The 44,346-nt window shown below is 71.1% G+C and carries 39 protein-coding genes; 27 read left to right on the top strand and 12 right to left on the bottom strand.

Translation table 11 applies throughout. The features are described from left to right. Positions 1-85: 85 nt before the first annotated feature. The 6 genes from C1I93_RS05200 (at position 86) to prfA (ending at position 9,832) form a co-directional block, all read left to right on the top strand. Entirely contained in the window at positions 86-3,361 is a 3,276-nt protein-coding gene (locus tag C1I93_RS05200) for an efflux RND transporter permease subunit (protein WP_111242068.1), read from the top strand. A 101-nt stretch (positions 3,362-3,462) separates the two neighbouring features. Further along, positions 3,463-4,707 (top strand): MFS transporter, encoded by a 1,245-nt coding sequence (locus C1I93_RS05195; RefSeq protein WP_111242071.1) that lies wholly within the window; start codon positions 3,463-3,465, stop codon positions 4,705-4,707. Positions 4,708-4,798: 91 nt separating this feature from the next. Then, positions 4,799-5,743, top strand: a complete 945-nt coding sequence (thrB, locus tag C1I93_RS05190; RefSeq protein WP_111242067.1) for a homoserine kinase — start codon at positions 4,799-4,801, stop codon at positions 5,741-5,743. A 296-nt stretch (positions 5,744-6,039) separates the two neighbouring features. Continuing rightward, positions 6,040-8,088: a transcription termination factor Rho gene (rho, locus tag C1I93_RS05185; protein WP_111242066.1), complete on the top strand. Its 2,049-nt coding sequence runs from the start codon at positions 6,040-6,042 to the stop codon at positions 8,086-8,088. A gap of 336 nt (positions 8,089-8,424) precedes the next feature. Further along, positions 8,425-8,649, top strand: a complete 225-nt coding sequence (rpmE, locus tag C1I93_RS05180; protein ID WP_111242065.1) for a 50S ribosomal protein L31 — start codon at positions 8,425-8,427, stop codon at positions 8,647-8,649. 94 nt (positions 8,650-8,743) lie between these two features. Further along, positions 8,744-9,832, top strand: coding sequence for a peptide chain release factor 1 (gene prfA / locus C1I93_RS05175; RefSeq protein WP_111242064.1), 1,089 nt, complete (start codon positions 8,744-8,746; stop codon positions 9,830-9,832). Between the two features lie 6 nt (positions 9,833-9,838). On the opposite strand, the gene C1I93_RS05170 is transcribed toward prfA, so the two are convergent. Continuing rightward, entirely contained in the window at positions 9,839-11,386 is a 1,548-nt protein-coding gene (locus C1I93_RS05170) for a GGDEF domain-containing protein (RefSeq protein WP_111242063.1), read from the bottom strand. 122 nt (positions 11,387-11,508) lie between these two features. Between C1I93_RS05170 and prmC the strand changes: the two genes are divergently transcribed. The 4 genes from prmC (at position 11,509) to C1I93_RS05150 (ending at position 15,948) form a co-directional block, all read left to right on the top strand. Further along, positions 11,509-12,486 (top strand): peptide chain release factor N(5)-glutamine methyltransferase, encoded by a 978-nt coding sequence (gene prmC / locus C1I93_RS05165; RefSeq protein ID WP_420811763.1) that lies wholly within the window; start codon positions 11,509-11,511, stop codon positions 12,484-12,486. Next, entirely contained in the window at positions 12,486-13,130 is a 645-nt protein-coding gene (locus tag C1I93_RS05160; RefSeq protein WP_111242070.1) for an L-threonylcarbamoyladenylate synthase, read from the top strand. The genes prmC and C1I93_RS05160 overlap by 1 nt, the downstream gene beginning before the upstream one ends. Continuing rightward, entirely contained in the window at positions 13,131-13,742 is a 612-nt protein-coding gene (locus C1I93_RS05155) for an arsenate reductase/protein-tyrosine-phosphatase family protein (protein WP_111242061.1), read from the top strand. A gap of 94 nt (positions 13,743-13,836) precedes the next feature. Then, positions 13,837-15,948 (top strand): transglycosylase domain-containing protein, encoded by a 2,112-nt coding sequence (locus C1I93_RS05150; protein WP_111242060.1) that lies wholly within the window; start codon positions 13,837-13,839, stop codon positions 15,946-15,948. A 44-nt stretch (positions 15,949-15,992) separates the two neighbouring features. On the opposite strand, the gene C1I93_RS05145 is transcribed toward C1I93_RS05150, so the two are convergent. Further along, positions 15,993-17,471: an SDR family oxidoreductase gene (locus C1I93_RS05145; RefSeq protein WP_111242059.1), complete on the bottom strand. Its 1,479-nt coding sequence runs from the start codon at positions 17,469-17,471 to the stop codon at positions 15,993-15,995. Between the two features lie 34 nt (positions 17,472-17,505). Here C1I93_RS05145 and C1I93_RS05140 point away from each other — a divergent pair, with 34 nt between their 5' ends. The 13 genes from C1I93_RS05140 (at position 17,506) to C1I93_RS05080 (ending at position 28,321) form a co-directional block, all read left to right on the top strand. After that, positions 17,506-17,976, top strand: a complete 471-nt coding sequence (locus tag C1I93_RS05140) for a Cg1360 family ATP-synthase-associated protein (RefSeq protein ID WP_111242058.1) — start codon at positions 17,506-17,508, stop codon at positions 17,974-17,976. Between the two features lie 167 nt (positions 17,977-18,143). Beyond that, positions 18,144-18,365: a hypothetical protein gene (locus tag C1I93_RS05135; RefSeq protein WP_111242057.1), complete on the top strand. Its 222-nt coding sequence runs from the start codon at positions 18,144-18,146 to the stop codon at positions 18,363-18,365. Continuing rightward, positions 18,366-19,187, top strand: coding sequence for a F0F1 ATP synthase subunit A (gene atpB / locus C1I93_RS05130; protein WP_111242056.1), 822 nt, complete (start codon positions 18,366-18,368; stop codon positions 19,185-19,187). Positions 19,188-19,281: 94 nt separating this feature from the next. Next, positions 19,282-19,503, top strand: coding sequence for an ATP synthase F0 subunit C (gene atpE / locus C1I93_RS05125; protein WP_092377903.1), 222 nt, complete (start codon positions 19,282-19,284; stop codon positions 19,501-19,503). A gap of 30 nt (positions 19,504-19,533) precedes the next feature. Beyond that, a complete protein-coding gene (locus C1I93_RS05120) occupies positions 19,534-20,064 on the top strand; it encodes a F0F1 ATP synthase subunit B (protein ID WP_111242055.1) in 531 nt (176 codons plus the stop codon). Then, positions 20,064-20,885, top strand: coding sequence for a F0F1 ATP synthase subunit delta (locus tag C1I93_RS05115; protein ID WP_111242054.1), 822 nt, complete (start codon positions 20,064-20,066; stop codon positions 20,883-20,885). Before C1I93_RS05120 ends, C1I93_RS05115 begins: the two co-directional genes overlap by 1 nt. Before the next feature lie 93 nt (positions 20,886-20,978). Beyond that, positions 20,979-22,625 carry a F0F1 ATP synthase subunit alpha gene (gene atpA, locus C1I93_RS05110; RefSeq protein ID WP_111242053.1) on the top strand — a complete coding sequence of 549 codons (1,647 nt, stop codon included), beginning with the start codon at positions 20,979-20,981 and terminating at the stop codon, positions 22,623-22,625. A gap of 9 nt (positions 22,626-22,634) precedes the next feature. After that, complete coding sequence (locus C1I93_RS05105; RefSeq protein WP_111242052.1) at positions 22,635-23,573, top strand: F0F1 ATP synthase subunit gamma; 939 nt, start codon at positions 22,635-22,637, stop codon at positions 23,571-23,573. Continuing rightward, positions 23,570-25,012, top strand: coding sequence for a F0F1 ATP synthase subunit beta (atpD, locus tag C1I93_RS05100; RefSeq protein ID WP_420811762.1), 1,443 nt, complete (start codon positions 23,570-23,572; stop codon positions 25,010-25,012). The genes C1I93_RS05105 and atpD overlap by 4 nt, the downstream gene beginning before the upstream one ends. A gap of 224 nt (positions 25,013-25,236) precedes the next feature. After that, positions 25,237-26,388 (top strand): LCP family protein, encoded by a 1,152-nt coding sequence (locus C1I93_RS05095; protein WP_258378262.1) that lies wholly within the window; start codon positions 25,237-25,239, stop codon positions 26,386-26,388. An 89-nt stretch (positions 26,389-26,477) separates the two neighbouring features. Further along, positions 26,478-26,762: a F0F1 ATP synthase subunit epsilon gene (locus C1I93_RS05090; protein ID WP_111242049.1), complete on the top strand. Its 285-nt coding sequence runs from the start codon at positions 26,478-26,480 to the stop codon at positions 26,760-26,762. Positions 26,763-26,774: 12 nt separating this feature from the next. Continuing rightward, positions 26,775-27,230 carry a DUF2550 domain-containing protein gene (locus tag C1I93_RS05085; protein WP_111242048.1) on the top strand — a complete coding sequence of 152 codons (456 nt, stop codon included), beginning with the start codon at positions 26,775-26,777 and terminating at the stop codon, positions 27,228-27,230. Positions 27,231-27,730: 500 nt separating this feature from the next. Further along, the gene (locus C1I93_RS05080; RefSeq protein WP_111242047.1) at positions 27,731-28,321 is read left to right on the top strand and encodes a hypothetical protein; all 591 of its coding nucleotides are present in this window, start codon (positions 27,731-27,733) and stop codon (positions 28,319-28,321) included. 57 nt (positions 28,322-28,378) lie between these two features. On the opposite strand, the gene C1I93_RS05075 is transcribed toward C1I93_RS05080, so the two are convergent. Continuing rightward, positions 28,379-29,302: an NADP-dependent oxidoreductase gene (locus tag C1I93_RS05075; protein WP_111242046.1), complete on the bottom strand. Its 924-nt coding sequence runs from the start codon at positions 29,300-29,302 to the stop codon at positions 28,379-28,381. A 90-nt stretch (positions 29,303-29,392) separates the two neighbouring features. On the opposite strand from C1I93_RS05075, the gene C1I93_RS05070 reads away from it, so the two are divergent. Beyond that, a complete protein-coding gene (locus C1I93_RS05070; protein WP_111242045.1) occupies positions 29,393-30,331 on the top strand; it encodes an AraC family transcriptional regulator in 939 nt (312 codons plus the stop codon). A gap of 82 nt (positions 30,332-30,413) precedes the next feature. Here C1I93_RS05070 and purE read toward each other — a convergent pair whose 3' ends face one another. From purE to mca, 6 genes are all read right to left on the bottom strand, one after another. Beyond that, a complete protein-coding gene (purE, locus tag C1I93_RS05065; protein WP_111242069.1) occupies positions 30,414-30,902 on the bottom strand; it encodes a 5-(carboxyamino)imidazole ribonucleotide mutase in 489 nt (162 codons plus the stop codon). Between the two features lie 55 nt (positions 30,903-30,957). Then, positions 30,958-32,142 carry a 5-(carboxyamino)imidazole ribonucleotide synthase gene (locus C1I93_RS05060; protein WP_111242044.1) on the bottom strand — a complete coding sequence of 395 codons (1,185 nt, stop codon included), beginning with the start codon at positions 32,140-32,142 and terminating at the stop codon, positions 30,958-30,960. Between the two features lie 51 nt (positions 32,143-32,193). Continuing rightward, on the bottom strand, positions 32,194-34,233 hold the full coding sequence (locus tag C1I93_RS05055) for a thioredoxin domain-containing protein (RefSeq protein ID WP_111242043.1): 2,040 nt from the start codon (positions 34,231-34,233) through the stop codon (positions 32,194-32,196). 50 nt (positions 34,234-34,283) lie between these two features. Next, positions 34,284-36,755 (bottom strand): putative bifunctional diguanylate cyclase/phosphodiesterase, encoded by a 2,472-nt coding sequence (locus C1I93_RS05050; RefSeq protein ID WP_111242042.1) that lies wholly within the window; start codon positions 36,753-36,755, stop codon positions 34,284-34,286. 240 nt (positions 36,756-36,995) lie between these two features. After that, positions 36,996-37,289 carry a hypothetical protein gene (locus C1I93_RS05045; RefSeq protein ID WP_111242041.1) on the bottom strand — a complete coding sequence of 98 codons (294 nt, stop codon included), beginning with the start codon at positions 37,287-37,289 and terminating at the stop codon, positions 36,996-36,998. Positions 37,290-37,337: 48 nt separating this feature from the next. Further along, complete coding sequence (mca, locus tag C1I93_RS05040; RefSeq protein WP_111242040.1) at positions 37,338-38,219, bottom strand: mycothiol conjugate amidase Mca; 882 nt, start codon at positions 38,217-38,219, stop codon at positions 37,338-37,340. Positions 38,220-38,423: 204 nt separating this feature from the next. Between mca and C1I93_RS05035 the strand changes: the two genes are divergently transcribed. Further along, positions 38,424-38,876, top strand: a complete 453-nt coding sequence (locus C1I93_RS05035; RefSeq protein ID WP_111242039.1) for a DUF4307 domain-containing protein — start codon at positions 38,424-38,426, stop codon at positions 38,874-38,876. Between the two features lie 204 nt (positions 38,877-39,080). Continuing rightward, entirely contained in the window at positions 39,081-39,578 is a 498-nt protein-coding gene (greA, locus tag C1I93_RS05030) for a transcription elongation factor GreA (protein WP_111242038.1), read from the top strand. Between the two features lie 48 nt (positions 39,579-39,626). Here the strand turns inward: greA and ilvA are convergent, their stop codons facing one another. From ilvA to C1I93_RS05015, 3 genes are read right to left on the bottom strand one after another with little or no spacing between them, the layout of a single operon-like run. Further along, the gene (gene ilvA / locus C1I93_RS05025) at positions 39,627-40,847 is read right to left on the bottom strand and encodes a threonine ammonia-lyase (RefSeq protein ID WP_111242037.1); all 1,221 of its coding nucleotides are present in this window, start codon (positions 40,845-40,847) and stop codon (positions 39,627-39,629) included. 52 nt (positions 40,848-40,899) lie between these two features. After that, positions 40,900-42,309: an amidase gene (locus tag C1I93_RS05020; RefSeq protein WP_111242036.1), complete on the bottom strand. Its 1,410-nt coding sequence runs from the start codon at positions 42,307-42,309 to the stop codon at positions 40,900-40,902. A 16-nt stretch (positions 42,310-42,325) separates the two neighbouring features. Then, on the bottom strand, positions 42,326-43,468 hold the full coding sequence (locus C1I93_RS05015; RefSeq protein WP_111242035.1) for a cystathionine gamma-synthase: 1,143 nt from the start codon (positions 43,466-43,468) through the stop codon (positions 42,326-42,328). 435 nt (positions 43,469-43,903) lie between these two features. On the opposite strand from C1I93_RS05015, the gene C1I93_RS05010 reads away from it, so the two are divergent. Then, a partial coding sequence (locus tag C1I93_RS05010) for an HIT family protein (RefSeq protein WP_111242034.1) occupies positions 43,904-44,346 on the top strand: 443 nt, incomplete at its 3' end.

Genomic DNA, 44,346 nt, shown 5'->3' with positions numbered 1-44,346 from the left:
TCTCGTGGGCTCGGAGATGTGTATAAGGGACAGGGCACACTGCTCGTACCCCCAGGACCGTCTCCCTCAGGAGTGAGCCCCGCCGATGTCGCTGCTCGCCAGATTCAGCCTCGCCAACCGGGGGCTGGTAGCCCTCATCGCGGTGGTGACCACGGCGTTCGGTGTGTACGCCGTACCGTCGCTGAAGCAGCAACTCCTGCCGTCGCTGGAGTTTCCCGCCGCCTTCATCGTGGCCTCGTACCCCGGCGCGGCGCCGGAGGTGGTCGAGGCGCAGGTGACCGAGCCGATCGAGAACAGCCTGCGGAGCATTCCGGCCCTCGACACCGTCACCTCCGTCTCCCGCGAGGGTCTGACCACCATCACCGTCGAGTACGAGTTCGGCACCGACCTGGACGACGTGGTCAGCAAGATGCAGGCCGCGCTGAACCGCACCCGGCTGCCGGACAGCGTCGACCCGCAGGTCTTCGCGGGCAGCACCGACGACCTGCCCGCCGTGGTGCTGGCCGCCAGCGGCGGCGGTGACGAGCGTGCTCTCGCCGGCAAGTTGCGGGACACGGTGGTGCCGGAGCTGGCGGCGATCGAGGGGGTCCGCGGCGTCGAGTTGACGGGTGTCCGGGACGACCTCGTGGTGATCACGCCGGATCCGGCCAAGCTGGCCAAGGCGAAGGTGCAGCCGACCGCGATCGGGACCGCGTTGCGGGCCAACGGGGTGGCGGTGCCGGCCGGCGCCGTGGTCGACGGCACCCGCACCCTGCCGGTCCAGGTCGGTGCCCCGCTGACCACTCTTGACGAACTGCGCGGCATCGTCGTCGCGCCGCCCGTCAAGAAGGCCGGCCCGGTCCGGCTCGGTGACGTCGCCACCGTCTCCGAACAGCTCGCCCCGGCTACCGCGATCACCCGTACCAATGGTCAGGAGAGCCTGGGCATCGCGGTCACCGCGGACCCGGACGGCAACGCCGTGCAGATCTCGCACGCGGTCGCCGACCGGCTCGACGAACTGCGGGCGGCCACCGGTGCCGAGCTGACCGTCGTGCTCGACCAGGCACCCTTCGTGGAGAAGTCGATCAAGACGCTGAGCACCGAGGGTCTGCTGGGCCTGATCATGGCCGTGGTGGTCATCCTGGTGTTCCTGCTGTCGATCCGCTCCACGGTGGTCACCGCGGTCTCCATCCCGCTCTCCGTGGTGGTCGCGCTGCTCGCGCTCTGGATCGGCGACTACTCGCTCAACCTGCTCACCCTCGGCGCGTTGACCGTCGCCGTCGGTCGGGTGGTGGACGACTCGATCGTGGTCCTGGAGAACATCAAACGCCACCTGACGTACGGCGGGCCGAAACGGGAGGCGATCCTCACCGCGGTCCGCGAGGTGGCCGGTGCGGTCACCGCGTCCACCCTGACCACGGTGGCGGTCTTCGCCCCGATCGCCCTCGTCGGCGGCTTCGTCGGCCAGCTCTTCGCGCCGTTCGCGATCACCGTCACGGTGGCGCTGCTCGCCTCGCTGCTGGTCTCGCTGACGGTGGTGCCGGTGCTCGCGTACTGGTTCCTCAAGCCGGTGACCGGGGCCGACGGTGCGGCGATCCGGCGCGCCGCCGAGCAGCGGGAGCTGCGCAGCCCGTTGCAGCGGGCCTACCTTCCGGTGATCCGGTTCGCCACCGGCCGGCGCGCGTACCGCTGGGCGACAGTGGCCGCCGGCCTGTTGGTGCTGGCCGGCACCTTCGGCCTGGCCCGGCAACTGGAGACCAACTTCCTCGACGACTCCGGCCAGGACACCCTCAACATCCGGCAGGAGTTGCCGGTCGGCACCGGGCTGGCCGGCACCGACGCGGCGGCGCGGCGCGTGGAGGCGGTGCTGGCCGACACCCCCGGCGTGGAGTCGTACCAGGTGACCGCCGGTGGTGGGGACACGCCGTGGGCCGGCAGTGCCGGCAACAACGTGGCCAGTTACGCGCTACGACTCGGCGGCGACACCGACGCGGTCGAGATGCGTGACCTGCTGCGGGAGCGGTTGGCGCAGCTCGGGCCCGAGACCGGCGAGATCACCTTCCCGGCCGGGCAGGGCGGTGCGTCCGCCAACGAGATCGCGGTGGTGGTCCGCGCCGCCGACCAGGAGGCGCTGACCCGCGCGGCCGAGCAGGCGCAGGCGGCACTGGCCGGCATCGAGGGCGTCGAGGACGTCTCGACCACCCTGGCCGACCGGGTGCCGCGGATCGACGTGACTGTCGACCGGACCGCCGCCAGCCGGGCCGGGCTCACCGAGGCCGCGGTGGGTGAACTCGTGGGGCAGGCGTTCCGCGGTACGCCGGTGGGCCAGCTCAGCCTCGACGGCGGCACCCGGGACGTGGTGCTGCGCCTGTCGGCGCAGCCGCCGGTGACGGTGGAGGAGCTGAAGGCCCTGCCGGTCGGCCCGGTGCGGCTGGACGCCTTGGCCGAGGTCACCGAGACCGAGGGGCCGCAGCAGGTGCGCCGGATCGACGGCGAGCGCAGTGTCTCGGTGACCGGCACGGTCACCGGCTCCGACCTCGGCGCGATCAGCACCGAGTTGCAGAGCCGTCTCGACGCGATCGAGGTGCCGGGCGCCACGCTCACCCTCGGCGGGGTCAGCGCCGAGCAGCAGGAGACCTTCGCCGACCTGGGCCTGGCGGTGCTGGCCGCGATCGCGATCGTCTTCCTGATCATGATGGCCACGTTCCGGAGCATGGTGCAGGCGCTGATCCTGCTGGTGTCCATCCCGTTCGCGGCCACCGGCGCGGTCGCCCTGCTGCTGGTCAGCGGCACCGCGCTGAGCGTGCCGGCGCTGATCGGCGTGCTGATGCTCGTCGGCATCGTGGTGACGAACGCGATCGTGCTGCTGGACCTGGTCAACCAGTACCGGGCCCAGGGGCTCGGGGTACGGGAGGCGGTGATCGAGGGGGGCCGGCACCGGCTGCGCCCGATCCTGATGACCGCCATCGCCACCATCTTCGCGTTGACGCCGATGGCTTTCGGGCTCACCGGCGAGGGTGGTTTCATCTCCCGGCCGCTGGCGATCGTGGTGATCGGAGGGTTGCTCAGCTCCACCCTGCTCACCCTGGTCCTGGTGCCCACGTTGTACGCCATGGTGGAGGACACCAAGGGCGCGCTGCGGTCCCGGCGTCGCGGCGCGGCGCCCGCCGACGAGCGGCCGCCCGGCGAGCAGACCGACCGGGACCGCGCCGACAGCGAGCCGGACGCGGCCGACCCGACGACCGCCCCGGCCGGTGACCGTACGCCGGAGAGCCGCCCGGTGCCGGCGGCGCCCTCGGGCGCGCTCGTGGACGGCACCGACCAGTTCGAGGTGCTCCGGCTGCCCAAGAGCCGCAACTCGCCGTTCCCGCCCACCAGCTGACCGGTCCGGCGTGACGCCCCCGGTGGGTACCGACCCGCCGGGGGCGTCGGCTGTCCGCGCGCCGACTCCGCCGTCGACGGCCGACGGGTATGGTCCGCTCCGTGGCGTCCACCCTCTCCGTGATCACCCGCAACCGGGACTTCCGCAACCTGTTCCTCGCCCAGTTGGTGGTGTTCGGGGCCGACTGGTTCGTCATGGTGCCGTTGCTGGTGCTGCTGCCGAGCCTGACCGGTAGTGGGGTGTGGGGCGCGCTGGTGCTCGCCGTGGACACCGGCATCGTGGCGCTGCTGTTGCCGTACACCGGCACCATCGCGGACCGGTTCGACCGTCGCAAGATCATGATCGTGGCGAACGTCGCCGCGCTGGTCGGCGTGCTGCTGCTGCTCGGGGTCCGCGACGCCGGCACGGCCTGGCTGGCCCTGCTCGGCATCGGGGTGGTCGCGGTGGCCAAGGCGTTCTACTCCCCGGCCGCGCAGGCCGGGCTGCCCAACGTGCTCGACGCGGAGGAGTTGGCCGCGGGCAACGCGGTGGCCGGGTCGGCCTGGGGCACGATGACGATCGTCGGCGCGTCGCTCGGTGGCGTGCTCAGCGCCGCCGCCGGGCCGTACGTCTGCTTCTGGGTGGGTGCGGTGGCGCTGATCGGTGCCGCGGGCCTGGCCACGCGCATCCGCCGGCCGTTGCAGGCACCCCGGGAGCGCGGCGCGGCGACGCCGCAGACCTGGGCGGCCGTCCGCGAGGCGCTCGGCTACATCGGGCACCGCCCGCGGGTGCTGGCGCTGGTCACTGTGAAGTCGGCGGTGGGCCTGGGCAACGGGGTGCTCACCGTCTTCCCGCTGCTCGCCGCGGCGTACGCGGTCGGTCCGCTCGGCGCCGGCCTGCTGTTCGCGGTACGCGGCGCGGGTGCCCTGTTCGGTCCGATCCTGATGCGTCGGGTGTTGACCAACCGCGCGTGGCTGCTGCCGGGGCTGGCACTGTCCATGTCGGCGTACGGGTTGGCCTACCTCGGCACCGCGGCGGCACCCTGGTTCCCGCTGGTGCTGGTGCTGGTCTTCGTGGCGCACTTCGCCGGTGGCGGCAACTGGGTGATGTCCAACTTCGCGTTGCAGGGGGAGGTGCCGGACCGGTTGCGGGGACGGGTCTTCGCCACCGACATGATGCTGGCGACCCTGGCGATCTCGGTCAGCCAACTGGTGGTGGCCAGCGTGGTGGACGTGGTGGACGAGCGGGTCGTGCTCGCCGGCTGCGGCCTGGTCACCCTGGTGTACGCGATCGGCTGGCGGATCGCCACCCGGCGGCTCTCGCTCACCGCGCCGGCCACCGAAGCGCACGGCACGCCGGTGGCGTGACGGCCCGCAGAGCGGGTGGTGCCGGTGTTCCGGCGGTCCTGAGGGCGGGTGGTGCGCCGTGCCACCGGTCGCGGGCCCTAGCATGGGGCGCGTGTCAACCACCTTCGCCGCCGGTCCGGTCCGGGTCCGGGTCCCCGCCACCAGCGCGAACCTGGGGCCCGGCTTCGACGCGCTGGGCCTCGCCCTCGCGCTCTACGACGACGTGGCCGCCGAGGTGACAGCGGACGGCGTGACGGTGACGGTCACCGGCGAGGGTGCCGGTGACCTGCCGGTCGACGACAACCACCTGGTGGTACGCGCGATGCGGGCCACCTTCGACGAACTCGGCGGGCAACCACCGGGGCTGGCGGTGGAGTGTGTGAACCGGATCCCGCAGGCCCGTGGTCTCGGCTCCTCGTCGGCGGCCATCGTCGCCGGCGTGTTGCTGGCGCGGGCGCTGGTGACCGGCGGGGCGGACCGGCTCGACGATGCTGCCGTGCTGCGGTTGGCCGCGCGGATCGAGGGGCACCCCGACAATGTGGCGCCCTGCCTGCTCGGCGGCTTCACGGTGGCCTGGACGGAGCCGGCCGGCGCGCAGGCGGTGTCGCTGCCGGTGGCCGACGGAGTACACCCGACAGTGCTGATCCCCGCCGAGCGTGGCCTGACCGCCGTCGCGCGCGCGGCACTGCCGGCCAGCGTGCCGCACGGCGACGCCGCGTTCACCGCCGGCCGGGCGGCGTTGCTGGTGCACGCGCTGACCACGCAACCGGCGCTGTTGCTGCCGGCTACCCTCGACCGGTTGCATCAGCACTACCGTGCGCCGGGGATGCCGGAAACCGCAGCCCTGGTCGAGCGGCTGCGTGGGGCTGCTGTGGCGGCCGTGGTCAGTGGTGCCGGTCCGACCGTGCTCGCCCTGTCTGAGCTGCCGGAAGGCTTCGATCCAGGAACAAATTGGCAGGTTCTGCGGTTGGCGATAGACGTGCCCGGCGCGCAGGTCGGGCAGGGTAGACTCGGACACGCGGAGCGGGACCCTGTTGCCGCAGGTCGGAAGAGTTGATTACGCTCTAGACCTAGCACAGCCGCGAAGCATGCGATCTCCTGCGGGTCGGCGCACCCCCGAAGCTCTCGGCGGTAAGCCCCGTCATCCCTGCCTAGGCCCACGCCGCACCGCAGTCTTCACTGGTCGCCGCAGACGGCGAAACCCGCTCACCGGTCCTCTGGTGGGTCGGGCGACCGACCGGCTGCTGTGTCACAGACTCCCGCAGAGCGTCATGCGAGGCGGGTGCACCGAGGCCGCCCGGCCACCTGATTTTCGACTCCGGGCAGTCCCGGCCTATCGAGGGAAGGAATCCATTGAGCGACACCACCGACGTGACGTCGGATGTTTCCAACGTCGCTGGCGATGCCACCACAGCTGCCCCTGCCCGTCGCCGGCGCAGCGGCACGGGTCTGTCGGCGATGCTGCTGCCGGAGTTGCAGAGCCTGGCCGCGTCGCTCGGCATCTCGGGGACGGCTCGCATGCGCAAGGGCGAGCTGATCAGCGCGATCACCGAGCGGCAGGGCGGCGCTGCGGGGGCCCCTCGACCACGGGCCGAGGTCGCGGCGGCCGCCGCCCCGGTCCGCGAGGAGGTCCACGCGGACGTACGCGAATCCGCTGAGCAGCCGAGCGCCGACCGGCGGGCTGCCGAGCAGTCGGCACCCGCGACCGAAGGACGTCCTCGGACCCGGCGTGCCCGGGCGGTCGCGGCGGAGCCGCGCGTCGAGGAGGTCGTCGCCGACACCGGCGAGCGCGCCGAGAGCCGGGCCACCCGTGATCGCACCGAGCGTGACGACCGTGGTGAGCGGGACGAGCGCGCCGAGCGTGGCGAACGGGCCCAGCGTGGTGACCGTGCCGAGCGCGGTGAGCGTGCCGAGCGGGGTGACCGTGCCGAGCGCGGTGAGCGTGCCGAGCGGGGTGAGCGTGCCGAGCGGGGTGACCGTAACGAGCGCGGCGACCGTGCTGAGCGCGCCGAGCGCAGTGACCGGAACGAGCGCGGTGAGCGTGCCGAGCGCGGTGACCGGAACGAGCGCGGCGACCGCGGTGACCGTGCCGAGCGCGGCGAGCGGAACGAGCGCGGGCAGCGGGCGGACCGGGACAACGACGGCGATGACGATGGCGAGGCCGGTGGCCGGCGGAGCCGGCGCAGTCGTTTCCGGGATCGTCGGCGGGGTCGGGGCGACCGGGTCGAGTCCGGCGGCGACGGCGGCCGTGAGCCGCAGGTCGGCGAGGACGACGTCCTCGTGCCGGTCGCCGGCATCGTCGACGTGCTCGACAACTACGCCTTCGTACGGACCACCGGCTACCTGGCCGGTGCCAACGACGTGTACGTGTCGATGTCCCAGATCAAGAAGTACGGCCTGCGGCGCGGTGACGCGATCACCGGTGCGGTGCGTGCGGCCCGGGACGGGGAGCAGCGGCGCGACAAGTACAACCCGCTGGTCCGGCTGGACACCATCAACGGGATGGAGCCGGACGAGGCGAAGCGGCGGCCGGAGTTCTACAAGCTCACCCCGCTCTACCCGCAGGAGCGGCTGCGGCTGGAGACCGAGCCGCACATCCTCACCACCCGGGTGATCGACCTGGTCATGCCGATCGGCAAGGGGCAGCGGGCGCTCATCGTCTCGCCGCCCAAGGCCGGTAAGACCATGGTGTTGCAGGCCATCGCGAACGCGATCACGCACAACAACCCGGAGTGCCACCTGATGGTGGTGCTGGTGGACGAGCGGCCCGAAGAGGTCACCGACATGCAGCGCTCGGTCAAGGGCGAGGTCATCGCGGCCACGTTCGACCGTCCGCCGCAGGACCACACCACCGTCGCCGAGCTGGCGATCGAGCGGGCCAAGCGCCTGGTCGAGCTGGGCCACGACGTGGTCGTGCTGCTCGACTCGGTGACCCGGCTGGGCCGGTCGTACAACCTGGCGGCGCCGGCCAGCGGCCGGATCATGTCGGGTGGTATCGACTCCACCGCGCTCTACCCGCCGAAGCGCTTCCTCGGCGCGGCCCGCAACATCGAGAACGGCGGTTCGCTGACCATCCTCGCCACCGCGCTGGTGGAGACCGGGTCGATGGCGGACACGGTCATCTTCGAGGAGTTCAAGGGCACCGGTAACGCGGAGCTGAAGCTGGACCGGAAGATCGCCGACAAGCGGACCTTCCCGGCCGTGGACGTCAGCGCTTCCGGCACCCGTAAGGAAGAGATCCTGCTCGCGCCGGAGGAGCTGGCCATCATCCACAAGCTCCGCAAGGTGCTGCACTCGCTGGACTCGCAGGCCTCGCTCGACCTCCTGCTGGACCGGCTCAAGCAGTCTCGTACCAACATCGAGTTCCTGATGCAGATCGCCAAGTCGACCCCGGGGGAGTGACCTCTTCCGGGTGAGACCGACGAGAGGGCGTGGCCGATACCGGCCACGCCCTCTGCGCGTCCACCGCCTGCCGCTGGCTGTGCGGTCGGGCGCGGCTGGCTGTGCGGTCGGGCGCGGATGGCGCCGACCAGCGGAGGAATGCTTCGCCTCGGGGGCGGGAATGCGTACAGGTGGCCTGATGTTGCAACGGGCGACCAGCTGGTACGGCCCCCCTCCGGGGCCGGCCGAAGCCCATGGCAGACTGGTCAATCGGCCAACGGTTCCGGTTCACGCCCTGATCAACGCGCTGGAGCGCGAGGGGCGACCCGGCGACCACGACGAGAGGACCGAGGCGACATGAAGCAGAACATCCACCCGGAGTACGTGACCACCGACGTCACCTGCTCCTGCGGCAACACCTTCACCACCCGTAGCACCGCCAAGGGCGGCGCGATCCACGTCGAGACGTGCAGCGCCTGCCACCCGTTCTACACGGGCAAGCAGCGTGTCCTGGACACCGCCGGTCGGGTCGCGAAGTTCCAGCAGAAGTACGCCAAGGTTCAGGCCAAGAAGGCCAAGTAGCTCCTGGTCCGACGCCCGCGTCCGGTTTCCACCGGGCGCGGGCGTCGGTCGTCTGTGTCCCGGTCCGTCCGCCACCCAAGGAGCGATCCACCGCATGAGCAGCGAGCGCCTGGCCGGCCTTCTCGACGAGTACGCCGAGTTGGAGAAGCGGTTGGCCGATCCCGCCATCCACGCCGACCAGGGCACCGCCCGGCGGGTGGGACGCCGCTACGCCGAACTGGTCCCGTTGCACAAGGCCGCCGCCGAACTGGAGCAGGCCCGAGCGGATCTGGTCGCGGCCCGGGAGTTGGCCGCCGAGGACCCGTCCTTCGCCGCCGAGGCCGAGGCGATCGCGACCTCCCTGCCGGGGCTGGAGGAACGGCTGGCCGAGCTGCTCATCCCGCGTGATCCGCACGACGCCAAGGACGTGATCGTCGAGATCAAGGCCGGTGAGGGCGGTGAGGAGTCGGCGCTGTTCGCCGGTGACCTGCTGCGCATGTACACCCGGTACGCCGAGCGGCGCGGTTGGCTCACCGAGGTGCTCGACGCCCAGGAGTCCGACCTCGGCGGGGTCAAGGACGTGTCCCTGGCGATCAAGACCAAGGGTGTGCCGGAGGGCGGCAACGGGGTCTGGTCCCGGTTGAAGTGGGAGGGTGGTGTGCACCGCGTACAGCGGGTGCCGGTCACCGAGTCGCAGGGACGCATTCACACCAGCGCGGCCGGTGTGCTGGTGCTGCCCGAGGCCGAGGAGGTCGACGTCACCATCGACCCCAACGAGCTGCGGATCGACGTGTTCCGGTCGTCCGGTCCGGGCGGGCAGTCGGTGAACACCACCGACTCGGCGGTGCGGATCACCCACCTGCCCACCGGCATCGTGGTCTCCTGCCAGAACGAGAAGTCCCAGTTGCAGAACCGGGAACAGGCGATGCGGATCCTCCGGGCGCGGCTGCTCGCCGCCGCCCAGGAGCAGGCCGACGCGGCCGCCTCGGACGCGCGCAAGGCGCAGGTGCGTACGGTCGACCGCTCGGAGCGCATCCGCACGTACAACTTCCCGCAGAACCGGATCACCGATCACCGGATCGGCTACACGGCGTACAACCTCGATCTGGCCCTCGCCGGGGACCTGGACGGCGTGCTCGACGCCCTCGGCGAGGCCGACCGGGCCGCTCGTCTGGCCGGCGACACCGAACTCGCCCGGCGCTGATCGGGCTCAGGCGCTGCGCGGGCGGACTTTCGCCCGCAGCATCTCCCGGTCGGCGGCCTCGAAGGCGGCGCCGAGCGCGTCGCGCTGGCCGGGACCGCCCGCCCCCACCTCGGAGAGGCCGATGCTGACCCCGACCGGGGTGCCCGGCACCAGTGACTCCCAGTCCTCGCTGCGCACGGCGGCGTCGATGCGGCGGGCCACCTCCGTCGCCTCGGACATCCCCGCCCCCGGCAGCACCACCACGAACTCGTCGCCGCCGTAGCGGGCCACGAAGTCACCCCGCCGCATCACCCTGTTGATCACTCCGGCCACCCGCTGGAGGACCAGGTCCCCCGAGTGGTGTCCGTGCCGGGTGTTCACCGCCTTGAATCCGTCCAGGTCGCAGACGCCGATCACCACCCGCTCGCCCCGGGACACCACCGCCGCGATGTAACGCTCCAGTCGGCGGCGGTTCGGCAGCCCGGTCAACGGGTCGGTGAGCGCCTCGCCCTCGAACCGCGCCGCTTCGCGACGCATCTCCTCGTGGTCGATCCGGGCCGCGATGCCGTCGATGTAGACGTCGCGGAGCCGGTCGTGCCGCTGCGCGGCCAGCCGGAAGGCCAGCCGGTCGGCGCGGTGCGCGGCCGCGTGATCGCCGGCCCGCCCCAGCGCCATGCTGCGCAGCCGGGCCGCCTCGGCCGCGCCGAGCGTCTCGGCGGAGACCGTGACGGTCTCCAGCCGGGTGACCGCCTCGATCGGCCGTCCGGCGGCGATGGCCAGGCAGACCTGGCCGAGTTGGCGCATGTCGCGGGCCCGCGCGCTGTCCGCGCCGTGACTCAGCAGTTCGGTCGGGTCGGACTTGCGGTCCGCGTCGTGGTCGCCGAGGGCGGCCCGGCGGGCGGCGGCATAGCCGTACGCGGCCAGGCTGCTGGGGCGCAACCGGTCGGCGCGACCCGCTGCGACGAACCGGTCGAGGTCCAGCCCGACATCGCGCAGTACGCGCAGACAGCCGTCGCTGTCACCGGTGTGGTCCAGCGCCACGGCGTTGCGCAGCCGGATGCCGGGTGCGGCGAACGTCTCCTCGGGGATCCCGGCGGTGCTGCCGAGTTGCCGGGCGCGCTCGATCGCCCCGAGCGCGTACCCGTGGAAGCTCAGGTACGAGTAGGCCATGGCCAGGTCGTGCCAGCCCCAGGCGGTGTCCCGGTCCGGGTCGTCCACCGCGTTCAGCGCGCGGGCCGCCTTGACCAGGTGGGTGACGCAGCGGTCCAACGCGCCCTGGTGGTGCGCGGCCAGCGCGGCCAGCGCGTTGAGGTGTCCGTGCAGGTAGGGCTCGGCGAGATCGCGTACGGCCGCGGCGGCCTCCTCGATGGCCCGGGTGTACTCGGCCGTGCGGCCCAGGTTGATCAAGGCGGAGAGGCGCTGGACGAGCGCGTCGGAGCGGGCGTGTGGATCCCGGGTGGTGCGCAGCACCCCCTCCAGGATCGTGCACGCCTCGACCGAGCGGCTCACCTCCTGCAACGCCCGCGCCTTCGTCAGGGCGTCAACCTGGTCATCGACCCGGTCGAGCCAGCCCACCCGGAACCTCCCGTCGGTGTGTCGCCGGCTGCACCTGCTTATGCACGTGCACCGCGACGCCTCATGATTATTGCGTGACCTCCCAGCCGCAACACCCGTCCGAAGGGACGAGACGACAACGCGTGACTCCCGTCGTCTCCCGCGCCGCCCGTGAGCTGGCCGTCGCCGGTGTCGCGTCGGCGCGGGCCGAGGCCGAAATACTGGCCGCGTACGTGCTCGGGGTGACCCGGGGTCGGTTGGCGCTCACCGACGGCTTCACCGACAGTCAACTCGACAGCTACCGGGCGTTGGTGAGCCGCCGGTGCCGTCGCGAGCCGCTGCAACACCTGACCGGCAGCGCCGGCTTCCGGCACCTGGACCTGGCCGTCGGACCGGGAGTCTTCGTGCCGCGTCCGGAGACCGAACTGCTCGCCGGCTGGGCCGTCGAGCAGGCCCGGGCCGTCGAGCAGGATCGGGCCGTCGAGCGGGATCGGGCCGTGGCGTGGCCTCGGGTCGGCGAGGTGGCCCGGGGCGAGGGTGCTGCGGCGCCGCTGGTGGTGGACCTGTGCAGCGGGTCCGGGGCGATCGCGCTGTCGGTGGCGCAGGAGGTGCCGGCCGCCCGGGTGGTGGCGGTCGAGCGGTCCCCGGCCGCGCTGTCCTGGCTGCGCCGCAACGCGGCGGCGCGGGCCGTTGCGGGAGACCGGCCGATCGAGGTGGTCGAGGCGGATGTCACCGATCCGGACCTGCTCGCCGAACTGGTCGGCCAGGTGGACGTACTGGTGTGCAACCCGCCCTACGTGCCGCGGTCGGTGGCCGTACCACCCGAGGTGGCCGGGCACGATCCGGCGGAGGCGGTCTTCGGTGGGGCGGACGGGCTGGACGTCATCCGGCCGGTGCTCCACCGCGCGGCGACCCTGCTGCGGCCCGGCGGCGGGATCGGCGTCGAGCACGACGACACGCACGGCGCGGTGGTGCCCGACCTGCTCGGCGCGGACGGGCGGTACGTCACGATCACCGATCACCGGGATCTCGCCGGCCGGCCCCGATTCGTCACCGCGTCCCGGCGAGCGGACGGCCGACCGGCCGGACCGGCTGGCACGTGGCAGACTGGCTCATCGTGATGCTCTACGACTGCCGGTCCCTCGCCGACCGGGACCGCGGCATCGCTGCGGCCATCGAGGCGGTTCGCAACGGCGAACTTGTCGTCCTGCCCACCGACACGGTCTACGGGATCGGCGCGGACGCCTTCACCCCGTACGCGGTGAAGGCTCTGCTGGACGCCAAAGATGCGGCGCACGCGGCGCCGCCGGTGCTGATCGGCTCCCGGCACACCCTCGACGGCCTGGTCTACTCCCTGCCGACCGCGGCGCGGGACCTGGTGGAGGCGTTCTGGCCGGGCGCGCTGACCCTGCTGGTCCGGCACTCGGCCAGCCTGCGTTGGGATCTCGGTGACGACAGCGGCGTGGTCGCGGTGCGGATGCCGCTGCATCCGGTGGCGCTGGAGGTGCTGCGGGAGACCGGTCCGATGGCGGTCGCCTCGGCCAACAAGACCGGCCGGCCCGCCGCGCTCACCGCTGACGAGGCGCGCAGTCAACTGGCCTACTCGGTACGGGCGTACCTGGAGGCCGGTCCGGCGGTGGATCCGGTGCCGAGCACGATCGTCGACCTGACCGGCGACGAGCCGGTGCTCGTCCGGGAGGGCGGGATCGGCCTGGCCAGACTGCGCGACGTGGTGCCGGAGCTGCGCGAGAGTCAGGTGGCGTAGGTGCCTCCCTTCACCGTTCTGCACGTCTGCATGGGAAACATCTGCCGCTCGCCGATGGCGGAGCGGCTGCTCGTGCTCGCCCTGCGCGAGCGACTGACCCGACGCGACATCGACCCGAACCGGGCTGATGAGCTGCTGCACAGCCACAGCGCGGGCACCGGCGGCTGGCACGCGGGTGAGGAGATGAACCCGCCGGCGGCCCGCCAGCTGGTCAACCGGGGCGGTGACGTCTCCGACTTCGCCGCGCGCAAGCTGCGCTCGGAGCACATCGACGCGGCCGACCTGATCCTGACCGCCACCGCCGACCAGCAGGAGTACGTCGTGGCGCTGCGCCCCGACGCCGCGTCCCGCACCTTCGTGCTGGGTGAGTTCGGTCGGTTGCTGGCTGCCCTGGACGTGGTCGGCCTGCCGGCTGCCGAGCCCACCCCGGACGCGGTCCACGCCCGTGGCGTGGCGCTTGTCGAGGCGGCGGACTCGGCCCGGCAGGGCAGCACGCCGCTGCCCACCGACGACCTCGACGACCCGTGGGGCCGGGGCGACCAGTGCTTCACCCGGGTGGCCGACGAGATCGAGGAGACGGTGCATCCGCTGGCCGCCACCCTCCTGCCCTGAAGTGTGAATTTCCTCCAGATTGGGGGAAAAGGCAGCCTCGCGGGCGATTAGCGCCATTCTGAGAGGGTCCTGACGGCTCCTGCGGGGAGAGCTGATGACCCGGGCGTTCCTGCCTAAAGTGTTCACCGTCCTGCTCGCCGGCACGCTGGCCGGGCTGGCCCTGGCCGTGGCGGCTCTGCCGGCGGCGCTGGTGTACGGCGTCGGTCTCTCGGCGCTCGCCACGCCGTACGCGGAGCTGCCCAACACGCTGCGTACGCCACCGACCGCCCAGCGGACCAACCTGTACGCCAACGACGGCACCACCCTGATCACCTCCTTCTACCAGGAGGACCGGGTGGACGTGCCGCTGCGTGAGGTGGCGCCGGTGATGCGCCAGGCGATCATCGCCGCCGAGGACGCCCGCTTCCACCAACACAGCGGAGTGGACCTGCGTGGCATCGCCCGGGCCTTCACCGCGAACCGCCGCGACGGTGCCACCCGGCAGGGCGCCTCCACGCTGACCATGCAGTACGTCCGCAACGTGCTGAGCACGGACCCCCGGCTGACCGAGGCGCAGCGGGCCGCGGCCACCGAGGTCAGCACCGTACGAAAGCTCCAGGAGATCCGGTACGCGCTGGCGCTGGAACGGGAGCTGAGCAAGGACCAGATTCTCGCCCGTTACCTCAACATCGCCTACTTCGGCGCTGGCGCGTACGGCGTCGCCGCCGCGAGCAAGCGCTACTTCTCCACCTCCCCGGCGAAACTGACGCTGGCCCAGGCGGCGTTGCTGGCCGGGTTGGTCCGCTCGCCGCACACCGACGACCCGATCAACGGCGACGCGGACAGCGCGCTGGCCCGGCGCGGATACGTGCTGGACCAGATGGTCGAATCCGGCCAGGTGGCGCCGGATCTGGCGAACCGGGTCAGGGCCGAGCCGCTGAACCTGCGTCCGAGTGAGACCCCGAACGACTGCACCGCCGTACCCGAGGGGCACAACGACTGGGGCTTCTTCTGCGACTGGTTCACCCGCTGGTGGAACGACCAACCGGCGTTCGGTGGCAGCGTCGACGAACGGCAGCGCACCCTGCGCCGGGGTGGCTTCACAGTGGTCAGCTCGCTCGACCCGACGGTGCAGCGGGCCACCACCGAACAGGTCCGCCGGATCTACTCCGTCGAGGACCCGTACGCCCTGCCGACCGCTGTCGTCCAGCCGGGCACCGGGCGGGTCCTGGCCATGTCGGTGAACCGGATCTACAGCGTGGCGGCGAACCCGCCCGGCCAGCAGAACCACCCGAACACGGTCAACCAGCTCGTCGCCGGTGGCGGCACCATCGTCGGGTACCAGGCCGGTTCCACCTTCAAGCTCTTCACCCTGCTGGCCGCGCTGGAGGCCGGGATGCCGTTGAACACCGTCTTCGACGCGCCACGGCGGATCGTCACCTCGTACCGGATCAGCGGCGAGACGAGCTGTGGCGGTTACTGGTGCCCGGAGAACGCGAACTCGTTGACCACCGGTCAGCAGGACATGTGGACCGCGTTCGGACGCTCGGTCAACACGTACTTCGCCTGGCTGACCGAGCGGGTGGGCGCGGACCGGGTGGTGGAGATGGCCCAGCGGCTGGGCATCGTGCTGCGGGCGGAGGAGGACGCGCAACTGGCCCGGCACGGCGCCCGCGAGTGGGGACCGTTCACCCTGGGCGTGGCCGCCACCACCCCGCTGGACCTGGCCGGCGCGTACGCCACCCTGGCGGCTGAGGGCACCTGGTGCGCGCCCACGCCGATCACCTCGATCCGCGACGCGGCCGGTCGCCGGGTGAGCGCCGGGCAGCCGGACTGCCGGCAGGTGCTCGACGTCGACGTGGCCCGCGCGGGCACCGACGCGGCCCGCTGTCCGGTCGGCGACCAGTCCATGTACCAGGGCTGTGCCGGCGGCACCGCGACCAAGCTGCGCGGTCAGCTCGGCCGGCCGGTGGGCGGTAAGACCGGCAGCTCCGAGCGGTACGCCACGGAGACCGTGGTGGCCTTCACCCCGCAGTTGGCGGTCGCCGCGATCGCGGCCAATCCGGACGACCCCGCCGACGCGGTCGGCCGGGCGGTGCAGACCGCCATGGTCGAGTCGGTGGGGGAGATCCTCGCCTTCGCGCTGCGGGACCAACCGGTGCGCGACTTCGTACCGCCAAGCGAACGGACGGCGTGGCGGGCCACCGGGCAGCGGGTCGGCGAGTGAGCGCTGTCGTGTGTTAACAGGGGGCCCTTCCTATACACGAGGCGTTAGCAGGGGGCCCCTCCTTGCATGCGTTCGGCGTTGGCGGTGATGTTGCGGGCCATGCCGCCGAAGACCAGCGCGTGGAACGGCGCCACCGCGGCCCAGTAGGCGTGCCCGGCCAGCCCGTGCGGCAGGAAGACGGCGCGTTGCCGGTACCGGACCGAGCCGTCGCCGTCGTGTTCGACCCGCAGCTCCAGCCAGGCCCGGCCGGGCAGCCGCATCTCGGCGCGCAGCCGCAGCAGTTCGCCAGGCACGATCTCCTCGACCCGCCAGAAGTCCAGCGCCTCACCCACCCGTAGCCGGTACGGGTGGCGTCGACCGCGACGCAGCCCCACTCCGCCGACCAGCCGGTCCAGCCAGCCCCGCACCGACCAGGCGAGCGGGAAGGAGTACCACCCGTGCTCGCCACCGACGCCCTCGATCACCTGCCACAGCGTCTGCGGGGCCGCTGCCACGGTCCGTTCCCGGATGTCGGTGTAGGTGCTGCCGCCGCTCCAGCCGGGATCGCTGGGCAGCGGCTCGGCGGGCGCGTCCGGCCCGGCCGCGGTCGACCAGCGGGTCTCCACTGCCGCGTCGCGGATGGTGGCCAAGGCCAGTTCGACCGCGCGGTCGAAGCCGGTGAGCCCCTCGGGTGGGTCCGGCAGGTACGTCGCGATGTCGTGCTCGTGCGCTATCGCCTCGTGCACCAGGCTCTCCACCAGCGGCCGAGCCAGCGCGTTGGGCACCGGGGTGACCAGCCCGACCCAGTGGGACGAGAGCGAGGGCGTCAGCGGGCGTACCGGCAGCAGCAGGCGGCGGTGCAGACCGGCGACCCGGGCGTACCGCTGCATCATGTCGGCGAAGGTGAGCACGTCCGGGCCGGCGATGTCGAAGCCGCGGTTGATCTCCGGCGGCAGCGTCGCGCAGCCGACCAGGTAGCGCAGCACGTCGCGGACCGCGATCGGCTGGATCCGGTTGCGTACCCAGCGCGGGGTGACCATCACCGGCAGCCGCTCGGTGAGGTAGCGCAGCATCTCGAAGGAGGCCGAGCCGGAGCCGATGATCACCGCTGCCCGCAGCACCACCGTCGGCACCCCGCTGGCCAGCAGGATCCGGCCCACCTCGCCCCGGGACCGCAGATGCGCCGAGACCTCGCCGTCGCCGGCCGCCGGCTCCGGCCCGCCCAGGTAGACGATCCGGCGTACGCCGGCCGCCCGGGCCGCCGTGGCGAAGGTGGTGGCGGCCTGCCGGTCGGCGGCCTCGAAGCCGGCCTGCCCGAGCGAGTGCACCAGGTAGTACGCCACGTCGACGCCGTCGAAGACCCCGGTCAGCGACTCCGGCCGGCTCAGGTCGCCCTCGACGATCTCGACCGCCGACGCCCAGGGCACGTCCCGCAGGCGTCCGGCCCGCCGGGCCAGGCAGCGTACGTCGTGTCCCTCGGCCAGCAGGCGGGGTGCCAGCCGCCCGCCGATGTACCCTGTCGCGCCGGTGACCAGGCATCTCATGGCTCCAGTGTGCGGCCGCATAGACTCGGGCGCTGTGGAGACCGCAAAGGGCGCCGACTGGGGGCCGTACGCCGAGCAGCCCGTCGCCGGGCAACCCGGTGCCATCCGGGCGCGCCTGCCCCACCTTCGGCTGCCCCTGCTCGCCTGCGCCGGGCTGGCCGTGATCGCGGTGCCGGCCGCCGCCGCGCTGCGGGGTCCGACCGGCGCGGTAGGGGTGGCCGGCGGCATTGCCCTGGTGGTCGTCAGCTACCTGATCTCGGGTTTCTCGGTCGCCTGGGCCGACGCGGTGCACCCTCGGTTGATCATGTCAGTGGGGTTGGTCACCTACGCCACGAAGATCGTCATCCTGGGCGTGGTGATGTCGGCCGTCGCGGCCGCCGGCTGGCCCGGTCTGCCCGATCTGGGCGCCGCCATCATCGCGGCCGTGGTTGTCTGGACGGGAGCCCATCTGACCTGGGCTTTGCGTACTCCGGTGCCCACCGTGGACCGGTCGGCGGGTCACTGACCGTACGGCTGGTGGTTCCCCGGCGTTTCGTCGGCCTGTCGCGTTGGCCCGACAGGAGTAGGCTGACGCACGGCTTGACGCGCCCGCACCCGCCGCCCGCACGCTGCTCGCAGTGTGGGGGGTGCCGCACACTCGCGAAACCTCCAACTGATAGTGTTCGCCTCGTCATGGCCGACAACCCACAGCGCAGAAGCTCCGACGAGCACTCGTCGGAAGGTGCAGCCGGATCCGTCGTTGGTTACCTGCTCGCCGGCATCGTGGTGTGGGGATTCCTCGGCTGGTTGGCGGGGGAGTTTCTGGGCCTTCCGACCGGCATCGGGATCGCCGTCGGCATGATGCTCGGCGCAGCCGGAGCGATCTACCTGATCATGAAGAGGCTCAGTGCCTGAGTGCCGGCACGCGCGGGTCTGTCGAGTGCGGAGGATGACACGGTGAGCGGACAGCTTGTCGCCGCAGAGGGCCTTCCCTGGCCCCCTAGCGTCGGAGACTTCTACCCGCCGGATCTCGCCGGTCCGTGGGTCACGAAGTTCACGCTGATGATCTGGCTGGCCGTCGGCATTCTGATCATCTTCTTCATGGTCGCCTACCGGAACCCGAAGCTGGTGCCCAGCAAGGGGCAGTGGTACGCGGAGTCGATCTACGGCCTGGTCCGGGACAACATCGCCCGGGAGCAGATGGGCAAGGACGGGATCCGGTTCGCGCCCTACTTCACTGTGCTGTTCTGCTTCATCGCGCTGACCAACCTCTTCGGCGTCACCCCCGGGTTGCAGATCTCGCCGAACTCGCACATCGCCTTCCCGATCGTGCTGGCTGCGATCACCTACGTGATGTACCTCTACATCGGTGTCCGTAAGCAGGGCCTGGGCCGCTACCTCAAGCAGAGCCTGATCATCCCCGGTGTGCCGTGGCCGATGCATTTCCTGCTGATCCCGATTGAGTTCCTGCAGAACTTCATCAACCGGCCGGTCACCCTGGCGGTACGACTCTTCGCCAACATGTTCGCCGGCCACCTGATCCTGCTGGTCTTCACCGTCGGCGGCTTCGTGATGCTGGCCTCGGACAACATCTTCATCCAGGCGACCTCGATCTTCGCGTTCCTGATGGCGATCCTGATGGCCTTCTTCGAGGTGCTCGTCGCGCTGTTGCAGGCCTACGTCTTCGTCACCCTGACCGCCAACTACATCGGCACGTCGCTCTCCGACGGGCACTGATCGACAGACTTCGGCGGGCCGCCCGGCCCGACCAGCTTCCAGTAAGACCGCGTACGCGTGAGAAGTCACGTGCCTACTAGGAGGAATACCCGCAATGGACGTTATCGCCGCCATCGAGGGCAACGTCAACACCATCGGTTACGGCCTCGCCGCCATCGGCCCCGGCATCGGTGTCGCCCTGGTCTTCGCGGCCTACATCCAGGCCAGCGCCCGCCAGCCGGAGTCCGCCGGCTACAACCGCACCTGGCTGGTGCTGGGCTTCGCGCTGGTCGAGGCGCTCGCCCTGTTCGGCCTGGTGCTCGCGTTCGCAGTCTGACGCTAGCCCGACGCGACCCGGAGGTCTGACATGTATCTCGCCGCTGAAGGTGTGGAGCACCACCCGCTCGTGCCGATCTGGCAGGAGCTCGTCGTCGGGTCGATCGCCTTCGCCCTGCTCTGCTTCGTCCTGATGAAGTTCGTGCTCCCGCGCATGGAGACGATGTACCAGGCGCGGGTCGACGCGATCGAGGGTGGCCTCAAGCGCGCTGAGGCTGCTCAGGCCGAGGCCAACCAACTGCTCGAGCAGTACCGGGCTCAGCTCGCCGAGGTGCGTACCGAGGCGGCGCAGATCCGGGACGATGCCCGCGCCGACGCCGAGTCGATCCGTACCGAAATCCTGGCCAAGGCCCGGGAGGAGTCCGACCGGATCATCGCCGCCGGCCGGGAGTCGCTGGCCGTGGAGCGCCAGACCATCGTGCGCGAGCTGCGCGCGGAGGTCGGCGGCCTCGCGGTCGACCTGGCCAGCCGGATCGTGGGCGAGTCGCTCGCCGACGAGGCCCGCCGCAAGGGCACCGTCGAGCGGTTCCTCACCGACCTCGAGAGCGCGGGGGCCCGCTGATGCAGGCCGCCAGCCGGGAGTCCTACGCCGCCGCCCTCACCCGGCTTGAGGCGTACGTCTCCAGCGCCGAGCCGTCGGCGGTGGCCACCACCGGCGGCGAACTGCTTGCCGTGGCGGACCTGCTACGGCGGGAGGTTCGGCTGCGCCGGGCGCTCTCCGACCCGGCCCGCGAGGGTGCGGATCGGGCCGGCCTGCTCACCTCGGTGCTCTCCGGCAAGGTCGGCGCGGACCCGCTCGACCTGCTCGGCACGCTTGTCGCCGGCCGCTGGTCGGCACCGTCGGAGCTGCTCGACGGTGCCGAGCGCCTCGGCGTGCAGGCGCTGCTCGGCAGCGCGGACCGCGCCGGTGAGCTGAGCGAGGTGGAGGACGAGCTGTTCCGCTTCGGCCAGGTGGTCGCCGCGGACCCGCAGCTCTCCAACGCCCTGTCCGACCCGAACGCGCCGGTGGCGCAGCGGGCCGAGCTGGTCGGGATGCTCCTGACGGGCAAGGCCCGGCCGGCGACGGTGCGACTGATCGAGGCGGCCCTGGCCGGCTTCGGCGGTCGGACGTTCTCCGCCGCGCTGTCTCGCCTGGTGGAGTTGGCGGCCGAGCGGCGTGACCGGCAGGTCGCGTACGTGACGGTCGCGGCACCGCTCAGCGAGGACGAGGAGCGCCGGCTGAGTGACCAGCTCTCGGCCATCTACGGTCGGGCGGTCGCCGTGAAGCTTACGGTTGACCCGACGATCCTCGGCGGAGCGAGCGTCCGGGTGGGTTCGGACCTGTACGACGGGACGATCCTGCGCCGCCTCAACGAGACCCGTAACGCGCTCGCGAAGCGCTGACCAGCACCCCGCGAAGCGCCCGGAAACGACAGTCGACCCGAGGACCGGTCGGTACTAGGTATCCCGGGCCCCTGATACTTAAGGAAGCAGAGGATGGCCGAGCTGACCATCTCGACGGAGGAGATCCGCGGCGCACTCGAGCGCTACGTCTCCTCCTACTCGCCCGACGTCTCCCGTGAGGAGGTCGGCACCGTCGCCGACACCGGCGACGGCATCGCCCACGTCGAGGGCCTGCCCTCGACCATGACCAACGAGCTGCTGGAGTTCGAGGACGGCACGCTCGGCGTGGCACTGAACCTCGACGTCCGGGAGATCGGTGTCGTCGTTCTCGGCGACTACTCCGGGCTGGAGGAGGGGCAGCGGGTCAAGCGCACCGGCCGGGTGCTCTCGGTGCCGGTCGGTGACGGCTTCCTCGGCCGCGTGGTCGACGCGCTCGGCCAGCCGATCGACGGCCTCGGTGAGATCGCCGACGAGGGTTACCGCGAGCTGGAGCTCCAGGCTCCGAACGTGATGGCCCGGCAGTCCGTCTTCGAGCCGCTGCAGACCGGCATCAAGGCCATCGACGCGATGACCCCGATCGGTCGGGGCCAGCGGCAGCTGATCATCGGTGACCGGAAGACGGGCAAGACCACCGTCGCCCTGGACGCCATCCTGAACCAGCGCGAGAACTGGGCCTCCGGCGACCCGAAGAAGCAGGTCCGCTGCATCTACGTCGCCATCGGCCAGAAGGCCTCCACCATCGCCTCCATCAAGGGCCAGCTGGAGGAGGCGGGCGCGATGGAGTACACCACCATCGTCGCCTCCCCGGCCTCGGACCCGGCGGGCTTCAAGTACCTCGCCCCCTACACCGGCTCGTCCATCGGGCAGCACTGGATGTACGGCGGCAAGCACGTCCTGATCGTCTTCGACGACCTGAGCAAGCAGGCCGAGGCGTACCGCGCCGTGTCGCTGCTGCTGCGTCGCCCGCCGGGCCGTGAGGCGTACCCGGGTGACGTCTTCTACCTGCACTCCCGGCTGCTGGAGCGCTGCGCGAAGCTCTCCGACGAGCTGGGCGGCGGCTCGATGACCGGCCTGCCGATCATCGAGACGAAGGCCAACGACATCTCGGCCTTCATCCCGACCAACGTCATCTCGATCACCGACGGCCAGATCTTCCTGGAGACCGACCTGTTCAACCAGGGCGTCCGGCCGGCCATCAACGTCGGTACCTCGGTCTCCCGGGTCGGTGGCGCCGCGCAGATGAAGCCGATGAAGAAGGTCTCCGGGTCGCTGCGGCTGAACCTGGCCCAGTTCCGCGAGCTGGAGGCGTTCGCCGCCTTCGCCTCCGACCTGGACAAGGCCTCCCGGTCGCAGCTGGACCGCGGTTACCGCCTGGTCGAGCTGCTCAAGCAGGCGAACTACTCGCCGTACCCGGTGCAGGACGAGGTCGTGTCGGTCTGGACCGGCACCGAGGGCAAGCTGGACGACGTCCCGGTCGGCGACGTGCGGCGCTTCGAGACCCAGTTCCTGGAGCACCTGCGGCGTAAGCACAGCGCCACGCTCCAGGCGATCGCCGACAACAAGTGGGACGACGAGATCATCGCCGCCCTCGACGCGGCCGTCACCGAGTTCAAGCAGAGCTTCCTGGGCCGCGAGGACGAGCGTTCGATCAACGAGGCGCCGGCGGAGCCGCTGGAGGGCGAGTCCGAGCACGAGACGGTCACCCGCTACAGCGGCGGTGCCCCGGCCCAGAAGCAGTAGGGTCGGGTCATGGCGGCGCAGGTACGTGTTCTTCGTCAACGCATTCGCTCGGCGAAGGGGATGAAGAAGATCACCAAGGCGATGGAGCTCGTGGCGACGAGCCGGATCGCCAAGTCCCAGGCCCGGGTGGAGGCGTCCCTGCCGTATGCCCGAGCCATCACCGGCGTGCTCACGGCGCTGGCCTCCAACGCGCGGATCGACCACCCGATGCTCACCCCGCGCGAGCGGGTGCGGCGGGCGGGCGTGCTGCTGGTAACCGCCGACCGGGGTCTGGCCGGCGGTTACAGCTCCAACGCCATCCGTACGGCGGAGTCGCTTATCGCCCGGTTGCAGGCCGATGGCAAGGAGCCGGTGCTCTACGTCATCGGCCGCAAGGGAGTGTCGTTCTACCGCTTCCGTAACCGGCCGATCGAGGCCAGCTGGACCGGCTTCTCCGAGCAGCCGTCGTTCACCGACGCCCGTGAGGTCGGCGAGACGCTGATCAAGGCGTTTGTCGCCGGCGCGGACGACGAGGACGGCGGTCCGGGGGCGGACGGCGTGCGCGGGGTGGACGAGTTGCACATCGTCTACACCGAGTTCAAGTCGTTGATGACCCAGAACCCGGTCACCCGGATCATCGGTCCGTTGCAGGTCGAGGAGCGGCCCCGGTCGGAGGCGGCACCCGGCGCCCTGCCGGACTACGACTTCGAGCCCGATCCGGAGGCGCTGCTCGACGCGCTGCTGCCGAAGTACATCAACACGCGGATCTACGCGGCGTTGCTGGAGTCGGCGGCGAGCGAGTCGGCGGCCCGTCGGCGGGCGATGAAGGCGGCCACCGACAACGCCGAAGAGATGATCGACAAGTACACGCGTGAGATGAACTCGGCCCGCCAGGCCGGGATCACCCAGGAGATCAGTGAGATCGTCGGCGGCGCTAACGCGCTGGCCGCGTCGGGAAGTGAAGTGTGATGACTGTATCCGCAGTTGAGACCAAGACGGCCACGGGTCGCGTGGTCCGGGTCATCGGCCCGGTCGTCGACGCCGAGTTCCCGCGCGACGCCATGCCGGACCTGTTCAACGCCCTGCACGTGGACGTGACCCTCTCCGGCGGCGAGAAGACGCTGACCCTGGAGGTCGCCCAGCACCTGGGTGACAACCTGGTCCGCGCGATCTCGATGCAGCCCACCGACGGTCTGGTCCGTGGCACCGAGGTGCGCGACACCGGTTTCCCGATCCGGGTGCCGGTCGGCGACGCGGTCAAGGGCCATGTGTTCAACGCGATCGGCGAGTGCCTCAACCTCACCGAGGGCGAGACCATCCAGGCCGACGACCACTGGGGCATCCACCGCAAGGCCCCGGCCTTCGCGGACCTGGAGCCGAAGACCGAGATGCTGGAGACCGGCATCAAGGTCATCGACCTGCTCGCCCCGTACGTCAAGGGCGGCAAGATCGGCCTGTTCGGCGGTGCCGGCGTGGGCAAGACGGTGCTCATCCAGGAGATGATCACCCGGGTGGCCCGGAACTTCGGTGGTACCTCGGTCTTCGCCGGCGTGGGTGAGCGCACCCGCGAGGGCAACGACCTCATCCACGAGATGACCGACTCCGGCGTCATCGACAAGACCGCGCTGGTCTACGGCCAGATGGACGAGCCGCCGGGCACCCGGCTGCGCGTCGCGCTCTCCGCGCTGACCATGGCGGAGTACTTCCGCGACGTGAAGAAGCAGGAGGTGCTGCTCTTCATCGACAACATCTTCCGCTTCACCCAGGCCGGCTCCGAGGTCTCCACCCTGCTCGGCCGGATGCCGAGCGCGGTGGGTTATCAGCCGACGCTCGCCGACGAGATGGGTGAGCTCCAGGAGCGGATCACGTCCGTCAAGGGCCAGGCCATCACCTCGATGCAGGCGATCTACGTGCCGGCGGACGACTACACCGACCCCGCTCCGGCCACCACCTTCGCCCACCTGGACGCCACCACCAACCTGGAGCGGTCCATCTCCGACAAGGGCATCTACCCGGCGGTGGACCCGCTGGCGTCCTCGTCGCGGATCCTGGCCCCGGAGTTCGTCGGCCCGGAGCACTTCCAGGTGGCCAGCGAGGTCAAGCGGATCCTCCAGCGCTACAAGGATCTTCAGGACATCATCGCCATCCTCGGCATCGAGGAGCTCTCCGAGGAAGACAAGATCACGGTCCAGCGGGCCCGGCGGATCGAGCGCTTCCTGTCGCAGAACACCTACGCGGCGGAGCAGTTCACCGGTGTGCCGGGTTCGACGGTCCCGATCAAGGAGACCATCGAGGCGTTCCGGAAGATCAGCGAGGGGGAGTACGACCACTTCCCCGAGCAGGCGTTCTTCATGTGCGGTGGGCTCGACGACCTGGAGAAGAAGGCCGCCGAGCTGATGAAGGGCTGATCCTTCGTCCAGCAGCAACCAGAAGGCCGTCCCGGTAACCCCGGGGCGGCCTTCTGTTCATCTTGGCGACGTACCATCACCCGCCGGAGTTTCGGTGCTCGGCGATCCCGCCGCTGGCGAGATACCGTCTAGCCACGCTCTTCGCGAGTGAATGCGAGGAGTTTCAACCTTTCGGCTACGCGCGCCCGTATCTATGGCGGGGGGCGCGACGAATGGAGACGCACGTGGGTAAGCCCGGCAGGGGTGGTAAGCGCGGCAAGCGCGGAGGCAAACCGTCGGTGTGGCGGGGCGTGCCGCGCTGGGCGCAGCTCTGCACCATCTTCGGCGTCATCCTGATGATGCTCAGCGGCACCTCGCTGGTTGGTGCCGAGGCGCTGATGGCGCGCTACGAAGGCGCGGTCGGCAAGGCGGATCTCTTCGGCGACCAGGCCGCCGGTGCCGCCGAGCGCAAGAGCGACATCAAGGGGCCGCTGAACATCCTGCTGGTCGGCATCGACCCCCGCGACGACGACACCCCGCCCCTGGCCGACGCGATCATGGTGCTGCACGTGCCCGAGGAACTCGACCGGGCGTACCTCTTCTCGCTGCCGCGTGACCTCTACGTCGAGATCCCGCCGTTCAAGAAGGCGGACTTCAACGGCACCACGAGCAAGCTGAACGACGCGATGTCGTTCGGCAGCCGGGTGGCTGGGGAGAAGCCGGACGCGGCACGCGGCTTCGAGCTGCTCGCCCTGACTGCGCAGCGGGTCACCGGGATCGAACGGTTCGACGCCGGCGCGATCATCAACTTCTCCGGCTTCAAAAAGATCGTCGACGCGATGGGCGGCGTCACGATGAACATCGAGCGGGAGGTCCGCTCCGAGCACCGCGAGCCGGACGGCACGCACCGCAAGGGCAACCCGTACGGTGAGGGCTACATCGGGCCGCAGGCGGTCTACAAGAAGGGCAAGCAGCACCTCAGCGGGTGGCAGGCGCTTGACTACGTCCGCCAGCGGTACCCGAAGAACGGTGTGCCCGACGGCGACTACGGCCGGCAGCGGCACCAGCAGCAGTTCGTCAAGGCGATGGCCGGCCAGGCGTTCAGCGCCGACGTGGTGACCAACCCGGTGAAGCTGGACCGGGTGCTGCGGGCCGCCGGCGAGTCGCTGATCTTCAGCGGTCGCGGGCACAGCGTTGTCGACTTCGGTCTCGCGCTCAAGGACATCCGTCCCGGCAACATTCAGATGATCAAGCTGCCGGGTGGTGGCCTCTTCGAGAACGGGAAGTACCGGGGCGAGCGGTTCGAGCCCGAGGTGGAGGACTTCTTCGTGGCTCTGGAGCGCAACCTGCTGGATCCGTTCCTGCTGGAGAATCCCAAGCTGGTGAACAAGGGGTGATCGTGGCGCAGGTCTCGGCACCCGCATGATGAGCAGGGCAGCGTCGCGACTAGAATTCTCCCAATCCGCCGCCTCAGCAAGGAGACAGCGTGGCAGAGCAGCTTAACGTCCAGCTCGTGGCCGTCGAGGAAAAGGTCTGGTCCGGCAAGGCCGAGATGGTCACCGCCCGGACGACCGAGGGTGAGCTGGGTGTGCTGCCCGGGCACGCGCCTCTGCTCGGCCAACTCGCCGAGCCCGGCCAGGTGCGCATCAAGCTTCCCGGTGGCGAGCAGGTCGCGTACGAGGTGGCCGGCGGTTTCCTCTCGGTGAGCGACCGGGGCGTCACCGTACTGGCCGAGAGCGCGAACCCGACCTCCGCCGCCCAGGGCAACTGAGCCGACCCGCCGATGGAGATCGTCGAAGGGATCGGAATCGGCTTCGCCGTGGTCTTCGGCGCGATTCTGTTCCTCTTCATCCGGCGGGCCGTTGTCACACGTAGCGGGGGCATCATCCGGCTCAGCGTCCGGACCACCACGATGCTGGATGGTCGGGGCTGGTCACCCGGTTTCGGCCGGTTCGTCGGCGATGAACTCCGGTGGTACCGGATGTTCAGTTTCGCGGTACGCCCCAAGCGGGTGTTGACTCGAGACAAGCTGACCGTGGAACGACGGCGACTGCCCGAGGGGCAGGAGCGAATGTCCATGCCGGCCGACTGGATCATCCTCCGCTGTACCAGCCGACATGCTCCGGTCGAGATCGCCATGGCGCGTTCCACCGTCACCGGATTCCTCTCCTGGCTCGAGGCCGCCCCTCCGGGGGCGGTCTCGCCGCGTCTGGCGTCGCAGGACTGGCCAGCGGCCTGATCTCGGATTGTGTGCGCCACCGCCGCTCGGGTGGCTGGGCGCGCTTGAGGGGTGTGGCCCGCCGTGCCCGGCTCCGGGCGGTCAGGCTTGATCCCTCCGCCGGGCACGGCGGGCCAACCCCCGTGGGGCGTGAGGTCTGCCCAGATGTGTCGGCTGTCCGTTTTCCCCGGAGGCGGTTCCGAGGTTTGTCGGATGCTGTGCTGGCCTGTCGGATCGGCCGGTGACCGGCGGCATCCTGGGGGCGGAATGGTGGGCGGGTCGGGGGCGTTGGACATCTCTGAACGACCGCAGCAGGACGTCTCGTCGAGGTGAGCGGGTGCGGCCCGGAATGATGGTGGGCCGGTGGTCGTTACACATGGTCCCGGCGGCGTGAAGAGGCCCGTGGCCCGCGTGCCGGAGAGACTTCCCCTGATTCTTTGAGCGCCGGACGGTGCTTGCGTGTGCGATCCGACCCCCCCGTGTCGGGTTCGTGTGCGCCAACCCCCGAATGGAGCTTTGTCATGAACACGATGCTGCGTAAGAGCGTGTTGGGTGTTGCTGGTCTGGCTTTCGCCGGTGGCATGTTCGCCGGTCCGGTCGCCGCGCAGGTCGATGGTGCCGCGCTGGGCGCGGGTAAGTCGGTGGCGGCGGTGCAGGCCGACAAGCCGGACACCAGCAGGCTGGTCCCGCATGGTGTGCAGGGCGAGCAGTCGCGTATCGATCTGGACGCCGAGCAGACCGCCAACGTCAAGGCGATCATCGCCGCCACGAAGAAGGCCGGCATGGACGAGCGCGCCGCGGTCGTCTCCATCGCCACCGCGTTGCAGGAGTCGAAGCTGGAGAACCTGGGTCACCTGGGTGACCGCAACGACCACGACTCGCAGGGCCTGTTCCAGCAGCGTCCGTCCAGCGGCTGGGGCACGGTGGAGCAGATCACCGACCCCGAGTACTCCACCACCGCGTTCCTGAAGGGTTTGAAGCAGGTCGACGGCTGGCAGGACATGCCACTGACCCAGGCCGCGCAGACCGTGCAGGTCTCGGCCTACCCCGACCACTACGCCCAGTGGGAACAGCAGGCCGCCGACCTAGTCACCCAGCACTGGAACAACTGACCACGCGTGAACTGCTGGCCGGCACCCGGAAAGGGTGCCGGCCAGCACCCGTTTCAGTTACGGAACGAGGATCGTCTTACCCCGGAGGTGACCGGACTCGGCCTCACGGTGCACCGAGGCCAGGTCGGCGAGCGGACGTGACGCGGCGATGTCGAGCCGAACAGCCCCGGCGTCGACGAGCTTGACAAGGGCGGCGAGGTGGCTGGTGTCGTTGCGGGCCACGAAACGTACTGCCGTCACAGCCGATCCGGTCGGCGCCTGCAACGCGACGGTGGCGGACACGACGATGCCACCTGGCCGCACCAGCGACATCAGTGTCGCGGCCTGCCGCACGCCGACCACCACGAAGTTGAGGATCACGTCGACCGGGCCGTCGAGCGCCTCCCCCAGGGGCGTGACGCGGTAGTCGACGATCTTGTCGGCTCCGAGCTGGCGGACCACGTCGGCACTGCGCCGGCTGGCCGTGGCGATGACGTGCGCCCCGGCGTGCTTGGCGAGTTGGACCGCGAACCCGCCGACACCACCGCCCGCCCCGTTGACCAGCACCCGTTGCCCAGCCTTGACGCCCGCGTGCTCAAACACCGCCTGCCAGGCGGTGACACCGGCGATGGGGATGGCGGCAGCGTACGGGAGGGAAACAGCGGTGGGTGCCGTGACAACGGTGTCGGCCGCGGCGGTGACGTACTCAGCCGCGGCACCGCCCGTGTCGAGCCGTCCGATGACCCGGTCGCCCACGGCGAAGGTGTGCACGCTGTCGCCGACTTCGACGATCGTGCCGGCGACGTCCCCGCCGAGGGTGTACGGCAGATCCAGCGGGACGACGGAGCGCAGCAGCCCACGGCGCAGTCCGACGTCGGATGGGTTGAACGAGGTCGCGGCGACCTGGATCAGTACGTCACCGCGGCCCGGCACCGGGCGCGACACGTCTTCCTCCTGGATGACCGAGGCGGCACCGTACTGGTGAATTCGGATAGCTCGCACAGCTCGAACCTATGGCGATGGCCGAAGACGATCCATGTTCTGGAGTCCTCGATCCATACGTGTTCGTCTCCACAGCGATACTCTGACCGAGTGGACGTACTCAGCGACGTGATCACGTTCATGCGGGCCGGACAGCCGCGCTCCGCGCGGATCGTGTGGCACGCCCCGTGGGCGCAGCGGTTCGCGCCCGTACCCGGCTCCGCCGGTTTCCAGATAGTCCTGCAGGGGCCGTGCTGGCTCATCGCCCCGGACACCGGCCCGGTGCCGCTCGCCGCCGGGGACATCGTGTTCCGGCCTCACGGTCGGGGGCACACGCTTGCCGACCACCCCTCCACCCCAGCCACCGCGCCCGCCTGCGACCCGAACGACCCGCGGTTACCGCGCTACGCCGCCGACATCGTCGGCGCTTCCGTCGACACCGACAGCCCCGTCACGGTCACCCTGTGCGGTGCGTACCAACTCGATCCGGCCCACGCCCATCCGCTGCTCAATGACCTGCCCGAGGTCATCCATCTCCCTGCCCACCTCGGGCGGCACCCCGAACTACGGGCCACCGTGCACCTGCTCGCCACCGAACTGGAACGTCCCCGCCTCGGTACCGACGCCATCATTCCGGCGCTGCTCGACACCCTGCTGCTGCACATCCTGCGTACCTGCCTCGACCGGAACCCCGAGCGAGGGACCGTCAGCACCGGCTGGGCAGCGGCCCTCAACGATCCGGCTACCGCGGCGGCGCTGCAGGCCATCCACCGCGACCCGGCCCGGCCGTGGACCGTCGCGACCCTCGCCGCCGAGGCGGGGCTGTCCCGAGCACCGTTCGCCCGGCGTTTCAGCACGCTGCTCGGCCAGCCGCCACTGACCTACTTGACCTGGTGGCGGATGACCACCGCCGCCCGGCTGCTGCGCCAATCCGATACGCCGCTGAGCGCCATCGCGCGACGAGTCGGCTACGCCTCCGAGTTCGCCTTCGCCAGCGCTTTCAAACGGCAGTACGGGACGGCCCCCGGCAGATACCGCAGGGGCTCGTGAGCCGGTGGGGCGGAGAAGTGTTAATAGGGGGCCCTTCCTCTACCTGAGGCGTTAACAGGGGGCCCCTCCTTACAAACCCTGCTTACAGTGAGGCGCGGAGGGCGGCGTCTTTTTCGGCTACCAGTTGTTCGAGGTCGGCCTGGTAGGCGGACATCCGGTCGAGCAGGGCCGGGTCCGACACGCCCAGGATCCGGACGGCGAGCAGCCCGGCGTTGCGGGCGTTGCCGATCGACACGGTGGCCACCGGCACGCCCGCCGGCATCTGCACGATGGAGAGCAGCGAATCCATGCCGTCGAGGTGCTTCAGCGGCACCGGCACGCCGATCACCGGTAGCGGGGTGACCGAGGCGACCATGCCGGGCAGCGCGGCGGCACCGCCCGCGCCCGCAATGATCACCTTGAGGCCCCGCCCAGCGGCGGCCCGGCCGTAGTCGATCATCTTGACCGGGGTGCGGTGTGCCGAGACCACCTCGACCTCGTACGGCACCTCGAACTCGGTCAGCACCTCGGCGGCGGCCTTCATGGTCGGCCAGTCCGAGTCGCTGCCCATGATGATGCCAACGGTGCTCACACCGATCTCCCCTTCGTTCGCAACGGCCGGGTCCACGAGTCTCGACGCCTGACGGTCAGTCACCGGTGCCGTCCCAGAGCCAGCGGGCGGCCCGGGCGGCGCGGGCGCGTACGTCGGCCAGGTCGGCACCGAGCACCGTGACGTGCCCGATCTTGCGGCCGGGGCGTACCTGCTTGCCGTACAGGTGCACCCGGGCGGTGGGTTCGGCGGCGAAGAGGTGGTGCAGCCGCTCGTCGACAGGCATGCCACCGGGCTCACCGCCGAGCACGTTCGCCATCACCACCACCGGCGCGGTGAGCGAGGTGTCGCCCATCGGGTAGTCGAGCACCGCCCGCAGGTGCTGCTCGAACTGTGAGGTGCGGGAGCCTTCGATGGTCCAGTGCCCGGAGTTGTGTGGACGCATCGCCAGTTCGTTGACCACGATGCGGCTGCCGCCGGGCGCGGTCGGGTCGGCCACCTCGAACAGCTCCACCGCGAGCAGCCCCACCACCCCGAGGGCGGTGGCCAGGTCGATGGCGAGCTGCTGGGCGGCGACCGCCAACTCCTCCGGCAGGTCGGGAGCGGGTGCCAGCACCTCGACGCAGATCCCGTCCTGCTGCACCGTCTCCACCACGGGATAGACGGCGACCTGGCCGAAGGGCGAACGGGCCACCTGCACGGCGAGTTCCCGGCGCAGCGCCACCCGCTTCTCGACGATGAGTTTCGTGCCACCGGCGAGCAGGGTCGCCGCCAGGTCGGTGGCGGCTGCGGCGTCGGTCACCGGCCAGACACCCCGGCCGTCGTACCCGCCGCGGGCCGCCTTGAGCATCACCGGCCAGCCGACCTCGTCGCCGAACGCCACCAGGTCGGCCGGGGAGGCGACGGGACGCCACGCCGGGTTGGGTGCGCCGAGCGTGCCGAGCCGCTCCCGCATCACCTGCTTGTCCTGGGCGTGCAGCAGCGCGTCGGCCGGCGGGAAGAGCTTCACCCCCTCACCGGTGAGCGCACGGATGTGCTCGGTCGGGACATGCTCGTGGTCGAAGGTGACCACGTCACATCCCTTGGCGAAGGTACGCAGGGCGGCAAGATCGGTGTGGTCGCCGTACTGGACGTCGGCGGCGACCAGGGCCGCCCCGTCGTCCGGGGTGAGCGCGAGCACACGCAGCGACTGGCCGAGGGAGATCGCGGCCTGGTGGGTCATCCGGGCCAACTGGCCGCCGCCCACCATGCCGACCACCGGCAGACCGGTACGGGAATCCATAGCGGCGCCAGCCTAGCGGGGTCCGCCGGGGCGACCTCCGGCGGATCCGGCTCAGCCCAGCTGCGCCACCAGGTCCTCGACGCCGGTGACCGGCCGCTGGCAGACGAAGCCCCGGCAGACGTACGCGGCGGGCCGCCCGTCGAGCAGCGGGCGGTCGGCCAGCAGCGGCACCCCGGGCTGGTCCGGGTTACCCGCCACGATCACCGCGCCGGGTGGGGCGTGCCGGTACGCCGCCGCGACCAGCGGATCGTTTGCCGGATCCGACGTGACAACAGCGATTTCGTACGGGCCGGAGAGCAACGCCTCACCCACGGTCGCCGCGTACCCGGTGAACCGGGCGTGCCGCCCGACGATCGGCGCGACGGTGGCCAGCGCCGCCTCGGCGGCCTCCCGGTAGTGGTTCTCCCCGGTCAGCGCCGCGTACGCGACAAGGGCGGCGGCTATCGCGGAGCGGCCGGACGGGGTGGCGTTGTCGGTCGGGTCGGCCGGCCGGGTGACCAGCTGCTCGGCGTCGTCGGCGGTGTCGTAGAACGCCCCACCGGGCGCGGCGAAGTGGGCCAGCGCGGCGTCGAGCAGTTGCCCGGCCAACTCCAGCCACCGCCCCTCGCCGGTGAGCTGGTGCATGGCGCAGAACGCCTCGGCCACGCAGCCGTAGTCCTCCAGCACCCCGGCCGGCTCACCGACCCGGCCGTCCCGGGAGGCACGCCGCAGCCGCCCGTCGACGACGTGCACCCGGGCCAGGTGCTCGGCGGTCTGCCGGAGCGCGCCGTCGGCGACGATCACCACCCCTTCCAGCAGGTTGGCCTCGCCTTCGTCACCGAGCCGGCCGGAGGTCTCGACGAGCCGGACGAACTCGGCGAGCGCGGTGACGGCCAGCCCGTTCCAGGCGGCCACCACCTTGTCGTCGCGGGCCGGCTGGGGGCGGGTGTCGCGGGCGGTGAGCAGCCGCCGGACCACGTCCTGCCAGCGGCCGCGTACCTCCGGGGCGGCGTCGTCGACGTCACGGGCCAGCTTCAGCACGCTCATGCCGTGTTCAAAGGTGCCGGCCTCGGTCACGCCGAACAGGTCGGCGGCCCAGCGGCCGTCCTCCTCGCCCAGCGTCTCGATCAGCTGGGCCGGGGTCCAGGCGTAGGTGAGGCCCTCCACGCCCTCGGTGTCGGCGTCGAGGGCGGAGGCGAAGCCCTGGCCGGGCCGGTGCAGCTCGTCGGCGAGGAACCGGGCGATGTCCCGGGCCACCCGCAGCGCCAGGGCGTCGCCGGTGAGCCGCCAGAGCTGGGTGTAGACCCGCAGCAGCAGCGCGTTGTCGTAGAGCATCTTCTCGAAGTGCGGCACCGTCCAGTGCCCGTCCACCGAGTAGCGGGCGAATCCCCCGGCAAGCTGGTCGTGGATGCCGCCGCGGGCCATCGCCTCGCAGGTGTGCCGGACGATCTCCAGGCTGCGGGCTGAGCCGGTGCGCTGGTGGTGCCGCAGCAGGAAGAGCAGGTTCATGTGCGGCGGAAACTTGGGTGCCCCGCCGAAGCCACCGTTCGTCTCGTCGTACTCGCTGGCCAGCTGGTCGGCGGCGGCGTCGAGCAGGTCGGCGGTGAGCGGGGCGGTGGGTCCGCCGACGGCCTGGGCGCCGCCGATCGCCTCGACCACCGCGGCGCCCTGGCGCAGTACGGCGTCGCGCTGCTCCCGCCACGCGGTGCCCACCGATTCGAGCAGCCGGAGGAAGTTCGGGCGGGGAAAGTAGGTGCCGCAGAAGAACGGGGTGCCGTCCGGCGTGGCGAAGACCGTCATCGGCCAACCGCCCTGGCCGGTCATCGCCTGGGTGGCGGTCATGTAGACGGCGTCGACGTCGGGCCGCTCCTCACGATCCACTTTGATCGACACGAAGCCCTCGTTGAGCAGCTTGCCGACGGTCTCGTCCTCGAACGACTCGTGCGCCATCACATGACACCAGTGACACGCGGAGTAACCGACCGAGATGAGCACCGGTACGTCCCGCCGTTTCGCCTCGGCGAACGCCTCGTCGCACCAGGGCCACCAGTCCACCGGGTTGTCGGCGTGCTGAAGCAGGTAGGGGCTGGTGGCGTCCGCGAGTCGGTTCACCCGACGACCATATCCAGCCCGGCGGTCGACCGCCGGAGGAGTGTCGGTGGCTAGGAGGCGTCGTCGGCGCGTAGCGAGCGGACGTTGTTGGGGGTCTCGCGGGAGAGGGCGTTGAGGACAGCGGAGATCTTGTCGGCCGGTATCGGCTTGTAGAAGTGGTAGCCCTGGGCTGAGGTGCAGCCCAGCTCGGCCAGAGCCGAGCGTTGCGCGGCGGTCTCCACGCCCTCGGCCACCACCCGTAGCCCCAGCTCGTGGGCCATCCCCACGGTGTAACGCACGATCGCCGCCGCCTCCCGCGAGTCCCCCATCTGGAGTACGAAGGACCTGTCCACCTTCAACTCGTCCACGGTGATCCGGGTGAGGAAGGCCAGCGACGAGAAGCCGGTGCCGAAGTCGTCCACCGCCAGCTGCACGCCCATCGACCGCAACGCGAGGAGCACCTGGTCGATGACCTCCAGCTCACTCATCACCACGGTCTCGGTGATCTCCAGCACCAGCCGGTCGGCCGGCACCTGGTGCCGGCGCAGCGCCTCGGCGATCTCGCCGGGCAGGCGGTGATCCAGCAGGCTGCGGGCGGAGAGGTTCACCGAGATGGGGATGTCCAGCCCTTCCCGGGCCCAACCGGCGGCGACCGCGAGCGCCTTGTCCAGCACGTACCGGGTGAAGGCGCCGAGCTGATCGCTGTTCTCGATCGGCCGGATGAAGTCGGCCGGCCCGAGCAGCCCCCGCCGCGGGTGCCGCCAGCGGATCAACGCCTCCACGCCGGTCGGCGCACCGGTGGTCAGGTCGACGGCCGGCTGCAACACCAGCACCAGTTGGTCGTCGACCTGCAACGCCTCACGCAACTCGGCGAGCAGCGCCAACTGGTCGGTGCTTGCCGCGTCCCGGGCGCTGTCGTACGCGGCGACACTGCCGCCACTCGCCTTGGCCTGGTACATGGCCACGTCGGCCCGGCGCAGCAGCTCGGTCAGATCGGCGGTGCCGGCCGCCGCGACCACCACGCCGACGGAGACCTCGATGCACATCCGTACCCCGGCCACCTCGGCCGGCGCGGCCAGCCGCTCGGCGATGTCCCGGGCCTGCCGCAGCGCGTACGCCATCGGGGCGGCCCGGTCCGCGACCACCGGGACCGAGGTCAACAGCAGCGCGAACTCGTCACCACCGAGCCGGGCCAACAGATCACCGGAACGGGTGAGCGTGTCGAGCCGGCTGGCGGTCAGCCGCAACAGTTGGTCGCCGGCCGCATGCCCCAGGGTGTCGTTCACCTCTTTGAACTGGTCCACGTCGAGCAGCAGCAGCGCGACCGGTTGGCCGTGGGCCAACTGCCGTAGCGCCTGGTCACCCCGGCTGAGCATGGCCGCCCGGTTGGCCAGGCCGGTGAGCGAGTCGTGGACCGCCTCGTACGACGAGCGCGCGGTCACCAACCGCAGCTCCCGGTGCGTCGCCGCGTCGTCCAGCGCGGCGGCCAGGGCGTCGGCGAAGGCGGCGAAGACGTCCCGTTCCCGGTCGCTGGGCGGACCCGTGCCGGGGAACCGAACCCGCAACCGCCCGACCCGGCTCTCGCCCACGGAGAGGTCGCGGACCAACTCCTCCGGCCGGGGGTCGCCGTTGCCCGGTGGCCCGATCTCCCGATCGACCACCTGACCGCCCGGGTCGCCCCGGTAACGGCGCCACCGCCCGTCGCCGCGCGTCACCTCCACGTCGACGGTCTCCGCCTCGAACAGCGCCAGGGCACCTGTGACACCCGCGGCGGCCACCCCACGCTCGTCGAGCTGGTTGAGCGCCGCCGTCGCCTCGGCGAACAACCGCCAGGTACGCCGCTCACGGTCGTCGCGCAGCCGCTGCCGGTAGGTCTGCTGAAGCAGCCACAGCGGGGCGGGCAGCAGCAACAGCCAGCGCGGGTCGATCTCGATGAGCGCGACCACGAGCACACCGGCCACCACGTTGCCGACGAACATCAACACCTTGCCGCGCAGCGCCGCGAGCAGCGGGCGCCCGATCGGCATGCCGTGCCGCAGCGCCAGCATGACTCCGCCCAACCAGGTACTGGCGAGCAGGTGCGTGACGGCACCGGCGGTGACCGCGAGCACCAGCGCCGGCGTCGGCGCGGCCAGCCACGGCTGGCCCAGTGCGGTGGCCACCGACACGGCGAGGGCCACGGCGGCGGTCTGCGTGCCGGCGATCCGTACGACGTCCCAGGTGGCCCTGCCGTCGTCCACCATCGACAGCACTGTCCAGGCCAGTGTGACGCCGATCAGCGCGGCCGCCGGCAGCCAACCCGGTGGAACGAGGTGGAGGCAGATGATGAGGGCGGCTTCGGCCCAGGTTATGTTGATCACCCCGGCTGCCGCCCGGAACCGCAACCGGGCCAGCTGAGACAGGGCGAACACGGTGATCGCGATGCCGAACCGGAGGACCCCACCGAGCGGGTCGTCGGCCGGCAGCCGTACCGGCATGCTCATCCCCACCACGGCGGCGACGAGCGCGGTGCCGACCACGGCGGCGGTGAGCAGGTGGAGCATGACCGGGGTAGCGCGGCTGGCGGGTCGGTCGAGGGAAGGACCGGCCCTGCCGGAGGTCACCGACCCCCTCCCGCCGACCGGGTACGCGACAGGCGACGGACGGACACGAGTGTGATGGTCATCCGGCGCCCCCTTCCGCGCACTGGCTGGGGACTTCTGGTCCCCCCGGCGGAAGGCTAAGCCAAACCAGATGGTCGCAACAGGGGTCGACCATCCGGTTAGACGTGAATCATGCCCCGATCAGGCGTCGCGACCCTGCTGGAACCCCTTGGCACGGTCTCCGGATGAATCCACAGGCTCGGTCCCATCTGTCGGATCACCGACCGTCTGCTCCAGCCTGTGCGGTTCGGCGGCGGACTCCTCGGTGGGGAACCGGTCGGGCAGTCGACGCAGCCGGGCGTTCATGTTGCGGATCAACAGCACGGTGGCGGTGCCCAGGACCAGGATGAGGAAGAGACCCATCGGCCCGGCCAGGCCACCGGTACGGGTGTCCCCGAAGTTGTTCTGGGCGAGCACCTGGGCGACGGTCAGCATGGGATTCCTCCGAACGGGGGCGTGCGACCAGGGTAGCCCCCCGCCGGGTCAGCGGGCATGGGCCGTCTCCCGTACCCCGGCGAACAGGTCGGACTCGGGCAGCGGGCTCTCCACCAGCGACCGGGCCAGCTGGTAATCCTCGGTCGGCCAGGCGCGCTGTTGCAGCTCCATCGGCACCTGGAACCAGAAGCCGTCCGGGTCGACCTGGGTCGCGTGGGCCCGCAGCGCGTCGTCGCGGACCGGGAAGTATTCGGCGCACTCGACCCGGGTGGTGATCCGGGGCCCCTTGTCCGGCCGGCCCTCCCAGCGGGTCAGCCATTCGGCGTACGGCGACTCGACCCCGCTGGCCAGCACCGCCTCGTGCAGCGCCAGGATCTTGCCCTTGGAGAACCCGATGTCGTAGTAGAGCTTCAGCGGCTGCCAGGGCTCGCCCAGCTCCGGGTAGCGGGCCGGGTCGCCGGCGGCTTCGAAGGCCGCCACGCTGACCTTGTGGCACATGATGTGATCCGGATGCGGGTAGCCGCCCTCCTCGTCGTACGTGGTGACGACGTGCGGCCGGAACTCGCGCATCAGGCGCACCAGCGGGCCGGCGGCCACCTCGACGTCCTGGAGGGCGAAGCAGCCCTCGGGCAGCGGAGGCAACGGATCACCCTCGGGCAGCCCGGAGTCGACGAAACCCAACCACGCCTGCTCGATGCCGAGGATCGCTCGGGCGGCGTCCATCTCGGCCCGGCGGATCTCGGCGATGTTGGCCCACACGTCGGACCTGTCGAGTTTGGGGTTGAGCACGCTGCCGCGCTCGCCACCGGTGCATGTCACGACCAGCACGTCCACCCCCTCGGCGACGTACTTCGCCGTGGTCGCGGCGCCCTTGCTCGACTCGTCGTCGGGATGCGCGTGGACGGCCATGAGTCGAAGTTGCTCTGCCAACGTCGGCGCTCCTCGTCTCTGCCCACCGGCGGACCCACCCCGGGCCAACCGTTGACCTGCTGGATTTCTCCCCCGTCGCGGTGCCGGCCCGCACCGGCTGTCATATTTGACAGCAGCAGTTCTGCGACCGAGCCGGGCAGGAATGACGGATCTCCGCCATTCTTGCCGATGCCGCCGACAACAACGCCAGGGAGATACCCGCCGGTGACCGAGACGCACGCCACACTTCCGTCGGGCACGGACGGGAATACCAGCGCGCCGGTGTTTCCGCCCGGCCGGTACGGTCGCCGACGCGCCCCGCGCCGCCGCCGGCCGGTGCTGACCGCGCTGCTGGTGCTCGCCGCGGTCGCGACGCTCACCGTGATCTCCGCTCGGCTCTACCAGCAGTACGGCGATCCCACGTACGACGCCCAGGTGATCACCTATTCCGACATCACCGACAACCAGGTGGTGGTCGACTTCCGGGTGCGACTTCCCGAGGGTGGTGCCGCGGTGTGCGTGCTGCGGGCCCGCGACCACGCCGGTGCCGAACTGGCCCGCGAGGAGGTGCCGGTGACGGCCGCCGCCGGACAGACCCAGGTCACCCTCCGGCACCGTCTCGTCACCACCGCCCGGCCCTTCATCGGCGAAGTGGTCCGCTGCCGGCCACCCGCCTGAGGCCGACCAGACCCACCGCCGGCCACCGGCCTTGAGGCGACCAGCGCCGGCCGCCGGCCGCCTGGCTGAGGCGAACCGCCAGCACCCTGACCGGCGGGCCCCGGACGGCCCGCCGGACGTGATCGCCGACACTCGCTGTCGTAGGGCACTGGTAACTTGGAGGTTCACCTGTCAGCCAGCACGCACAACCGAGGAGGACCGCCTGTGTCCAATGGCAACGAGGCGCCCGCCACCTGGCTGTCCCAGGACGCGTACGACCGCCTGAAGGGCGAGCTCGACGAGTTGATCGCCAACCGACCGATCATCGCGGCCGAGATCAACGCCCGGCGTGAGGAAGGCGACCTGCGCGAGAACGGCGGTTACCACGCCGCCCGTGAGGAGCAGGGCAAGGCCGAGGGGCGCATCCTTTACCTCAAGGAGCTGCTCCGCACCGCCCAGGTCGGCGAGGCGCCGACCGTCGACGCCGTGGCGCCCGGGATGGTCGTGACGATCTACTTCGACGACGACGCCGACGACACAGAGACCTTCCTGCTCGGCTCCCGTGAGATCGCCTCGACCACCGACCTCACTGTCTACAGCCCAGAGTCGGCGCTCGGCCGGGCGATCCTGGGCGGCAAGACCGGGCAGACCTGCACCTACACCGCGCCCAGCGGCGCGGACATCAAGGTGACAGTGGTCAGCTTCGAGCCGTTCTCCGGCTGACCCACCGCCCACTCACGACACGCCGGAGGCGTGACGCCCCTCGGGGTGTCACGCCTCCGGCGTGATCGTCACCTGGTAGCCGCCGGCCCGCAGCGCGCTGATCAGCGTGTCCGAGTGCTCCACGCCCCGGGTCTCCACCGAGAGCGCCACCTCCACCTCACCGAGGCGCAGATGCGGATGGGCCCGCTGGTGCTCCACGTCCACCACGTTGGCCCGCTGTTCGGCGATCTCGCGCAGCAGCGAGGCGAGCTGACCCGGGCGGTCCGAGCACCGGACGGTGATCCGCAGGTAGCGACCGGCCGCGGCCAGGCCGTGCTCGATCACCCGGAGCATCAGCAGCGGGTCGATGTTGCCGCCGGAGAGCACGGCCACCACCGGCGTGCTCACCTCGACCGCACCGGCCAGCAGGGCCGCCACGCCCGCCGCGCCGGCCGGTTCCACCACCTGCTTGCCGCGCTCCAACAGCATCAGCAACGCCCGGGAAATGTCCTCCTCGGACACCGTGACGATCTCGTCGACGAGCTTGCTGACGTGAGCGAAGGTGATATCCCCCGGGCGGCCCACCGCGATGCCGTCGGCGATCGTGGTGAACGCCGGCAGCCGCACCGGCTCACCGGCCAGCAGCGAGGGCGGGAAGGCCGCCGCGTCCGCCGCCTGCACACCGATCACCCGCACATCCGGGCGCAGCGCCTTGGCCACCACCGCGATGCCGGAGACCAGCCCGCCGCCGCCGACCCCGGTGACGATCGTCCGCACCTCGGGGCACTGTTCGAGGATCTCCAGCGCCACCGTGCCCTGCCCGGCGATCACATCGGGATGATCGAACGGGTGGATCAACACCGCGCCGGTGCGTTCGGCGAACGTCTGCGCCGCGACCAGGGACTCGTCCACCGTGGCCCCGACCAGCTCGACCTGGGCGCCGTACCCCTTGGTGGCCGCCACCTTCGGCAGCGTCGCGTTCACCGGCATGAAGACGGTGGCCCGGGTGCCGACCAGGCCGGCGGCGAGCGCCACCCCCTGGGCGTGGTTGCCGGCGCTCGCCGCGACCACCCCACGGGCCCGCTCCCGCTCCGACAGCCGAGAGATCCGCACGTACGCGCCGCGCACCTTGTAGGACCCGGCCCGCTGAAGGTTCTCGCACTTGAGCCAGGCCGGCCCACCGAGCGCGGCGGTGAGCGGGCGGGAAGGCTCCAGCGGGGTGGTGCGAGTGATCCCGGCGAGCAGCTCCCGCGCGGCCCGCACCTCGTCGAGGCTGACCAGTTCCGTCATGCTCCGATCGTGCCACCTGCCCCGACCGGCCCGGCCGGCGGAGCCGCGCAGATCAGGCGCTGGCCGGTGACCCGGTGCCGACGCGCGGGTAGCCGGGGGCATGCCGGGGCCATGGGGCCGCCATCTCGAACTGCCCGGCGACGCCGAGCAGCAGCAGCTCCGAGCCGGGCGGACCGACCAGCTGCACGGCCAGCGGCAACCCGTCCGGGCGGCGGCCCACCGGGACCACCAGGGCGGGCAGGCCGGCGATGTTCCAGGGCGCCGCGTACGGGGCGTACCGGATGCTGGCCGCCATGTTGGCGCGCCAGGAGCGCGACGACCAGCTGGTGGCCGGCGGCGGCGCGGTCGCCAGTGCCGGGGTGAGCAGCAGGTCCACCGAGTGGTCGGTGAAGAAGCCGATCGACCGCTCGCGCCAGGCGACCCGGGACGCCTCCCGCACGTACCCGCGCCGCGTCGCCCACTCGCCGAACGTGACGTGCCGCCGGCTGCGGGCCTGCAGGGTGCGCCGGTCGATCCCGGCGGCGCCCACGTCCGCCGCGGCGGCGGCGAACCAGGTGGCGATGCCCTGCAGCCCGATGGCGGTCGGGTAGACCGGGTCGGCCGGCACGGTGTCGTGCCCAGCCGCGGCGAGCAGCCGGCCGGCGGCGGCAACCGCGTCCCGGTTCGGCGCGTCGGGCGCGATGCCGCGCACCGGGGACCGCAGCGACACCCCGACCCGCAGCCGCTGCGGCGGGACAAGCTTCTCCTGGGCGCGACCGGCGAGCACCTGGAACCCGACAGCCGCGTCGGCGACGGTGGTGCTGAGCATGCCGTGTTCGGTGAGCCCGAACCAGTCTTCCGCGCCGAGCTGGCGGGGCACCACGCCGCGGCCGGGTTTGAGACCCACCAGGCCGCAGCAGGCCGCCGGGATGCGGATCGAACCGAGCCCGTCGTTGCCGTGCGCGATCGGCACCAGCCCGGCCGCCACCGCAGCCGCCGCGCCGCCGGACGAGCCACCGGGGGTACGGCCGAGGTCCCACGGGTTGCGGGTGATGCCGGTGTCGTCGTCGGTGACCGCCCAGAGGCCCAGCTCGGGCATCCGGGTGACGCCGAGGATCACCGCGCCGGCACCGCGCAACCGGCGGACCACCTCATGGTCGGCCTCGGCCACCGCGGTACGCACCGCGGCCGAGCCGTTCCAGGTGGGCATGCCGGCCACCGCTGTGTTCTCCTTGACCGCGATCGGCACGCCGGCCAGCGGCAGGTTGGCCAGGTCCTCCTGCTCGTCGACCTTCTCCGCCTCGGTGACCGCCTCGCCGCCGCGTACCGCCCGGAACGCGGCGAGGTCGGCGTCGGCCTTGACGACGTGGTCGAGGTGGTCGGCGAGCACCTGGGTGGCCGAGACATCTCCCCGGCGTACCCCTCGGGCGATCTGTTTGGCGGTCGCCCCGACCCAGGTCGGCATGATGTCCTGCACGGCCACCCTCCCCAGCCAGCGGTCAGCCCAATGCCTGCTCCAGATCGGCGAGCAGGTCCTCGACCGTCTCGATGCCGACAGACAGTCGCACGAGATCGGCGGGAACTTCAAGCGGCGAGCCGGCAGCACTCGCGTGTGTCATCCGGCCCGGGTGCTCGATCAGGGATTCCACCCCGCCGAGCGACTCGGCGAGCACGAAAAGCTTGGCCCGGTTGCAGATGTCGACGGCGTGTTGCTCGCCACCGGCGGCCCGGAACGAGATCATCCCGCCGAAGCGGCGCATCTGCTTGGCCGCCACCTCGTGACCGCTGTGTGACGGCAGCCCCGGGTAGAGCACCTCGGCGACCTTGAGGTGCCCGTCCAGGTAGGCGGCGATCCGCTCGGCGTTGTCGCAGTGCCGGTCCATCCGTACCCCGAGGGTCTTGATGCCGCGCAGCGTGAGCCAGGCGTCAAACGGGCCGTTCACCGCGCCCATCGCGTTCTGGTGGTAGCGCAGCTCCTCGCCGAGCGCGGCGTCCGCCGCCACCAGCGCCCCGCCGACCACGTCGGAGTGCCCGCCGATGTACTTGGTGGTGGAGTGCACCACCACGTCCGCGCCGAGGGCGATCGGCTGTTGCAGGTACGGCGAGGCGAACGTGTTGTCCACCACCAGCAGCGCGCCGGCGTCGTGCGCGATGGCGGCGAGGGTGGCGATGTCGGCGATGCCGAGCAGCGGGTTGGTCGGCGTCTCCAGCCAGACGACCTTCGTCACACCCGGGCGGATCGCGGCCCGCACGGCCTCCGGGTCGGAGATCTTCGCCGGGGTGTACGCCAGCCCCCACCGCTGCGCCACCTTGGCGAAGAGCCGGTACGTGCCGCCGTACGCGTCATCGGGGATCACCACATGATCACCCGGGGCGCAGACGGTACGCAGCAACGCGTCCTCGGCGGCCAGCCCACTGGCGAAGGCGAGCCCGACCGGCCCACCCTCCAGCGCGGCCAGGCACTCCTGGAGCGCGTCGCGGGTCGGGTTGCCGGAACGGCTGTATTCATAGCCCTGCCGGGGCGCACCAACGGCATCCTGGGCGTACGTGCTGGTCTGGTAGATCGGTGGGATGACCGCGCCGGTGCGGGCCTCCGGGTCCTGACCGGCGTGGATCGCGAGCGTGTCGAAGCCGTGGTTCATTTGGCAGACGTTAGTCCTTCCACCCACCAGCGGCTTCCAGTCGGTCAGCATTGCGGTCGTTTGGCACCGGTTCGGTCAGTTCCCGCACAAGTGCGGGGTCGGTGTAGGTCGCGGCCGTGGCTTTCCACTCACGCGGGGTCTGCGTCAGGCTGCGCCTCAAGCGCCGCAGCCCCAGCTGCCGAATGCTCACCCCGACCCACCCCAATAGATCAAGATCCAGACAAGTTCAGGGAAAGTGCTGCCTCATCAGCCGCCAGCCGGCAAGACAGCACTTTCCCCGAAACTGCTACCAGGGCCGACCCCACCAGCCCCGTGGCCGGTCACTCCCGGTTGTTCAGCGGACCGTCGTGGCGTCCGCCGGGCCACAGTGGCGCCTCCGATCGCCTGCCCGAGGATGATCGGTCGCGACGGTACGGTCGGCCGGTGGCGAGTTGTGTGTTCTGCGCAATCGTGGCGGGCGAGGTGCCGGCGTTCCGGGTCGTCGACGAGGCGGACGGGATGGCGTTCCTGGACACCCGACCGGTGTTCAAGGGGCACGTGCTGGTGGTGCCGCGCCCGCACCTGGTGACCCTGGCCGACCTGCCGCCGGAGTCGCTGCCTGGCTATTTCGGGCTGGTGCGGCGACTCGCCGTCGCGGTCGAGGCCGGTCTGGGCGCGGGCGGCACGTTCGTGGCGATGAACAACCGGGTGTCCCAGTCGGTGCCGCACCTGCACACCCACGTGGTGCCCCGGACCAAGGGCGACGGCCTACGCGGCTTCTTCTGGCCGCGTACCCGCTACGCCGACGACGCCGAGGCCACCGGGTACACCGACCGCATCCGCGCCGCCCTCTCCCTGCCTCTTATACACATCTCCGAGCCCACGAGACTAGCGCTCAC

Source organism: Micromonospora endophytica (assembly GCF_003236305.1).
Classification (GTDB): domain Bacteria; phylum Actinomycetota; class Actinomycetes; order Mycobacteriales; family Micromonosporaceae; genus Micromonospora; species Micromonospora endophytica.
The sequence above is the reverse complement of the archived record's forward strand: the minus strand, read 5'-3'. Positions and strand labels throughout refer to the sequence as shown.

Coding starts and splice junctions, on each gene's coding strand:
- C1I93_RS05200 (WP_111242068.1), top strand. CDS start 86: ATGTCGCTGCTCGCCAGATTCAGCCTCGCCAACCGGGGGCTGGTAGCC.
- rpmE (WP_111242065.1), top strand. CDS start 8,425: ATGAAGCAGAACATCCACCCGGAGTACGTGACCACCGACGTCACCTGC.
- prfA (WP_111242064.1), top strand. CDS start 8,744: ATGAGCAGCGAGCGCCTGGCCGGCCTTCTCGACGAGTACGCCGAGTTG.
- C1I93_RS05160 (WP_111242070.1), top strand. CDS start 12,486: ATGCTCTACGACTGCCGGTCCCTCGCCGACCGGGACCGCGGCATCGCT.
- C1I93_RS05150 (WP_111242060.1), top strand. CDS start 13,837: ATGACCCGGGCGTTCCTGCCTAAAGTGTTCACCGTCCTGCTCGCCGGC.
- C1I93_RS05145 (WP_111242059.1), bottom strand. CDS start 17,471: ATGAGATGCCTGGTCACCGGCGCGACAGGGTACATCGGCGGGCGGCTG.
- C1I93_RS05135 (WP_111242057.1), top strand. CDS start 18,144: ATGGCCGACAACCCACAGCGCAGAAGCTCCGACGAGCACTCGTCGGAA.
- atpE (WP_092377903.1), top strand. CDS start 19,282: ATGGACGTTATCGCCGCCATCGAGGGCAACGTCAACACCATCGGTTAC.
- C1I93_RS05120 (WP_111242055.1), top strand. CDS start 19,534: ATGTATCTCGCCGCTGAAGGTGTGGAGCACCACCCGCTCGTGCCGATC.
- C1I93_RS05115 (WP_111242054.1), top strand. CDS start 20,064: ATGCAGGCCGCCAGCCGGGAGTCCTACGCCGCCGCCCTCACCCGGCTT.
- atpA (WP_111242053.1), top strand. CDS start 20,979: ATGGCCGAGCTGACCATCTCGACGGAGGAGATCCGCGGCGCACTCGAG.
- C1I93_RS05105 (WP_111242052.1), top strand. CDS start 22,635: ATGGCGGCGCAGGTACGTGTTCTTCGTCAACGCATTCGCTCGGCGAAG.
- C1I93_RS05085 (WP_111242048.1), top strand. CDS start 26,775: ATGGAGATCGTCGAAGGGATCGGAATCGGCTTCGCCGTGGTCTTCGGC.
- C1I93_RS05080 (WP_111242047.1), top strand. CDS start 27,731: ATGAACACGATGCTGCGTAAGAGCGTGTTGGGTGTTGCTGGTCTGGCT.
- C1I93_RS05060 (WP_111242044.1), bottom strand. CDS start 32,142: ATGGATTCCCGTACCGGTCTGCCGGTGGTCGGCATGGTGGGCGGCGGC.
- C1I93_RS05050 (WP_111242042.1), bottom strand. CDS start 36,755: ATGCTCCACCTGCTCACCGCCGCCGTGGTCGGCACCGCGCTCGTCGCC.
- C1I93_RS05045 (WP_111242041.1), bottom strand. CDS start 37,289: ATGCTGACCGTCGCCCAGGTGCTCGCCCAGAACAACTTCGGGGACACC.
- ilvA (WP_111242037.1), bottom strand. CDS start 40,847: ATGACGGAACTGGTCAGCCTCGACGAGGTGCGGGCCGCGCGGGAGCTG.
- C1I93_RS05015 (WP_111242035.1), bottom strand. CDS start 43,468: ATGAACCACGGCTTCGACACGCTCGCGATCCACGCCGGTCAGGACCCG.